At 60.3% G+C, this 56,416-nt stretch carries 58 protein-coding genes and 1 pseudogene (1 of these 59 cut by a window edge); 49 read left to right on the top strand and 10 right to left on the bottom strand.

Annotated features, from left to right (window positions below; genetic code table 11):
- From H3V53_RS15225 to H3V53_RS15175, 11 genes are all read left to right on the top strand, one after another.
- Positions 1-2,996, top strand: the 3' portion of a protein-coding gene (locus H3V53_RS15225) for an SNF2-related protein (RefSeq protein ID WP_336598632.1). The gene continues 124 nt to the left of window position 1, outside the view; 2,996 of the gene's 3,120 nt are visible here — the last part of the coding sequence; its start codon lies off the left edge, out of view; it ends in the stop codon at positions 2,994-2,996.
- A complete protein-coding gene (locus H3V53_RS15220) occupies positions 2,993-3,241 on the top strand; it encodes a hypothetical protein (protein ID WP_336598631.1) in 249 nt (82 codons plus the stop codon). The genes H3V53_RS15225 and H3V53_RS15220 overlap by 4 nt, the downstream gene beginning before the upstream one ends.
- 253 nt (positions 3,242-3,494) lie before the next feature.
- The gene (locus tag H3V53_RS15215) at positions 3,495-5,165 is read left to right on the top strand and encodes a PRTRC system ParB family protein (protein ID WP_336598677.1); all 1,671 of its coding nucleotides are present in this window, start codon (positions 3,495-3,497) and stop codon (positions 5,163-5,165) included.
- Between the two features lie 98 nt (positions 5,166-5,263).
- Positions 5,264-5,740: a PRTRC system protein E gene (locus tag H3V53_RS15210; protein ID WP_336598630.1), complete on the top strand. Its 477-nt coding sequence runs from the start codon at positions 5,264-5,266 to the stop codon at positions 5,738-5,740.
- A 12-nt stretch (positions 5,741-5,752) separates the two neighbouring features.
- Entirely contained in the window at positions 5,753-5,971 is a 219-nt protein-coding gene (locus tag H3V53_RS15205; protein WP_028366978.1) for a PRTRC system protein C, read from the top strand.
- Positions 5,972-6,067: 96 nt separating this feature from the next.
- A complete protein-coding gene (locus H3V53_RS15200; RefSeq protein WP_336598629.1) occupies positions 6,068-7,213 on the top strand; it encodes a PRTRC system protein F in 1,146 nt (381 codons plus the stop codon).
- An 8-nt stretch (positions 7,214-7,221) separates the two neighbouring features.
- Complete coding sequence (locus H3V53_RS15195; RefSeq protein WP_336598628.1) at positions 7,222-7,950, top strand: PRTRC system protein B; 729 nt, start codon at positions 7,222-7,224, stop codon at positions 7,948-7,950.
- On the top strand, positions 7,947-8,591 hold the full coding sequence (locus H3V53_RS15190) for a PRTRC system protein A (RefSeq protein WP_336598627.1): 645 nt from the start codon (positions 7,947-7,949) through the stop codon (positions 8,589-8,591). The genes H3V53_RS15195 and H3V53_RS15190 overlap by 4 nt, the downstream gene beginning before the upstream one ends.
- Positions 8,588-9,400 carry a PRTRC system ThiF family protein gene (locus tag H3V53_RS15185; RefSeq protein ID WP_336598626.1) on the top strand — a complete coding sequence of 271 codons (813 nt, stop codon included), beginning with the start codon at positions 8,588-8,590 and terminating at the stop codon, positions 9,398-9,400. The genes H3V53_RS15190 and H3V53_RS15185 overlap by 4 nt, the downstream gene beginning before the upstream one ends.
- A gap of 92 nt (positions 9,401-9,492) precedes the next feature.
- Positions 9,493-9,963, top strand: coding sequence for a hypothetical protein (locus tag H3V53_RS15180; protein WP_336598625.1), 471 nt, complete (start codon positions 9,493-9,495; stop codon positions 9,961-9,963).
- A 102-nt stretch (positions 9,964-10,065) separates the two neighbouring features.
- Positions 10,066-11,154: a hypothetical protein gene (locus H3V53_RS15175; protein WP_336598624.1), complete on the top strand. Its 1,089-nt coding sequence runs from the start codon at positions 10,066-10,068 to the stop codon at positions 11,152-11,154.
- Between the two features lie 48 nt (positions 11,155-11,202).
- On the opposite strand, the gene H3V53_RS15170 is transcribed toward H3V53_RS15175, so the two are convergent.
- Positions 11,203-11,598 (bottom strand): hypothetical protein, encoded by a 396-nt coding sequence (locus tag H3V53_RS15170; RefSeq protein ID WP_336598623.1) that lies wholly within the window; start codon positions 11,596-11,598, stop codon positions 11,203-11,205.
- Between the two features lie 62 nt (positions 11,599-11,660).
- The gene (locus H3V53_RS15165; RefSeq protein ID WP_336598622.1) at positions 11,661-12,848 is read right to left on the bottom strand and encodes a phosphoadenosine phosphosulfate reductase family protein; all 1,188 of its coding nucleotides are present in this window, start codon (positions 12,846-12,848) and stop codon (positions 11,661-11,663) included.
- A 563-nt stretch (positions 12,849-13,411) separates the two neighbouring features.
- On the opposite strand from H3V53_RS15165, the gene H3V53_RS15160 reads away from it, so the two are divergent.
- From H3V53_RS15160 to H3V53_RS15045, 23 genes and pseudogenes are all read left to right on the top strand, one after another.
- On the top strand, positions 13,412-13,696 hold the full coding sequence (locus tag H3V53_RS15160; protein ID WP_336598621.1) for a hypothetical protein: 285 nt from the start codon (positions 13,412-13,414) through the stop codon (positions 13,694-13,696).
- 102 nt (positions 13,697-13,798) lie between these two features.
- On the top strand, positions 13,799-14,161 hold the full coding sequence (locus H3V53_RS15155) for a hypothetical protein (RefSeq protein WP_336598620.1): 363 nt from the start codon (positions 13,799-13,801) through the stop codon (positions 14,159-14,161).
- A 71-nt stretch (positions 14,162-14,232) separates the two neighbouring features.
- Positions 14,233-14,694 (top strand): hypothetical protein, encoded by a 462-nt coding sequence (locus H3V53_RS15150; protein WP_336598619.1) that lies wholly within the window; start codon positions 14,233-14,235, stop codon positions 14,692-14,694.
- Between the two features lie 89 nt (positions 14,695-14,783).
- Positions 14,784-15,176 carry a hypothetical protein gene (locus tag H3V53_RS15145; protein ID WP_336598618.1) on the top strand — a complete coding sequence of 131 codons (393 nt, stop codon included), beginning with the start codon at positions 14,784-14,786 and terminating at the stop codon, positions 15,174-15,176.
- Positions 15,173-15,634, top strand: a complete 462-nt coding sequence (locus H3V53_RS15140; RefSeq protein WP_336598617.1) for a hypothetical protein — start codon at positions 15,173-15,175, stop codon at positions 15,632-15,634. Before H3V53_RS15145 ends, H3V53_RS15140 begins: the two co-directional genes overlap by 4 nt.
- 236 nt (positions 15,635-15,870) lie before the next feature.
- Positions 15,871-16,326 carry a hypothetical protein gene (locus H3V53_RS15135; protein ID WP_336598616.1) on the top strand — a complete coding sequence of 152 codons (456 nt, stop codon included), beginning with the start codon at positions 15,871-15,873 and terminating at the stop codon, positions 16,324-16,326.
- 92 nt (positions 16,327-16,418) lie between these two features.
- Positions 16,419-17,750 (top strand): hypothetical protein, encoded by a 1,332-nt coding sequence (locus H3V53_RS15130; protein WP_336598615.1) that lies wholly within the window; start codon positions 16,419-16,421, stop codon positions 17,748-17,750.
- Between the two features lie 266 nt (positions 17,751-18,016).
- A complete protein-coding gene (locus H3V53_RS15125; protein WP_336598614.1) occupies positions 18,017-19,042 on the top strand; it encodes a P-loop NTPase family protein in 1,026 nt (341 codons plus the stop codon).
- A 120-nt stretch (positions 19,043-19,162) separates the two neighbouring features.
- Positions 19,163-20,074, top strand: coding sequence for a hypothetical protein (locus H3V53_RS15120; protein WP_336598613.1), 912 nt, complete (start codon positions 19,163-19,165; stop codon positions 20,072-20,074).
- Between the two features lie 10 nt (positions 20,075-20,084).
- On the top strand, positions 20,085-21,398 hold the full coding sequence (locus tag H3V53_RS15115; RefSeq protein ID WP_336598612.1) for a vWA domain-containing protein: 1,314 nt from the start codon (positions 20,085-20,087) through the stop codon (positions 21,396-21,398).
- A gap of 328 nt (positions 21,399-21,726) precedes the next feature.
- Positions 21,727-22,776, top strand: a complete 1,050-nt coding sequence (locus tag H3V53_RS15110) for a TadA family conjugal transfer-associated ATPase (RefSeq protein WP_336598611.1) — start codon at positions 21,727-21,729, stop codon at positions 22,774-22,776.
- Positions 22,777-22,791: 15 nt separating this feature from the next.
- The gene (locus tag H3V53_RS15105) at positions 22,792-23,148 is read left to right on the top strand and encodes a TrbC/VirB2 family protein (protein WP_336598610.1); all 357 of its coding nucleotides are present in this window, start codon (positions 22,792-22,794) and stop codon (positions 23,146-23,148) included.
- Position 23,149: 1 nt separating this feature from the next.
- Entirely contained in the window at positions 23,150-23,458 is a 309-nt protein-coding gene (locus H3V53_RS15100; protein ID WP_122984699.1) for a VirB3 family type IV secretion system protein, read from the top strand.
- Positions 23,452-25,913: pseudogene (locus H3V53_RS15090) on the top strand (VirB4 family type IV secretion system protein). The gene H3V53_RS15100 and the pseudogene H3V53_RS15090 overlap by 7 nt, the downstream one beginning before the upstream one ends.
- A gap of 44 nt (positions 25,914-25,957) precedes the next feature.
- Positions 25,958-26,725, top strand: a complete 768-nt coding sequence (locus H3V53_RS15085; protein ID WP_336598609.1) for a type VI secretion protein — start codon at positions 25,958-25,960, stop codon at positions 26,723-26,725.
- Between the two features lie 3 nt (positions 26,726-26,728).
- The gene (locus tag H3V53_RS15080) at positions 26,729-27,742 is read left to right on the top strand and encodes a type IV secretion system protein (RefSeq protein WP_336598608.1); all 1,014 of its coding nucleotides are present in this window, start codon (positions 26,729-26,731) and stop codon (positions 27,740-27,742) included.
- Positions 27,739-29,091, top strand: coding sequence for a TraI domain-containing protein (locus H3V53_RS15075; protein ID WP_336598607.1), 1,353 nt, complete (start codon positions 27,739-27,741; stop codon positions 29,089-29,091). Before H3V53_RS15080 ends, H3V53_RS15075 begins: the two co-directional genes overlap by 4 nt.
- Positions 29,088-30,959 carry a conjugative transfer system coupling protein TraD gene (gene traD / locus H3V53_RS15070; RefSeq protein WP_336598606.1) on the top strand — a complete coding sequence of 624 codons (1,872 nt, stop codon included), beginning with the start codon at positions 29,088-29,090 and terminating at the stop codon, positions 30,957-30,959. Before H3V53_RS15075 ends, traD begins: the two co-directional genes overlap by 4 nt.
- Before the next feature lie 10 nt (positions 30,960-30,969).
- Entirely contained in the window at positions 30,970-31,488 is a 519-nt protein-coding gene (locus tag H3V53_RS15065) for a hypothetical protein (protein ID WP_176112733.1), read from the top strand.
- Entirely contained in the window at positions 31,445-31,696 is a 252-nt protein-coding gene (locus tag H3V53_RS15060) for a hypothetical protein (RefSeq protein WP_336598605.1), read from the top strand. The genes H3V53_RS15065 and H3V53_RS15060 overlap by 44 nt, the downstream gene beginning before the upstream one ends.
- Complete coding sequence (locus H3V53_RS15055; protein ID WP_336598604.1) at positions 31,689-32,303, top strand: IncC plasmid conjugative DNA transfer DtrJ family protein; 615 nt, start codon at positions 31,689-31,691, stop codon at positions 32,301-32,303. Before H3V53_RS15060 ends, H3V53_RS15055 begins: the two co-directional genes overlap by 8 nt.
- A 284-nt stretch (positions 32,304-32,587) precedes the next feature.
- The gene (locus tag H3V53_RS15050) at positions 32,588-33,487 is read left to right on the top strand and encodes an ATPase (protein ID WP_336598603.1); all 900 of its coding nucleotides are present in this window, start codon (positions 32,588-32,590) and stop codon (positions 33,485-33,487) included.
- A 9-nt stretch (positions 33,488-33,496) separates the two neighbouring features.
- Entirely contained in the window at positions 33,497-35,221 is a 1,725-nt protein-coding gene (locus H3V53_RS15045) for an ATP-dependent helicase (protein ID WP_336598602.1), read from the top strand.
- 14 nt (positions 35,222-35,235) lie between these two features.
- On the opposite strand, the gene H3V53_RS15040 is transcribed toward H3V53_RS15045, so the two are convergent.
- The 8 genes from H3V53_RS15040 to H3V53_RS15005 all read right to left on the bottom strand — a co-directional run bounded on the left by H3V53_RS15040 (position 35,236) and on the right by H3V53_RS15005 (position 40,057).
- Positions 35,236-35,865 (bottom strand): RNA-binding protein, encoded by a 630-nt coding sequence (locus H3V53_RS15040; protein ID WP_336598601.1) that lies wholly within the window; start codon positions 35,863-35,865, stop codon positions 35,236-35,238.
- 250 nt (positions 35,866-36,115) lie between these two features.
- Positions 36,116-36,625, bottom strand: coding sequence for a hypothetical protein (locus H3V53_RS15035; protein ID WP_336598600.1), 510 nt, complete (start codon positions 36,623-36,625; stop codon positions 36,116-36,118).
- A 38-nt stretch (positions 36,626-36,663) separates the two neighbouring features.
- Positions 36,664-36,873 carry a hypothetical protein gene (locus H3V53_RS15030; protein ID WP_336598599.1) on the bottom strand — a complete coding sequence of 70 codons (210 nt, stop codon included), beginning with the start codon at positions 36,871-36,873 and terminating at the stop codon, positions 36,664-36,666.
- Between the two features lie 65 nt (positions 36,874-36,938).
- The gene (locus H3V53_RS15025) at positions 36,939-37,319 is read right to left on the bottom strand and encodes a hypothetical protein (protein ID WP_336598598.1); all 381 of its coding nucleotides are present in this window, start codon (positions 37,317-37,319) and stop codon (positions 36,939-36,941) included.
- Positions 37,320-37,391: 72 nt separating this feature from the next.
- A complete protein-coding gene (locus H3V53_RS15020; RefSeq protein WP_336598597.1) occupies positions 37,392-37,946 on the bottom strand; it encodes a hypothetical protein in 555 nt (184 codons plus the stop codon).
- Positions 37,947-38,013: 67 nt separating this feature from the next.
- Positions 38,014-38,466 (bottom strand): bactofilin family protein, encoded by a 453-nt coding sequence (locus tag H3V53_RS15015; protein ID WP_336598596.1) that lies wholly within the window; start codon positions 38,464-38,466, stop codon positions 38,014-38,016.
- 11 nt (positions 38,467-38,477) lie between these two features.
- Positions 38,478-39,359, bottom strand: coding sequence for a hypothetical protein (locus H3V53_RS15010; RefSeq protein ID WP_336598595.1), 882 nt, complete (start codon positions 39,357-39,359; stop codon positions 38,478-38,480).
- A gap of 86 nt (positions 39,360-39,445) precedes the next feature.
- A complete protein-coding gene (locus H3V53_RS15005) occupies positions 39,446-40,057 on the bottom strand; it encodes a DUF1845 domain-containing protein (RefSeq protein WP_336598594.1) in 612 nt (203 codons plus the stop codon).
- A gap of 665 nt (positions 40,058-40,722) precedes the next feature.
- Here H3V53_RS15005 and H3V53_RS15000 point away from each other — a divergent pair.
- The 15 genes from H3V53_RS15000 to H3V53_RS14930 form a co-directional block, all read left to right on the top strand.
- The gene (locus H3V53_RS15000) at positions 40,723-40,989 is read left to right on the top strand and encodes a DUF7696 family protein (RefSeq protein ID WP_336598676.1); all 267 of its coding nucleotides are present in this window, start codon (positions 40,723-40,725) and stop codon (positions 40,987-40,989) included.
- Positions 40,986-42,296, top strand: a complete 1,311-nt coding sequence (locus H3V53_RS14995) for a recombination directionality factor (RefSeq protein WP_336598593.1) — start codon at positions 40,986-40,988, stop codon at positions 42,294-42,296. The genes H3V53_RS15000 and H3V53_RS14995 overlap by 4 nt, the downstream gene beginning before the upstream one ends.
- A gap of 169 nt (positions 42,297-42,465) precedes the next feature.
- On the top strand, positions 42,466-42,675 hold the full coding sequence (locus H3V53_RS14990) for a hypothetical protein (RefSeq protein ID WP_336598592.1): 210 nt from the start codon (positions 42,466-42,468) through the stop codon (positions 42,673-42,675).
- A 12-nt stretch (positions 42,676-42,687) separates the two neighbouring features.
- The gene (locus H3V53_RS14985; protein ID WP_336598591.1) at positions 42,688-43,170 is read left to right on the top strand and encodes an NADAR family protein; all 483 of its coding nucleotides are present in this window, start codon (positions 42,688-42,690) and stop codon (positions 43,168-43,170) included.
- 78 nt (positions 43,171-43,248) lie between these two features.
- Complete coding sequence (locus H3V53_RS14980) at positions 43,249-44,628, top strand: metallophosphoesterase family protein (protein ID WP_336598590.1); 1,380 nt, start codon at positions 43,249-43,251, stop codon at positions 44,626-44,628.
- Between the two features lie 221 nt (positions 44,629-44,849).
- Positions 44,850-45,383 carry a hypothetical protein gene (locus H3V53_RS14975; protein ID WP_336598589.1) on the top strand — a complete coding sequence of 178 codons (534 nt, stop codon included), beginning with the start codon at positions 44,850-44,852 and terminating at the stop codon, positions 45,381-45,383.
- Entirely contained in the window at positions 45,371-47,692 is a 2,322-nt protein-coding gene (locus tag H3V53_RS14970) for an SMC family ATPase (protein WP_336598588.1), read from the top strand. Before H3V53_RS14975 ends, H3V53_RS14970 begins: the two co-directional genes overlap by 13 nt.
- A gap of 565 nt (positions 47,693-48,257) precedes the next feature.
- Positions 48,258-48,818 (top strand): phospholipase D family nuclease, encoded by a 561-nt coding sequence (locus tag H3V53_RS14965; RefSeq protein WP_336598587.1) that lies wholly within the window; start codon positions 48,258-48,260, stop codon positions 48,816-48,818.
- A gap of 85 nt (positions 48,819-48,903) precedes the next feature.
- Positions 48,904-49,746 carry a hypothetical protein gene (locus tag H3V53_RS14960; RefSeq protein WP_336598586.1) on the top strand — a complete coding sequence of 281 codons (843 nt, stop codon included), beginning with the start codon at positions 48,904-48,906 and terminating at the stop codon, positions 49,744-49,746.
- 74 nt (positions 49,747-49,820) lie between these two features.
- A complete protein-coding gene (locus tag H3V53_RS14955; RefSeq protein ID WP_336598585.1) occupies positions 49,821-50,099 on the top strand; it encodes an adenine nucleotide alpha hydrolase family protein in 279 nt (92 codons plus the stop codon).
- 166 nt (positions 50,100-50,265) lie between these two features.
- Positions 50,266-51,498, top strand: a complete 1,233-nt coding sequence (locus H3V53_RS14950; RefSeq protein ID WP_336598584.1) for a hypothetical protein — start codon at positions 50,266-50,268, stop codon at positions 51,496-51,498.
- 107 nt (positions 51,499-51,605) lie between these two features.
- Positions 51,606-53,549: a hypothetical protein gene (locus H3V53_RS14945; RefSeq protein WP_336598583.1), complete on the top strand. Its 1,944-nt coding sequence runs from the start codon at positions 51,606-51,608 to the stop codon at positions 53,547-53,549.
- The gene (locus H3V53_RS14940) at positions 53,546-55,582 is read left to right on the top strand and encodes a hypothetical protein (protein WP_336598582.1); all 2,037 of its coding nucleotides are present in this window, start codon (positions 53,546-53,548) and stop codon (positions 55,580-55,582) included. The genes H3V53_RS14945 and H3V53_RS14940 overlap by 4 nt, the downstream gene beginning before the upstream one ends.
- Positions 55,575-55,967, top strand: coding sequence for a hypothetical protein (locus H3V53_RS14935; RefSeq protein WP_336598581.1), 393 nt, complete (start codon positions 55,575-55,577; stop codon positions 55,965-55,967). The genes H3V53_RS14940 and H3V53_RS14935 overlap by 8 nt, the downstream gene beginning before the upstream one ends.
- 234 nt (positions 55,968-56,201) lie before the next feature.
- Positions 56,202-56,416 (top strand): hypothetical protein (locus tag H3V53_RS14930; protein WP_336598580.1); only part of this gene is annotated, 215 nt, incomplete at its 3' end.

The raw sequence follows: 56,416 nt of genomic DNA, 5'->3' as shown, positions 1-56,416 counted from the left end.
ACCTCGGGCAGTTTTTCACGCCGGACGCGATCGCCGCCTTCATGTGGAGTTTCATCAGCGGCTGGCGTCTCAATCGTCGCATCCGTCTGCTCGATAACTCGGTCGGCTCTGGTCGGCTTTTTCAGTACGCTGACCCGGAGCGATATGCGGTGTATGGCGTCGACGTCCATGCGGACGTAATCACGCAATGTCAGAAGGTGTTTGAGGACGCAGGGTTCGACTGCGAATTCAGGCATGCGGGGATGGAGGACATCCAGCCCACGAACTTCGACATCGCGATCATTAATCCGCCGTTTTCCGTGCATCTGGAGTCACCGCATCTGAAGCCTTTTCCCTGCACCACGTGGGGCAGATACGGGGCCAACACCAGCGCGCTGAGTCACGAGTATTCGGTGCATCAGGCGCTGGACGCGGCGAACATCGTTGTTGCCTTGCTTCCGATCACGACGGCCGAAGCCGTCATGACCGGCGGGTTGGGTGACTCGGCGCGACGCCGCGCAGCGGGTCTGTTCGAGTTGCCGCCCGATGCGTTCAGGTCGGAAGGAGCAAACGTACGGACCGCTGTTGTGGTGTTTGACCGCTACCGCTCAAGGCCATCGGACTTTGTCCGAACGAAAGTCGACAACCTCGCGCTGCCGGGGCCCGACCTCGGTTTGCATTACGAGGATCGAAGCTTTGGCGAACCGCGCTTGCGCTTCCAGAAGCTCGATGACAGCGTGCCGGCCATCACCCGGCCTGTGACGGGCGACAAGTCTGTCGTCATCTCGCATGACGGCCGATGCATCCGTCTCGGCTTCGCGTGTGGCTTCAACGAGGCGATGGTGCTCAACAGTGTCTTCGTTGATCGCATCTATTCGCGTGACGGCCACCGGCTGCCGCGCGGCTTCCGGTATGCCGGTCAGGGACTGCTCGATCTTGAGACGTATCTGATGCAGGAGCATCCGCGAGCCGCGCTGGACAGACTGCTCGACCGTATCCGCAGCGTTGGAGGCGCACCGCAGTTCGCACCGGGTTTCCTCGAGCACTTTGAGCGGCGTGCGAGAAGAAGCATCCGGCAGGCCACGCCGCTCAGACATGTGGCGTGGACGACGGGTGCGGGCTCTTCAGATAACGTCACCGGCAAGGCGCGTGAGACCCACAAGGTTGACGCAACGCGCTGGGCGAGTCCGCTGGTGATGGCGGGCGAATCAGTCAACTTCGCACGCGAGGATGACGGTCGCTACCGGTACGTCGTGAAGGGCGCCAACTACCATCTGTCGGTCGACGAGTTGCACGCGCGGTTCGCGGTCGAAAACGTCGCCGAGGGTTGGGAGGTGGTGCACGAAGGCCTCGCTGTAAAGTTTCCGCAGCAGGCCGCGGCGCTGAAGGCCAGGGTCCAGTCGTTGGGTATCGATCAATGGCTTGACTGGGAGTTTCAGACTGAGGATCTGGTCGAAACGCTGATGAAGCCGTCAGGCTGTGTGATTGCGTGGGAGCAGGGCTGTGGCAAGTCGCGCCTCGCGATTGCGCTGATTCTCGCTTCGCAGGTCAGGCATGGACTCGTCGTTGTGGAGTCCCGCCTGATCGACGAGATGATGAATGAGATTGCACAGCTGCCGGTCGACGCCGATGACGTAAAAGTCATCGGTTGCGCGGCTGACCTGACGGACCTGCGGCGGATCAACCTGATCTCGTATGAGCGGCTTCGTATGCCCGTCGACAAGGACGCATCGAAGCGCGTGACATATGCGCATCGTCTGCGTCGACGCATCGGTCTGCTGGTTGCCGATGAAGGCGAGCGGCTTGCCAATCCGACAAGCGATCAGAGCCGCGCGCTGTGGCAACTGTCTGCCCGGCGTCGTTATGTGCTTACCGGTTCCCCAATCCCCAACTATCCGCGTGACGCTTTCGGGCTCATCGCGTTTTCAGGGGGTGACGGAACAGCGGCCCAGCCTTACGGGTATCGCCTCGGCTATCTGGAGCAGAACTGGATTAACACCGTCGAGTATGCGATGCGCGGCGTTGACCGGTTCCGGGATGACTTTGTTGTGCTCGAATGGGTCACGTGGCAGTTCGCGGAAAGCCTGCAGGAAGGGGCGAAACGTGAAGTGCCCAAGATCGGCAATCTGCATGGTTACCGGGCGATGCTGGCGCCGCATATCAAACGGCGGCTGGTAGCTGAACCGGAAGTCGCGAAGTACATCAGGATCGATCCGCCTGAATTTGAGGTGGAGACCGTGGGCTGGGACAGTGGGCATCTTGCCGCTTACCTGCGCGCGGCCGACGAATTCGCTGACTGGTATCGCTCATCGCGCGACGATAGGAAAGCATGCAATCTCGTCACGATCCTCGCGCGTATCCGTGCGGTGCATTTTGCCGCCAACTATCCGCAGTACGGGATGGAAGGCGTCGAGCGCATCGGTGGCCTGACGAGCAAGCAGCGTGCAGTGATTTCGCGCATGCGCGAGATCGCCGCAGAAGGCAAGCAGGCGATCGTGTTCGCGGAAAACCCGGGCGTGCTGGATCTGCTCGCACGCGAACTTGCGTCGCACGGTGTGCAGTCGGTGCCGTTTCACGGCGAGATTCCGATCAAGCGCCGCGTGTCCGACAAGGACAAGCGGTTTCTGACGGGACTGGCCACGGGGCTTCTGGCAACGAAGGCATCGGGGCGCGCGGGCTACAACCTGCCGAACGCTGACTACATCCTGTTTTACGACCGGTCGTGGACGTGGCGCATTGAGTATCAGGCGATGCGGCGCGCGCTGCGCTGGAACCGGAAGGGGACCCTGAAGGTGCTGTATTTCCATTTGCCGGGCAGCATTGACGAGTATCAGGACCAGATGGTTGCGCACAAACGTGACGCGACGCAGGCGGGACTGGACTGGGCGACGCCCGAGCTTGAGGACGAAACGTTCCTGCATATGGATTCACTGCTGGACCGTTTTGTTCATGACCTTGCATTGATTGCCGATCGCGAGAGCGGCGACATGCGCAAACTGTTGAAGGAGGCAGCATGAAGGAAGCAAAGGTGTCCGTGCTCGTCGGTGAAGGCGTCGTGACCGTGAAGCGCGAGGGTTCAAACCGCGCGCTTCAGGCAAACATCCTTGGCACGGTCGAAGCAGACGGTGTCGAGGTGTTATGTCTTGACCGCCTGGTGCATGCGAGCCACGAGCAGCAGTTCGGCGAGTGGACGCTGTCGGGCGCGGTGACGACGCTGCTGTCGCGTCCGCTGGCTGTTCCGGAGGCAGTTTTGCCTCAATAGGTGGTGTCAGCGCCGTTGGCGCTTAGCCCGCTCTTTATCCAAACCCGGCTTCGTGCCGGGTTTTTTTCGTTTACGCGAAAGGCACGGCGTTTACGCGAGCTTTGCGCGCCGTTGGCGCTGTGCACGGCGGTATCTTTGCGTTATCACCCGCGTCCCTGACGCATCGACTCGCCGGCTTAGGCCGGTCTATTGTTGTTCAACCCTTCGGGAACTCACTCCCGGCGGGGCTGGGTTCCCTCCCCGGAGACCCGCAATGCAACAGCAACCTACTCTTGCCCTCAAACAGATCACCATCGCTGCCAATCCCCGCACGTACTTCGACGCGGCGGAAATGGAAGAGCTGACGGCTTCGGTCCGCGAAAAGGGCGTCATCCAGCCTGTCATCGTTCGCACGCTCGCCGATGGCGGGTTCGCTCTCGTCGCTGGTGGCCGCAGATACAGAGCGGCCATGACGGCGCATGGCGAGGATTACCAGATACCCGTCGTCGTCAAGGAGATCGATGAAGTCGAAGCCAAACAGCTTGCGATCATCGAAAACATCCAGCGCGCGGATATGTCGCCCGCTGAGGAAGCCATAGCCGCAGCCGAGCAGGTCGGCCTGTGCAAGGGCGATCGCGACGAGGTCGCGCGCATCTTCGGATGGTCGCGCGCCACGCTCGACAAGCGCCTCGCACTGATGAACTGCAGCGCTTCCGTTCTCGAAGCGCTCAACACCCGCCAGATCCTTCTGGGTCACGCGGAGCTGCTGGCCGCGCTTCCGAAAGAGACGCAGGACAAGCTGCTGCCCGTCATCATCAAGGAAAGCAAGCCGGTCCCCGAATTAAAGAAGACGATCGAACAGGTTGCCTGTTCGTTGTCCGCCGCAATCTTCGACAAGACCGACTGCGCGAACTGTGCTCACAATTCGTCCACGCAGGGCGAGATGTTTGGCGAATCCATCGCCACGGGCAACTGTACGAACCGCACCTGTTTCAACGAGAAAACGGAGAAACAGCTTGAGGCGGTCGCCGCTAATCTTCGCGATGATTTCCCCGTCGTGCGCATCGTGCGCGCGGGCGACAACCACACCCGGATACAGCTTGCTGTGGAGGGGCCAAAGGGCGTCGGCGAAGAGCAGGCGAAAGCCTGCCACGCGTGCCAGAACTACGGCGCCGCGGTGAGCGGCCTGCCTGACTCGATCGGCAAGGTCTACAAGGGCCAGTGCTTCGATACCGTCTGCAACATGAAGATGGTTGCGAAGCGCCTGCAGGCTGAAAAAGCTGCTGCCGAGCCGAAGCCTGAAGCGAAGGACAGCGGAACGGGTTCAGCGAAGCCTGCCTCAAAGGCCTCCGGCGCCGCCCCGTCGACGACGAGCAATCCGCCGGCGACAGTCGTTGCCGAATCGGACCGCATCAAGACGTATCGCGTGGCGCTGTGGCGTAAAGCCCTGCGTCGTGAGGTTGGCCAGAATGCCGGGTTGGCCCAGCGATACCTTGTCTCGATAGCTCTCGCCGGACAGGCCCGCTGCGTCGACGACTCGACGTTGAAGGGCATCTGGGAAAAGCTGACCGATGAAAAGATTGCGGTGTCGGACGTGGCGAAGGCTGCGACGTCTGTGGCCGCCGCCGATGAGTCGAAGCTTGCGCTTGCTCTCACCGGCGTCACGGTTGCGGCGATCCAGGGTCTGGACGTTCACCATCTGACCAGTCTGTGCCGTCATCATCGACTCGACCTCAACCAGCACTGGAAGCTCTGCAAAGAGTTTCTGGAGTTGATCACGAAATCGGAAATGATGGTGGTGGCCGACGAGCTAGGCATCCGTGCCGCGCTCGGCGACGAGTTCAAGAAGGTGTTCAGCAAATCGAAGGCGGAAGTCATCGATGCGCTGCTCAACGTCAAGGGCTTCGACTACACCGGAAAGATTCCAAAGGTTCTGAAGTATTAACGCGCCTCTGGCGCATCGACCGAAGCGGACAGACAGTGCCCGCTTCATTTCTCTTATGGACTGCCCACGGGCGGTCCTTTTTTATTTGTGGAGTCTTTATGTTCGTTGAACTTGAACCGCTGTTGAAGTCGTGTGGTGGCCTGAAGCTGGCGCTGAAGATGAAGGGCGATGCGATGGTCGTGGTCGTCTTGCCGGAAGGCGAGGCGAAAGACACGGCGTTGCGTCAGCCGCTCGTCATGACCGCGACGGCTGCGGAGCTGGATGCTGGCTTTGCCGAGCATCTGGCGACGTACACCGGCGCTCATGCGTCGCTGGCCGAACAGGTGGCTGCGACAACGGCGATCCTCGGTGAGGCCCAGAAAGCGCAGGTCACGAAAGCGACCAAAGCTCTTTCGGGCAAGGCTGGCAGAAGTACACCAGCCTCTGTCAAAGCCACCCCAGATGGGGACGTTGATGATGACGACAGTGAATCGACGGCGTCGGATGCACCGGCCGTCGGCAACGAAGGCAAAGAGGACGCTCCGGCGGCTACTGAGCCTGTTTCGAGCGGCACCGACCTCGCTTCGCTTTTTTAAGGGGGCACGGTCATGTCTATTTCGATTACCGCTCTCGTTCGCCAGTTCTCTTACAACGGCGTTGCATTTGCCGATCCAGGCCCGGCGTTCTCGCCCGAAGACGTTCGCGATCTCTACTCGGCGCAGTACCCCGAGTTGACGACAGCGTCCGTCGATGGGCCCGAGATCTCGGGCGATGTCGCGACCTACAAGTTTGTCCGCGCAGCGGGCGCCAAGGGTTCGTATGCGTAAGCAGACGCTGCTCAAGGCGCTTGCCGACCCGGCCAACGGGTTCAATCAGGAACCGCCCGAGAGGGCGGTTTTTTTATATGACGACGAGGTTCGCCAATGCTGTTCGATCCTTCATTCACTGATAGAGCGGTCGATGCAGGCGTCGGTACGTCCTGGCAACCGCCAGTCGTTGCCGTTGCCCATTATCGACCTGCCGATTGTGTTCTGACGCTGCCGGATGTTTCTGAGGAGGTGCCCGCGCGTGCCTCGGTCAAATGGCGCGACGACGCATCGCTTGATGCGATCGTGCTCGAGCAGTTCCGGCACGGTCCGCTTCTCGCGGCCGACGTGGAAGCGCCGGTCAGTCCGGTCGACGCTTTCCAGCAGGCATTCTTTGCATGGGTGCGCCGGCAGTTGCCGGCACCGCTCCGCTTCCTGTCGTTTCGACTTGAGCTTTGCGACACGAATGCGGTGATGGATGCAATTCATCATCAGTACGACAACGATGATTTCAAGCCCCGCACGCCGTTGCATCTGGGCGTGAAGTGCATGGACGAGTGGGTGCACGAGGTGGGAGCCTTCGCAGAACCGCTGCGCCGTGCCCATCCGCTTTTGCTGCACACGATTTTCAATATCGTTGATCGCGTATCCGGTAAGACAGTCCTGATCCGTACCCCTGGCTGGTTCCTGTGCGAAGCGTCCTGCTTGCACTGGGAGGGGGACGAGAGCGCGACTGACGAAGGCGTGCGTGAGTGGCTGAAGGAGTTCTATGGCGAGGATGGGGATGTAATTGATCGTTATCTCCCGTCCGAGCTGCGGCCGCTGCTTTGTCCCGACGAAATCCGCGATCCGGGGAAGATCAAGGGGCGACGCGTTCGCTCCTCGGTCCTTTCAGATAACGAACTGCGGCTGTTACGGACGGCTTCAACGGGCATGGTCGCGAGGGTCTGTGACCAACTGCTCGTCCTGAAGCAGCTGTTACGCAAGGCTGGCAAGTCCGACTGCCTGGCTGACGGCTATGACGCGCAGCCCATCTATTCGGGTTGCACGTTCGTCCTCGCTCACAACGAGCGGACCGGCGAACTGCTAGACGACCACATGAACAACGCGTTCTCGGCGGGTGAGTCGTCCGAGTACAGCCGGTTCATTTCCTTTTCCGACACACGACGGGGCATCCGCGAGCAGTACGCGCAATGGAGGCTCGGTCTTCGCATGCTCCATCACCTCGATCGCCTGATGGCGCTGGTGGTGGACCCTAACTAGGAGTTTCCATGAATGATGTTTCAATTGGCCAGACGGGTCACGACGTGACGCTGTCATCGGCCCTGTTGCTCTATACCGGTCCGAACGGCGCGCACTATGCAACGGCGCATCCGGTCGTGGCAGAGCCCAGGACGGGACGCCCGATTATTGGTGCAGGCCGGCCGCTGGATCGCAAGGCACTCGTCGTGGCCCTCGCGCAACTGGATCGCAATGCGGCGCCCAAGGCTGATTTCCTTCCGGCCACGGTGCTCGGTATCACATCGGCCGCAGTGACGTGGTGGTGCCCGCCGGCGCTCCGACGCGTGTTTTTCAAGTGCGAGGAGCTTGGCGAGCGCAGTGCGGTGGTGCCACATCCGGGGCTGGTGTTTCAGGCCAGTACGAACGGCTTCCGGGTCTTCGCGCTGAAAGGCGACGGCAGACCGGAACCATCGACGGCGCTTTTTGAGCCTCCGTACTTCAACACGTGGGACCGGGGCAAGATCTGCATTGGATCGGCCAAGGTGCCGCGTCGCATCGAAGTGCGGGCGATCCCAGGATGGGAAGAAGCATTCTTCGCGTCCGCGTTCACGCACCCGAATCACGGTAGCAAGCGGGTCGAGTACAAGAACGGTTTCTACGCGTTCTGGAAAGACATGCTGGATGGCAACTTCGAGGCGTTTCCGCTCGATGTGCTGGTGCCGATGAAAGACGCCACGGCGGGCAAGCTGGTCGCCGGAGAGATTGGAGGCCAGGAATGAATCCAGTCGATCAGGTGCTACAGGGCTCGTTTCCGTCAGTAATGGTGCCGACGCGCGAGCCGGTCGTCCCGATGTCTGCACCGGGCGAGCGGCTGCTGATTGCATCCAATGGTGTATTCGTCGAAATCAACCGCCCGTGGATCCGACTCGTGCGGCGGCTGGGGTCCTTCAGCTGGTGCACGCCTGTACCGTATGGCGAGGCGGCCGATGCAACGGAAGTCCGCTGCGGCGCCGTGCCGGCCGATCTGGTGGCCGGTTTCGCCCGTATTGCTCGCGCAGCGTTGCCCAACGAGGTCGGGGCGTGGATCACCTGGAATGCGTCGACAGGCGCGTTCCGGCTGGTGCCGCTTCCTTCGTTGTCGCACAGCCCGGCGCACCTGCACTACGAGCGACCGGAGCTGGAAGCTGGCGAATGGCTGGTGGTTGACTGTCATTCGCATGGTCCCGGCAGGGCGTACTTCTCATCGACCGATGATCGCGACGATCAGCACGATGTGAAGCTGGCGCTGGTGCTGGGTCAGTGCCATCAGGTTCCGTCCGTTGCGCTGCGGTTATGCGCGAAGGGCCGCTTCGAGGTCCAGCGGGCCGTACCGGAGCGCTGGAAGGCTGTGCTGGCTACGTTGGCTGCGGAGGTCGTATGACGCTTTTACATACGACACCGCCGCATATGCTGAGCGGGCCGTGGAAGGTGGTGGTTGTGGGCGCTGGCGGTACCGGCAGCGCCTTGCTTCCCTCACTCGCGCGGCTGCATCACGCAATGATCGAGCTCGGACACCCGGGCGGAATCGAATGCGTGGTGTACGACGACGATACGGTCAGCGAGTTCAACGTCGGCAGACAGGGCTTTTATCCAAACGACGTCGGCCAGTACAAGGCGACGTTGCTGGTGAATCGCCTGAACCTGCTGATGGGCACGAACTGGAAGGCCGAGCCGCGCCGCGTCGATTCGAAGCTGAATCTGTACGGGGACATGGTGATCGGCTGCGTCGATTCGCGGCGTGCGCGTCACGCGATCGCGCAGGCAGCGAAGCGCGGCAACGTTCGCTATTACCTCGACTGCGGCAACGAGACGGATCGTGGCCAGGTGATTCTCGGCGAGTTCGGCAAGGCACGACATGACAGGTTGCCCCATGTGGGCGATCTGTTTCCGGACCTGCTGAACCCGAAGAATGACAAGGGCGACGATGCGCCGTCCTGTTCGATGGCCGATGCACTGCGCAAGCAGTCGCTGGTCATCAATCAGGCGATATCGGTGCAGGCGTTCAACCTGTTGTGGTCACTGTTTCGCAATGGTGGCCTCAACTTCTCGGGCGTATTCGTGAACCTCGCAACGGGGCGAACAAATCCGATTCCGATCGATCCGGCGGCATGGGCGCGCTTTGGCTATGACGCGCCAAAGCCACCCGTGAAAAAGACCAGAAAGCCTGCGAAGGCCAAGGTCTCCGTCTGAGTCGTACCCGTTCAGGGCGCGACGCTATACGTCTCTGATGTCCCCGCTTCGGCGGGGCATCGAATTCCCTGTCTCAACCTGGAGGTGTCTCAATGACACAACAAAAACCGTCGACCCCGGTCGGCAAGATGTTCATTCGCTGGGCCCAGTCCGCGGTGGCTGGCGCTGCTGTTTCGTATGCGGCCAACCACTACGCGGTCGTGCCGGTGCTTCAGTCGCTCGCGCGGGCCGTCCTTCATCACGAAGAAGCCGTCAGCCCTGCAGTCGGGAGGCGGCTGCTCATCGTGCTTGTAGTCGCAGCGTTGCTGTTCGCGGCGTCGATTGCGACTGAGCGACGCCGCAATGCGTTTCTTGATGCCGTCGTTTCGCATGGGCGGCGCCTTGCAGACTGGCTGTTGGCCGGTGTTGCAGTGAAGGTCTGTTTCATTTGCGGCGCGCTGGCGGGTTTCGGCGGTCGAGGCTGGCTCGCCGGCTTGCTGACGTTCGTGATGTACGGCGTCGTTCTGCTGTGCGTCAGGCATCTGGTCACGTCTGCCCTGATGCCTCGGACCTCCCGGTCGTAAGAGGCGATTTGCCTGCCGCCCTTCGGGGCGGCTTTTTCTTTTTCCCTCAGCGGGTTCGCAGCCCGTTGGGGGCTGCTCCGCATCTACATATCGGAGCTTCAAATGGGTGCAACTGTACTGACTGGCAAAAAGGCCGGAGCATTCCAGACGGCGGATGGCGAATGGATGTTCGCGTTGTTCGAGCGGACGTACGAGAAAAACTGCTATCCGCACATTGATCAATGGTCTGCGATTGCCTTCGGGCGATATGCCGAAGTGATGAGAAGGGTATTCAGCCACGCCTCGTCGTGTGAAGGTGGCATGCTGCAAAGCCGCGCCGGCTACATCAAGCCGGAAAACTACGTGGCAACCTGGAAGTCGTTGCTCGCGAAGCCTTTCCGGCTTCCGGACCAGAAAATCCGGCTTGACGTTTCCACGTCCTTCCGGGCGGCGATCCCTGAAGCGGCGCTCGATGATGTTCGCAGCAGCCTGAGCGCTGCGGGACTGGCTGGCCGCGTGGAGGAAGTGGCAGGCGGGCAGGCGGAAGTGTCGTTGCACGGCGATGCGGCGTTACTCGCGGCCATATACGGCGAGACCGGCGCGCTCAGCGCATGGCGGATTCTGCGAGAGCATGACTGTTCAAGTGTGCCCGTCGACGCTGACCTCGGGCTGCCGGCTCGCGATCCGTCGGCGTTGGAGCGGATGCCATCGGTACGGTGCTACAAGATCGATGAGGAGAACCGGCTGGTGTCGTTCGACGGGAAACCGTGGGAAAACGCGGGCTGGCAGTATTCGGCGATCGGTAGCTTCATCACGGACATTGCCTATCCAATTGAGATGGAAGCGCCTGGTTTCGCGAAGGCTGCGATTCCCGTGTACCGTGATCTGATGAGAAACGCTGGCCAGTTGCCAGCGGCGACAGTCATTGAAGTCACGCGCATGCCCGAGGGTCTTGAGGACTATTGCGGGCGCGCTGCCGACGAAGTGGCGGATTATCTCGGCCTTGCTGACGGCGCGGGACGTGCGCCCGACCGGTTCAGCTTCCGGTTTGGCGATGTGCCTGCCGAGCCGCGCGGTTCTGCCATGTACAAGCTGTGCAACCTGCGCAGCCAGCAGGTGACGTGGATGTTGCCTCAAGACACGGCTGCGGCGCAGCAGGTCGACGATGCGACTGCCACGGACCTTGCCCAACTGATCCTCGAACTGGATTGATTTTTTGACGACAAGCGCCGCTCCCGACAAAGGGGCGGCGCTTTTTTTTTACCGGTAGCGGCGGCGGAGACGCGCGTAGATGGCAGTCGCAAGCAGACCAACGAAAAGCGCTTCGAGACCCCATTTCAACCAGTCGCTGTTGATGAGCGGATCGCCCATCGGCCGGAAGTAGTCGTCTGTGTCGCGACCGCCGCTAGCGATGCTGTCGAGCACCGGCCAGATCGACGGCCAGGCGACGACGAAGAAGCATGCGATGAGGGGCAGCGCGAAGTCGTCCAGAAACCGCCACGCTGCTAAAAGAATCACCGCCGAGAACAGGATCGGTACCGCCGCGGTGCACACGGACGAGAAGCTGGCTCCGAGAGAGCGCGAGATCCAGAACAGACCACCGAGGATGGCGAGAACAAACAGGACGATGATCGAAGATGTAGCGTCGTTGCGCATGGGAGATGCCTTTTCAGTTGGAGGGATGGAAAAAGGGGAAGGCGGATACAGCCGCACGGTATTCAAAAAGCGAAGGCCTCCTGGACTGGGGCTTTGGACTCGCTCTGCGTAGCGTCAGCAGTCGCCCGAGCGGCGAGCAATGCCTCGTAGCGCGCGACCACCGCCTCGGCTGTCGTGTAATCGACTTCTATGCCGACGAGCGCGGCAACGCGGGAGCGCACGCTTGCTATCAACGCGGCCTCTTCCGGGGTCGGGAGCTGGGTGGGCCATCCTGCGGTGTAAAGAAGATGAGCCGGTATCTCGGCTTCAACAGCAACTCGCGCGGCAGCCGCCAGCTTGGCCCGGTCCACGGCGGCCTGAAGCGATGCCGGAAGGAGATGGGGCGCGACGTCAGCGAGCCATCGCTGGCCCTGAAACGCGAAGGTCGATGCTGCCTCGATCGCCACCATTTCACGGTACAGATCGTGGTTGTCTGCGCAGCCGGCGGCCGCTCGGAGGTCGTCGAGCGAACTCATGATGCAGAAGGCGCACGAGACGCGCGACGCGCCGTAGCGGGTGTACGCCTCATGCAGCGCCAGACCGGCATCAGCGATTTCCTGCAAGACGTTCTCTACCGGCCACTCGATAATCGCGTTCCATGTGATGCCCTGTTTGCCGCGACGGGTCAACGCGGCGAGGGGTGCTGCAACAGGCATCTTGCTTCGCGCAGAGCTTTCCTGACGTCGAACGCCGGTGACGTTGACGATGTCGTGGCCCGGGTAGCGTTTCTTGAGCGCGCTGGTGATGACCGCCGTCTTCAATTCCGAGGTGCAGAATCTGAGAGACGGCGTGCTCCACGGCAGGATCAGCCGCACGCACGATAGTTCTCTGTAGCGCGAGAGGTTGTTCTCCCAGCGCTTCTGCCAGCGCGCGAGCATGTCGCCCGCCTGGCGTCGTACCGTCAATAGTTCCCAGCCAAGGTGCGCGGCCAACCGTTCGCAAGTCGGCGCGCTGTCTTTCCACTCCACACGGCCGAGGTCGGCATGAACGAGGACGCGTGGGCCTGTGTGTCCGATCAGGTCGAGATAACGTGCAACGGCCAGTGCGCAGGCTACGCTGTCCTTTCCGCCGCTCACACCGATTGCGACCACCGCATCGGTATCCAGAAGGGCGTTCACCTCTGGGGTGCTGGCGACGGTGCGCGAGACGAGCGTCGCGGGAACGTTCAGACGTTCGCGGAGGGACGAAAGGTCAATAATCTGCAGGGACATGGCGCGTAACCGAAGAAGGGTGTTGATTCATCTTCGCAGCTACAGCGCAAAGTCAAGGCGTCGTCGTAGGCGACCCGGTTAGACACGAATCGAGCCCTAATGAGGCGTCTTTTCGAGGGATTGGCGCTCCGGGCCGTCGTTAGAATGGAATCTCTCTCAAGTTCGTAATGACCACCCTCGGAAAAAACGAACTCTTTTGCCAGCCTACGGGCTGGCATTTTTTTGGCCGTTGTTATCGTTGCCGGTGAGAGAGGGGCTGAAAACCGAAGCATTGTGGGTGTGACAGAGGCCCGGCGCCGATAAACTGCTTTCATTCCCTGCGCTACTGCGCATCGACCTCCAGACGATCCTCCAGAGGACCGTCCATTTTTTTCTCTCCAGCCATTCACTCGTTGAATGGTTTATCGAAAGGGCTGACGTTCGCGTCGGCCCTTTTCTTTAACCGATGGGTTTTCCCATCGTGCTTTTGCGCTAGAAGACGGACTTCACGTCCGTCCGATTACATGTACCCATCTGGGAGCCACCTCCCTCTGGGACCGGCTCCCTTTTAAAGGAGCCGCACCATGCTGCAGAAAGCTATCGTTTCCCAAGAGTTGGCCCGCCGTCTGGCACTCTCAGAAAATCCGTCGAGGATTTCTGAGAAGTGGGGGTTTTGCGAAAAGCAGCGTGTTTCCGCGCAAGCTGTCGCAACGCTCCCGATCAGACAGTTCGAGGCCACCATTCTGTATCTGTGGAGTGATGGAACGGCTACCGTGAAATTCGACTTTGATATCCCGTTCGACGCCGAGCGCGAGCTCGTCAAGAGCGGTCGGGTCGATCTGCATTACCTCACGCGTCTGCCGTCGTAATCCATGCCTACATGCTTCAGGTGTCTCTCACCTGAAGCTCATTCAATCCCGTAGGGAGCCATCCCAACGGGAACTGGCTCCCGCTCCGCTGGAGTCATCTCAATGTCTAACCGTTTCAACGTCCCCGCCGTTTTCGTGGCTGCGCTTGCTGCAACCGGTTGTGCGCTGGTCATCTTCGGCTGCCTGCTTGAACAGCAGTATCAGATCGATCTGCTGAATACTGCTGGTATCGCCGGCCTCGATGCGTATCTCTCACAGGTCGCTTCGCACCAGCTGTCGTTTGCATCGTTCATGGTCGAGTCCGTCACCGGACACGGCTATGCGCGAGGTGCGTTCGTGCAAGGCGTCGGCTTCTGGTTCGTCTTCGTGCTCACACCGGCCGCGGCGGCGTTCATCGCCGTTGCACGTGTGTTGGGTGCGTCGAACCGGTTGGGCGGCCGCCTGCGTATCGCCGCTGCTCACTGAACAACATTTCTTTCCCGTCAGGGCAACCACCCTGACGGGCGGTTGCTCATCAACTCGTTGAGGCAACCACCATGTTCAAGCTCATCATCAGCGTCGTTCTTCTCTCACTCCTGACCGGGTGCGCCAGTGCGGATTTCGGTTCGCCGAACACGTATCAGCGTTATGACGTGCAGCATCTCGGCCAGATGGAAGAGGCGACGATCCTGCGCGTGCGTCAGATCACGATCGAGTCCAGTTCCGACTCCTCGGGGCTGACGTCGATCGTCAGTGCGGCAGCAAGCGCATTTCTCGGCTCCCAGGTCATCGGGAACGGGAAAGGCCGGTATGTCTCGGGCGCACTGTCCGGGGCTGCTGCGGGCTTCATCTCGCAACACGTGAGCGCGGCGATGTCGCGTCATAGCGGCATCGAGGTCTTCCTGCGTCGCGCCAACGGTCAGACCGTTGTCGTTTCGCAGGTCGATGACCAGCGTTTCGTCCCTGGCGAGCACGTCTATCTCGTTTCCAGTGGGTCCGGCTACCGGATCACCCACTAGTCCAGCCGCGCGCCGTCATGGCGCGCGTTCTTTCCCTTGCGGGACACCTCCGCAAGGGGATGTCTCGCCTCGTCTTTGAGGCCACCATCATGAAGTTTCCAAAACTGTTCTATGCGGATCGCCGGTCCGCAGGCGCTGGCGCCTCTGCTGCCCTCCAGCAGCAGGCCACGCGCGTCTTGCGCCGTGTCGCGCATGACCTTCGTCTTCGCTCACACGAGATCGTCGTCCAACCCTCGCGCCGCAATCTGCCGACGCGCGTCTCACTGCGCACGGAGTCGCTTTTCGTCGACGTGCTGCATGAGCCGTGTCAGAAGCAGGTAGCGCTGAGCTTCCGCACACGTCGCGGCAGATCGGACCAGACGGGCGGTGGCGAGAACTACGTGCCGCTCGAGCAGATCGAGTCGACACGCGGTTACCAGTCGTTTCTCGATGGGCTCAGGCTGGCTGGTGGCATCGACACCTCTTCTGGAGGGCGGCGATGAAACTGGCGAAGGTCAAAGTCGAGTACACCGGCGGCACCACGATCACGGAACGCGTGACGCTTGATCCGGCGACGGGGCAGGTCACACTGCCGCCGCGCCTGCATGCGCTTCTAAAGGCGATGGATGAAACCGAGTGTTCGCCAGCTTTCGGGCTCGAATACGGCGGCCAGATTTTGTCGGTCGTTGCGTCTGACGGTACTTACAATGTGTCGATTCCGGAGGAAGCGAAACCGGGCATCCGGCAGGTCTTGAACGCGATACTGTATCCGTCGAAAGACCAGCGCCAGCAAAACGGGCGGTACATGCACACGCTGTCTGCCGCGTCGATCGGCGGTGCTGTCGGATATGTTCACGCTGCCCCGATGCTCGATCTGCAGACGGTTGTAGGTGCGGCAGGCTTGGGCGCACTTGGGGTACTATTGTGGTACGGTGGTCTTCTAGCCATGAAAGGAGAATGAAATGGGTGCGACGATTTTCACCATGGTGCTCGGCGTGTCCATTGCGGCTTTTCTCATGTGGACAAACCATAACGGCGAAAAGCGCGATCGCGAACGCGATTGGGGCAAGTGATTAGCGACGTGGCCTGGCCGCGTCGCAGAAGTAGAGCCGCACCCTTGGGGGTTGCGGCTTTTTTTTTCGTCCATACGACCATCTGACGCGCCTCCCGGGGCGCGTTTTTCTTTGGAAAACCAGAATGCAACAAGTTGCCCTGAACCTGGCCACGGCCAACGATGTTCCCTCTGTTACCGGCGCTGTGGGCACCATGCCCCCACGCGAACGACTCGACACGACTGGAAAGACGGTCGGCGATGTCTACAAGGCGTTGTGCAAGGCGTTGTCTGGTACCGAGCTTGAACCCGAGTGGCTCTCGCCGGCGAACACGCTGGACGATGCCGACGAGGAAACGAGCGGCGCGCGTCTGGCAAGACTATGGCCTGACGATAGCGTATGGAACCGGCTTGCCATCTCCGTCGATATCGGACGCTCGGAAGGCTGGATCGTCAACATAGACTGGATCTATCGAACCGAGACGGCGCAGTCGCACCGGCGCGGATTTGGGGTGATGCCGATGCTGCGAGCAAAGGTCTTCACGTCGAACCACGCATGGGACCTCGCGCGCTTTATGGCTCACGCGCTCGACGTCGCCTGACTCTCTTTCTCGCGCCTCCAGGCGCTTATCCCTTTGCGGGCACTCGGCCCGACAGGGAACGATTGCCCGCTTCCTTTTCCGGAGCAATCGACATGTATCAACTTTCCTTCGCTGGGCAGACTCTCTTCCTCGGTACGCTGCTCGAAGTGCTGGCAGTCTTCAGAACCGATTCCCGCCTTTCCTCCGTTGAATCCTCAGACATCGCGCTCCTGCACGGCGGCCAACACGTCGTCGTCACCCGCTACAACGGCAGCCTGACCGTCCGGCGTCCCGGCACGGCGCGCGATGTGTTCCTGTCCATGGTCGATGAGATCGATGGCGCCTACTTCCGGCCGAACGGTGTGACGCAGGCGGCATGGCAGATCCGCCGATCGCACTGGAAGCTGCTCTACGACGCGTTCGACCTCACGTCGAGTCCGCGCCTGATCTTCTCGTCGGACCAGATTGAGGCAGCGTCGGACGGGCGGGGAAGTCTTGGGCTGTTTGACCTGCTTCAGGCCGAATGCGAGCGCCGGTTCGGTTTTCGTTATGCCGGTCCGGAATATGGCCGCACGCGGGACCGCAACGGACGGCATGAAGTGCACGTGGCGTACGCGCTCGCTGAGGGCTTGCCCGTCCCCGAAGCGGTGCTCGCTGAATACCGCGAGTTGCCGGAGAAGTTTTCGACCGACGTCGCGTGGGGCCAGGTGCTGCTGTCCGTGCCGGAACTGCGCGGTGCGATGTCTGCTGACAAGGTGCGCGTGCTCGCAAGCATCATGTCGCGCGAAAAGGGAGGCATCACGTCACAGAACGCCGCCCTGCTCGCGATGGTCATGCGGCTGGCGCCGAACAGGCCGACGTATGTCGAGGTCGATGACCTGCTGTTGCGTCACGGGCTGGTGCAGCCGTACAGCCTGCCTGAGCGTTACGCCAGCCCGCAGCCGCTTGGCAAACCTGTCTCGAAGTTCGCAGAGGTCTACCGCAGCAGGATGGCAGATCACCGGCGCGACAGGGCAGTCGTGCAGCTGCGCAAGGAGCGTGAGGAAGGACGCATCTCGCAACGTCACTTCGACCAGCGGATGCAGATTGCGCAACTCGAGTTCGGCCGCGAGACTTTTGCATCCGGCAACGAGATCTCCGAAGCGATCGACAGCGGTGATCTGCGGTTTTTGCTGGACCTGATGGACTGTCCCGATGAGCGAAATCGCGTCTCCAAGCAAACGGTGCGCGAGGTGTTCGGCGTCAAGCTGCTCGGTGTGCGCGCTGCTGCACGTCGTCGGGCGATTTTCGCGCTGGCGGGGTTCGACGAGGCGTTCCAGCGTGATTGGGATGCGGCAGCGACGCCCGAGGCGCGCGAGCTGCTCGTGCGCAACCACGCAGCCCGCATGCCCGCAGGGATTCATCCGGCGGTCTTTGCCCAGTCGCTGGTAGCCCGTCACGTCTGATCACCATTCCCTTCAACACACCCGGCCTCGCGCCGGGTTTTTTTTGCCTGTCCGCTATGCAATCCGGCCTTGCGTTCGTCTAAGGCGGTACAAAAAAGCGACGATTCCGGCCTATCGCCGTCCCCACGCTGCCTACACTGGGTCATCTCCCGCGTCACTGACGCATCGACCTCGCCGACTCGTCGGCATTCTTTTATCGCCCCACAGGGACCACGTCCCTACGGGCGTAGTCCTTTCGGGGCTTTCTCTTTTTCAGGAAAGCCATCATGAAAGTTACGCCCGCACAACTGACCGAACTGCTCTCGCTGTACGTCCCGAAGCGTCTGCCGGTGCTCATCACCGGACGCCCCGGTATCGGCAAGAGCGATATCGTCGAACAGGTCGCGCACGCAACCGATCACGAACTGCTCATCAGCCATCCCGTCGTTGAAGATCCGACGGACTCGAAAGGGTTGCCGTTTCCGGCGCCAGACGGCTTGAACGCCAAGTTCCTGCCGTTCGGTGATCTGGAACGCGCGATGAAGGCCAGACGTCCGTTCATCTGGTTTCTGGACGACCTGGGGCAGGCCTCGCCCGCCGTTCAGGCGGCCAAGATGCAACTGCTGCTTGCCCGCCGTATCGGCGAGCACGTCTTGCCGCCGCACGTGACGTTTCTTGCGGCGACAAACCGCCGGACCGATAACGCGGGCGTGACGGGGATTCTTGACCCCGTCATTTCCCGCTTCGCAACGGTGGTCGAGCTGGAAGCGACGATCGACGGCTGGACGAAGTGGGCTGTGCGTAACAACGTGCCGCCCGAACTGATCGCGTTTCTGCGATTCCGTCCGGACCTGCTCTCGGTGCAGAAGACGTCACGCGATATCGAAAACACGCCGAGTCCCCGCAGTTGGGGATTCGTCGCGAAGACGATGGGCGTGGTGCCGAAACACCTGGAGCACATCTCGCATGCGGGATCGGTGGGCGAGGGCGCTGCAACGGAGCTTGTCAGCTTCCTGCAGATCTACCGCGAACTGCCGAATCCCGATGCGCTTCTGGCTACGCCCGACAAGGCGATGATCCCCCAGACGCCGTCGACGCTTTACGCGATCGCAACTGCTCTGGCTGCTCGCGCGACGGAAGCCAACTTCGATCGGGTCGTGACCTATACGGAACGCATGATCGAGGCGGGCCACCGCGAATTCGCGGCGCTCCTCGTGCGTGACGCATTGGAGCGCACACCGGAAATCGCCAACTCCTACGCCTTCATCCGGGCGCAGGGCGGCGAGATCGGCGCAATCATCAAGGGCGACTGATCCGCCGTTCCATTCCACTTTTTTACCAGCTTCATCACTCATGGCTCTGCCGTGTCCGCGAGGACACGCAGGGCCTTTTTTTTTCGCCTCATCCATTCATTTTCTATACGGAGTTTTCTCATGAACACCAACATCCAGTCGAAAGTCATGCTGTGCTCGGTCACGATCTCCACGTGGGTTGCCCGTCGATTCGACGGCAAGGCCACCGAAGAGGTCGAAAACAAGCACCATGCAAAGGGCATCGGCAGATTCAACAAGCGCCTGCTGCCCGAAAATTCCCCCAGTTTTCAGGAGGTGGTGACGCTCGCGGGCCGCATCCGGAAGTACTTCTACGACCACTCGTTGAAGTACGACCAGCTTGGGGTGCGACTGCTGCCGACGATGATCTACATGGAATTCGCTGACCGGATGCGCTCGCTGAAAGACGAGTTCGATCTGGCGGTATCCGTGTTTCTCACCGACTACCTGGACCTGAAGGAGCGCGCCCGGTCGGAACTGAACGGCCTGTTCAACGAGGCGGATTATCCGACCCTCGCTGAACTGTCCTCCAAGTTCGGCGTGAAGATGGCCGTACTGCCGTTTCCTGACGCCAGCCAGTTCGGCGTCGACCTGCCTGCAGACGTGCTGACGACGCTGAAAAGCGAACTCGATGACCATGTGCTGGCGTCGATCGCGACCGCGAACGAGGATCTCGTCGAGCGGATGTATACGGCCGTTTCGCAGATGGCGTCGCGGCTGTATGCGACGGGCAACGTGCGTCTGGACGTGGCCAATAACGTGCGCGACCTGTGCGCGTTGCTGCCGAAGCTCAACTTCTCTAACGATCCGAAGCTCACGCACATCCTCGATCAGGCAAAGACGCATCTCGCCGTTCACACGGGTGCGGACCTGAAGGAGTCGAATGTCCTGCGTTCCCAGGTGGCCAGCAAGGCACAGGAGATCGAAGGGCTGATGGCCGCATTCATGGGCATGACGCCGGCAACGGAGATCGAGCCCGCGGACCAGAGCGCGCAATTGCGCCTCGTTGCTTAAGGGGGCGCTCATGGATCGCACCGAGACGGTAGCTGGCAATGGCGCGGTCCATCCGCGCATTGCCAGACAGCGTACTGAGCTTGTCCTGTCCCAACCGTTTTTCGGGTCGCTCGCACTGCGCCTGAAGATGGTTGAGGACCGGTCAACGAAGGAATGCTGGGTAGACGGGGAATCGTTGGGCTACAACCCCGAATATGTCGACAGGCTGAGCGACCTGGAACTGCGGGGCGTGCTGGCGCTGAAAGTCATGCAGGTGGCCAACGGTCATTGCTGGCGTCAGGGTGCGCGAGAGAGCGGGCGATGGAGTGACTCAAGCCAATACGCGATCTCTCCGATTCTCACTTCGTCGGATTTCGTGTTGCCGAAGGGCGCGCTGCATGACGCACGGTTTGCTGGAAAGTCGGTCGAAGAGATTTATGGCGCACTGACTCAGGAGGCAAAGCAGAAACAGCCCAAACCTGAGCAACCCAAGTCCGATCCACAGTCGCAGCGGCAGCAGCCCGGGCAGGATGGTCACTCATCAGCGCCGGATGCAAAGGGTGGCAGCCAGGCTGATGGCAAGCCCGGTGGCAAGGGTGGCAATCCGAACCCGCAGTCGCAGGCAGGTGGCGGGCAGGGTGATCCAGGGACGTCTGCTGGTTCATCGTGCGGTGAGGTCCGCCAGTACTCGGGGACTGACAAGCCTGTGAAGGAAGCCGAGTGGAAGGTAGCCGTCGTGCAGGCCGCAAAAGCGGCGCAGATGCGCGGCAAGCTGCCGGGCGACCTGCAGGCGATGGCTGGCGAGGCAGTACGGCCCGTTGTTGACTGGCGCGCGGTGCTTCACCGCTTCGCGCAACAGTCATCGCCGACGGACTACAGCTTCGCCCAGCCGAATCGCCGATACCTGCATCTGGGGTTCTATCTGCCCTCGTTGCACACGCCGGCCGTTGGTGATGCGGTGTTCGTGCGCGATTCCAGCGGTTCGGTATTTGACGAGACGCAGGCGCAGTTCGATGCCGAGATCCTTTCGGTGTTCCATACGCTCAAGCCGGCACGGTTGATCGTGATGGACTGCGATGTGCGCGTGACGCAGGTGCAGATTTTCGAGCGTGGCGACTCGCCGGATATCAAACCTGTGCGCGGTGGAGGCGGTACGGCGTTCACTGATCCATTCAACCGCGTGGCAGCCGACGGAATGAATCCGGCCTTTCTCGTCTATCTGACGGACATGGCTGGTGCTTTTCCGGCGTCGGCACCGCATTACCCGGTGCTGTGGGCATCGACCACGCCGCTTACGCGGGCACGCAAAGCGCCATTCGGTGAGACGGTCGAAGTTATCTGCTGATCGACTCCTTTCTTTTGATCCCAACCCGGCCTCGTGCCGGGTTTTTTTTTCGCCCGCGCCGCGCAAATCGCGCCTCTGGACCACCAGATTCCGCGACGGTGCGGGGGAAAGCTATACGTTTTCGGGGGTCTTTCCGGGTTTCCATCTGTAACGCGTTAAACGGCGACGCGCCGCAACGATGCCGGCCCGGATAGCCAACGACGAATATCGTGGCCGCATGTGGTCACCGCACAACGCAAAAGCCGCGTGATTTCGTGCCCCTTTTGAAGCCTGCCCGGCTGTGCCAGCGAGAACAATAGTCGCATGTTAGACGCCCATAGAGCCGCTCATGCAAGACCCTGACAACAATCCGTTGCTGAAGCTTCAGCCGCTAAAAGCGGAAGCCGTCGCCATGTTCTTCGATGCGTTGAACCCGCTTAAGGAACTGCTCGACGCGCCCGACCTCGCGGAAATCATGGTCAACGACCATCGCAACGTGTGGATCGAGCATCGCGGCGTGATGTCTCGCGTGAATGTCGACCTTCGCCCGGAGCACCTTGAAGGTGCGATTCATTCGCTCGCATCATCGGTGGACAAGTCGGCACATGCGGGAAGCGACAAGGGCATCATCAACGCCGGTCACAAGAACCTGCGTATCGCTGCGGTTATGAATCCGACCGCCATCGACGGTCACGCGCTCAGCATCCGTAAGCATCGCGAGTCGAAGATGACGCTCGACGACTACGTCAGCATGGGCGCGTTCTCGGCGGCAAATGCGCGCCCGGCTGAGGCGGAAGCCATTCATTTCGAAGATGGCATCGAGGATGAAGCGCTCATGCGCGCACTGAAGGCCCTTGTGCAGTCGCGGAAAAACATTCTCGTCGCCGGCGGCACGTCGGCGGGCAAGACCACGTTCCTCAACGCACTCGTTGGCGTCATTCCCGAAGACCAGCGCGTGATCACCATCGAGGACACGATGGAACTGAAGGTCCAGGTTCCGAACCGCGTGCGCCTCCTGTCCAACGCCGATACGAACGTCACGACGCAGCTGCTTGTCGCGCTGTGTCTGCGGTTCAGACCGGACCGGATCATCGTTGGCGAAGTCCGCGGTGGGGAAGGTTACGACCTGCTCCAGGCACTCAATACGGGCCACGACGGCGGCCTCGCGTCGCTTCACGCCAACAATGCGCGCACCGCACTCAGCCGCCTGGAGAGCCTCGCGATGCTGGGCATACCGACAGGTTCCCGCTGGGAACTCGACGACATGCGGAAAAACATCGCCGACTGTTTCAACTACGTGGTGCATTTCAAACGCACGGGCGAGATGCGGCACGTCTCCGAAATCCTCGAAATCCGGGGCTTTCGCAACAACGACTATGACCTACGACGGGTTTTTTAACGGGAGCATCAAAAAATGAAGCAAGGCAAGTTTTTCAGTACGGCTGCCGCGGTGGGGAAGAAGCTGCAACCGGGTAAGCCGATGATTGTCGGCGCGCTGCTGAGCGTGGCGTCGGCTGCGGCGATGGCTGCTACGGGCGACTATTCGTCGCTTACAGGCCTGACCGACATCATCTGCACGATCACCAACCTTATCAGCGGTCCGTACCTGTACGGCATCGGCATCATCCTGATCGTGCTCGGCGGCGTTGCCGTTGCAAATTCGGAAAGCAACATCGCCAAGACGTTTTCCGTGGTGCTGATCGGCCTCGGTATCGCCTCGGTCGCAGTGCCGATCATGCGCGATCATTTCCACATGACAGTCGCCTGCTGATATGCGCCAGCACAAGGTCAGCCGCGGGCTCTCGCTGCCTCGCCAGATGGGCGGGGCGGACCGGATGCTGGCGATCCTGAACGGCACGCTCACGGCGCTCCTTACCTACACGAGCTGGACGCCGTCGTTCCTGGTGCTGGGCGTCGTTGTGCATTTCTACCTGCGGTGGCGAAGCTCAAAAGACCCGTGGTGGCGGCTCGTCATGCTCATTTACAACCGCTATCCCGATGTCTATGCGCCCGAGCCTCACGGCAAGTTCAGCGCACGTTTCAAGCGCCCCTACGGGTTTGATCAGGATCTCCCATGCTAAGAATGCCATTCACGAAGCGCGCGGTGCAGGAAGTTGCGCCGTGGATGACGCTCGTCACGCCCGAGCTGGTACTGGACAAGGATGGTTCGCTCGTCACCGTGTTCGAGTTCGACGGCATCGACGCAGATACGCCGAACCCCGGCGACATTACGGCCGCGCGCGACAACCTTGATCACGCATGCCGGAATTTCGATCACCGGGTCACCGCATGGTGGCGCGTTTCGCACCGGCGCGTGAAAGGCGGAGTCGAAGGTAACTTCGGTGCCGAGGCCGACGCGCGCATCGACGCCATCAACCAGGCGAACATTGGGAGCGGCAAGTATTTCCGCAACTCCCATTCGCTCGCGCTCGCGTTCACGCCGGAAACCGGTTTGTCGCGCATCTTCGACAAGATCGGCTATCACATGACGGTCGGGGGCAAAAACGTTTTCGTCGCACTTTTTGAGGCGGCGAAGGATATGGTGCTTGCCCGCAGCGCCTTCGTTTTTGACCTCACAAAACTGCAGAACGAGATCAAGCGGTTTGAGGCCGTCATTGACGGGTTCACCGGCGGCGTGACGCGTCTGAAAATGAAGCGGCTGCAACTTCAGAACGCGCTGTCATTCCTGCATCAGCGTGCAAATCCGAGCACCCCCAAGCGCCGCGTGCGCTACCCGGTCACGATGCTCGACACCCATCTGACGGAAACACAGGTCACGATCGGCGCCGAGCAACTGATGTTTGAGTCGGCACACGGCAAGGTGTACGCGAGAATCATTGCCGTGAAAGAGTGGATGGGCTTCCAGGAAGCGGCGCTCGATGTGCTCTCACAGGTTGATGCCGAGCTCGACGTGTGCGTCATGTTCCGCTTTCTCGATACCTCGCGCGCGAGCGCATATATCCGCAAGATCCGCGGCTTCTACAAGGCCGCCGCGTTCAATCCAATAGCGATCCTCAAGCAGTGGGCGACAAAGGAAGAGCAGAAGAACGACGAAGGCCGCGAGCAGCTTGCAAAAGAGGCCAGCGCGGCACTTGCGAAGCTGGAGGCCGAAGGCCAGCAGTACGGGTTTGCAAACATCTCGGTCATCGTCTACGGCAACACGCCCGAGGAATGTGAAGACGCCACACGACAGGTCGTCGGCGTCATCGGCAACGCCGGATTCGGCGTCATCGTGGAAAAAGACAATCTGTTTGCTGCATGGTGTTCGACTCTGCCCGGGCGCTGGGATCAGCAAAAGCGCCTGCAGTTCGTTGAAACCCCGGCCGTCTCCGACATTGCGCCGCTGTGCAGCGTCGGCGAGGGCTCGACCGTCAACGAGTGGCTGACGCAGCAGTCCGGCAAAAAGACCGGGCCGCTCACCTGCCTGCCGACGCGCCATCGCACACTGCAGAACGTCGACCTGCATCACCCGGGCGGCAAGGCGCACACGCTGGTCGTTGGTCCCATCGGCGCTGGTAAGTCCGTGTTGCTCAATTATCTGATGTCGCAAACGGGTCGGCACGGCGCGCGCCGCATCCGCTTCGACAAGGACCGCTCGACGCGCATCCCGACGCTGCTGGGCGGCGTCGCTTCATAGACGCGACGGGCCGGTTTGAGGCGGCGACGTCGGTCAACCCGCTGTCGCTCATCGGCGAAGAGAAGCACTGGCCTTACGTGGCCGAATGGGTGAAGCTCGTCATCGAGGGCGAGGACTTCACCTGCACCCCGCAGCAGGAAACAATCATCTTCGAGCGCATCCGTACGCTGGCGAAAGCCTATGGACGCGAGAAGTGGCGGTTGACCGGCCTGATTACGCTGTTGCCCGACGAGCTTCGCGAGCGCCTTGCGGTCTGGACCGAGGGTCAGAAAAACGGCCGGTTCTTCGATCACGTAGAAGACGGATTTTCTCTCTCCGATGACCTGTCGATCGAGATGGGCGACCTTTTCCAGAACTTCCCGGTGGCGGCAGCGCTGTTCATGGACTACGCGTTCTACCGGATCGCGCAGATTCTCGACGGCAAGCGCTACACCGTGATCGAGATCGAGGAGGCGGGCTTCTTCTTCACTTACCCGAAGTTCTACGCGCGGCTTGAAATCTGGGCGGTGACTATCCGGAAGCTCAACGCTGCCCTGCTGATGGCGACGCAATCGCTGGGCCAGCTGGCGCGCGTGGCGAACTTCGAAATCATGAAGGAGAACATCCCGAACATCATCTATCTGCCCAACAGCGACGCAATCAACAACCAGGCGTTGTACCGGGACATTTTTGGCCTGACCGAACACCAGATCCGGATGATTTCGAACGCAGTGCCAAACCGCGATTACCTGTGGGTGACGTCGACGCAGACTCGCATGCTGCAGGCAACCTTCCCGAAGGAATCGCTTGCCTATCTCCGCTCCGATGGTCGCGCGCAGGCAATTCTCGACAAACACGTGAAGTCAGGCGTCGACAACTGGCAGGACGAATACGTGCGCGACGTGCTCGCAAACGCCTGACCGCGATCCGCATAACGTCAGTCTTACTCCTGGAAATCCTCACCATGATGAAAACACTGCTCCGCACCGTAACGGCTGCCGCCGTCCTGACCCTTGGCCTTGTGCAGCAAAGCGATGCAACCTTGCCTGTCTTCGATCCGACGAATTTTGTACAAAACACGCTGACGGCGATGGGCGCGGTCAAAGGTGAGGTCTATCAGGATACGAATCTCGCCTACCAGTACCAGATGATGCTCAATCAGCTTAAACAGGCGACCAATCTGAATCCGGCTGCGATGCTGGCGCAGGCCAACACCATCAGCAACGATATGAGCACGCTGAACAAGTACACGGACACGATGAAAGCGCTCTATGGCGGCTTGCAATCGAACGCTGAGTACGCGACCAGGGTGCAGGCGCTCATTACGCAGTCGGGCAAGACGCCGAGCCAGTGGTTTGCGGACCAGAGCACCCTGATCAGCAACAACGACCAGACGGCAAAGCAGCTGTTCCAGCAGGGCAACGACGTCATCTCGCACGTGAGCGTGCTGGCCAGGCGCCGTCAGGAGATCCAGGACCAGCTGAACATGTCGCCGACCGCGGAGGCGACGGCTCAACTCACCACGCACCTGCTGGACATCGTCGCGAGCCAGAACAGCGACATGCTGCAGATGATGGCCGCGAAGCAGCAGAGCGACGCCGTCGCGAAATCGACCGATGCCGCAGACGACAAGTCGCGCAATGCCGCGAAGGCCGCGCTTCAAATCAAGCTGGACAAGGAACGGGCGGCTTATAACGCAACGCTCGGAACTTCAAACGTGCTGGGGCAATAAGTCGTGAGTCATTTCTTTCTCAGGCGGCTGATCCGCGTCCTGCTTCCGCTCTGTCTTGTGCTTGGCGTGGCGCTGGCAACGCCAGCAGCTTTCGCAGACGACAGCAGCAGCACGTCGGGCTCATCAACGACAGCGCCGCTTTCTGGCCAGGACGGTGATTGGGCCAAGGGGGCGGGCGATGCACAACGACAGATCTCGGGGCTGGTTGGCAATCTGATCCCGACCGCCGTCACGGTCAGCAACACGGTTCTCAAAGAGTCCAACAAGTTCGCATGGGGACTCGGCGTGATCACGCTTGTGCTGGCCGGCGTGCGGTTTTCCGGAACGCACCACCCCATCACGGCGTGGGTAGGACTGTTTGAAGAGGTTGCCGTTCTCGGCATATTCGTTGCGCTGTACCTCGGCTATACAACGTCCGCGCCGGGCTTCTGGACCTGGTTTCAGGACCTGGCGACAAGTATAGGGGGCGGAGCCAACAACGACATATCGACGCAACTCTCGACGCTCGGGGGCAGTTTTCTGGACGCCGTGAAGTCGAAGCTTTTCAACATAAAGGTACTGACCGAATTCAACGGTACCCTCACGGACGTCGTCGCGCTCTTTCTGGCCTTTCTGGCGATGTGCGTGGCCTCGATTGTCTTCATGTATTACTCCGCAATCGGCCAGATTCATGCGGCGATCGGTATTGTGCTGGGGCCGATTGCATTGGCGCTCGGCTTCTCGAGCTACACCCGCAGCTACTTCCAGCGGTGGCTTGACTGGATGATCAATGCGGGAATGTACGTGGTCATGGTGGCGGTGCTGTTCGCACTGATGGGCGGATCGATCTCGCGCGCGGTCGGCCAGGCGACGTCGAATGGTACCGGGACACAACTCAGTGCTGGTTTTGCCTTTGACCTCGCGATCTTCCTGTTGATGCTGTCGTTCGAGATTCCAAAGCTCGCGGGGATGTTTGGCGGCGGTTCGGGGGCGACTGGCACGAGCGCACTGAAGACGGCGATGAGGTTTATCCCATGAGCGTCGTTCACCGTCCCATGAGGGCCAGTGACCTGCTGGCCACGCATGAAAAGCGCATCGAGCTGGTGCGACAGTGCGCGAATGAAAGCACCGAAGCGGAATTTGAACGCAAATGGCTCTCGGTGCTGCGCCGGTGCGCGGCGTGGTTCTCGTCCATGCCGCTCACGCCTGAGCTGCACGCCGAACCGGGCGGCGCATTCCGCGCGACTATCGAATCGACGTTTTACGCGATGCGGCTCGCCGGCGGCCAGAAGTTTGCCGCCGACATGACGTCCGACAAGCGGCGGCGTCTGGAGCCGCAGTACATCTACGCTGTGTTTCTCGCCGCCGCCTGTTCGTCGCTTGACGAGCCCTGCAGGCACTTCGAGATCGTGCGGGTAGTCGATCATGTGGCCTGGAGTCCGGCTGCGCATGGAGCATTCGGCAACTGGGTGGGCGAGGGTGACTATCTGGTACAGCGGCGAGCGGCACCGCTCAAAAGTGAACGGATGCGCACAGCGATGTTCGCGCAAACCGTCATCACGCCCGAACTGCTGTCAGGACTGGACAACGCAGTACTTGCCGATCTTTTTGGCGCGATCAACCCGGAGAAGAGTCCGCAGGGCTTTGAAGCGCTGGTTCACAAGGTGGTGCGTCAGGCGATGGACGTTTCGGTCGAATTCGAGCGTAAGGCGCAGCGCGGCGTATTCGCGCCAGTGAAATTCGACGTGCCGTCCGCAGTGCATGTGGCGCTTGAACTGCAGCCGCAGGTCGTCGCGGCAACACCGGTTCCGCCCGCCCCAACGGAAGCGGCACCGCTCGCACCGTCCGCGCAGACCGCCAGTGAAGCGGCGGCATCTTTGCCGTCCGGCAGCGCGGCCCAGCCGAATTCTGGTTCGATCTCGGGCGGACCACAGCTTTCCCAGTCGTTGCTCGATGCGTTGGAGCGCAGCGAAGCTCAGGCCGCCACGGCGGCCGCGACTGGCCCCGTTGACCCGTCCGCCGTGCGGCCCTCGCCGGCGGCCGCCGTCGATCCGTCGCAGATGACAGCGGGCGCACCCGCTGCTGCGCGGCCAACCCGCAACGGCCCAACGGAGGAAGAGCTAACCGAAGTTCTCGGCCCGGGCTCCGCGATGATGCGCGAATTCTTCCGGGCGCTCGCTGGCGATGTCGCAGCAGGCAAGGCAAAGGTGACGTGGGAAGAGAAGGGGCTGGCCGTGCAGAAGCGTCTGATCGGCGGTTACGGCATTACGAGCGATACGCTCGTCGAGCAACTCAGGAAGCGCAGCCTGCTGCTGCGCGCGGCTGGTAACGACATCTGCATCGTTGAGCGGGCCGGTCGTCTTATCATGGAGCGCCCGGAGGCATGAACTACATTAACCACTTTCGCCCCATCTACGAGTTCCGGCCGCTGATCGTCTGGCCGGTCGTAATCGTAGGCCTCTTCGCATCGGGCATGCCCTATGGTTGGGCGTTCGCGCTCGTATGTTTCGCGTTGCTGGTCATCCGCGGAATTCAGGTCTGGCGGGCGCTCAGCTTCCGTATGGCGATCTCGACCAAATGGCTGAGCAAGATCCATATTGGCAAGCTGCTTGAGACGCAGCGCAAGATGCGTGAGCGCGAAGACTCGATGTATCTCGGCACCGGCTTTGAATGGACTCAGAAGCACACCCAGATCGCGCACGACATTCTCCGCATGCCCGTTACCGATATTCCGTCCTTGCCGAAGTGGCTGAACAAGACTGATCTGGGCCGCAAGACGGAAGCGCGGATCGAGCGGCTCTTCGCGCCACGCGACAGCATCCGGGACCGCATGCCGCAAGGCTCGTCTTGGATTCACGGCATGGAGCCCAAAAAGGTCCGCGTGCCGTTTCACTACAAGGCAATGGGCGGCCACACACTTGTTGGTGGTACGACCGGTGCAGGCAAGACCCGCACCTACGAGGTGATCTCGACGCAGGTCATTCATAACCCCAAAGACGTGCTGATCATCGTCGACCCCAAAAACGATGATGACTGGAAAAAGCGCGTGGAAAAAGAGTGTGCGCGCGCCGGCCGCAAATTCCTGTACTTCAATCAGGCCAAGCCGCACGAGTCGATCCGCCTCAATCCGCTCGAGAACTGGTCGCAGCCGTCCGAAATTCCGTCGCGGATAGCACAGTTGATGGAAGAAGGGCCGTTCCGGGATTTCGCGTTTCTGTTCATCGACCGTGCGGTGAAGGGTGAACTGTACGTCGGGGACAAGCCGAACCTGCGCTCGATCCTGAAGTACGCGCAATCCGGCATTGGCACGTTGCTCGAGCGTGGCCTGCGCCGCTTCTTCCTGGAAAACGGGATGGGGAACTGGGAAGAGTTGACGGTCGCGCAGACGGTGAAAGACTCTGTCCGCAAGAACGACATTTCGCTCGTCGACGGGATGGCCAAGCTGTACATGGACCGCTTTGCTGCGCACGATCGCGGGCACGAGACCATCGACGGGCTGATCGCCACGCACACGCACGACCGCGAGCACTACATGCGGATCATCGCTTCGGCGCTGCCGCTCCTGCAGATGCTCGCTACCGGCGAGACGGGCCTCATGCTGTCGCCGAAGGCCGACGACTTCGAGGACGAGCGCGAGATCTGGGACATCGACAAGATCATCAAGCAGAAGGCCGTCCTGTACATGGGCCTCGACTCGCTGTCGAACAACATCGTTCAGAAGGCGATCGCATCGATGGCGCTGTCGGACGTGGCGGCGGTCTGCGGGTCTATCTACAACTTCTACGCCGAAAAGCCCGACGTCGTTCTTATCATCGACGAGATCGCCGAAGCGATCAACGAGCAGGTAATCCAGATCCTGAACAAGGGCCGGGGCGCGGGCTTCAAGGCGTTTGTTGCATTCCAGGCGCGGGCCGACCTTGAAGCGAAGCTTGGAAACGCCGCGAAAATGCTGCAGGTTTTGGGCAACCTCAACAACCAGGTGATCCTTAGACTGGAGGATAGCGATACCGCCAAGTGGTTCTCGGACAAGGTGGGGGAGACAGCGATTCGGGTGGTCAACATCTCGAATAGCACGAACACCACGACCGAAGCACATGCGATGGAGTTCAGCGGATCACAGTCACGCACCCTTCAGCTTGAGAAGGTGCCACTGATTCCGATGCCCCTGATCCACCGGTTGCCGAACCTGCAGTACTTCATGCGCATCTCCGGCGGTGCCGTCTACCAGGGCCGAATTCCCATTATCGAAGGCTGAACCACACCCTATGTCCGCCGTTTTCAAAAACATCATTCGCGATCACAAGCTTTCGCACAAGCTGGTCCCCGTCTTCAACATTGCGCCGGATCTGGAACTCGCATGCTCGCGCGTTGCCGATTTCGTCGGCGAGCGCTTCGTTGGCGACAGGGGGCCGCTGGCCGCAGAGATGATCGAATCAGCGCTGGCGAGCTTCAAGCGAGCCAAGCGTACCGGCGATCAGCACGTCGCATTCATGCAGGGGCTGTTCGAGCCTGCCAAGTCGCTTTACGCGCGCCGCTATGTTGCGCGCCGCGGTGACAAGATCAGTGTCTGGTCGCCCATGCTGGAGCCGATTCCCGCTTTCGAGGAGCGGCATCAGAACAGCGAGCTGGAGATGGTCGACGAGCGTTGCCCGGAACACATTACCGAGCGCACCGCAGCTTTTCAACTGGCGTCGCGCGTCTTGCAAGGCGAAGCGTTCCGTCGCTACTTCGAGGAATACGATGTCGCTCACCGCTACGACAATAGCGAAGTTGTCCCGGGTTGACTACGACACGGCCCGGCGCGCGCTCGACACGGCGAGCGCTTTCGACGATCCGGACGAGCCGCCGCCCGAAGTGTTCAGATCGGGCGCGGGCGCGCGGGCCTACGCCCTGGCGTTCGTCGCCGTCAACCGACCTTTCCTGTTCTGGGGCGGATTGCTGGCGGTTGCCGCAATCCCTCTTCTCGTCGTAGTGAGGCTGATCCATGGCTAGCCGGTTTGGTTCGCATCTGAAGGTCTGGTTTCTCCTCGTTCCTATCCTGTCGATTGCAGTCATGCCTGCGATTCCCGACCGCAAGCTTTTCGAGGTGCCAGACGCCGAAACCGAATCACTCGTCGCGTCGGTCGGGCAGGAAAGGGCGGACGCGGCCGTCCGCTCGGCGAACGAACTGTTCAAGCGCTCATTTGTGGATAACGGACTCCTGCACCGGACTCTCGCAGCGTCGGGCAACCTCAACGGATTCAATGACGGCGGCATATCGAACTTCTCGGCTACGTGGACGGAAAATTTCTGGCTGCTCGCTTACCGGGCGATATTCCGCGCGATGGTCATGAAAATGTGGATCGTGGGCACGCTGTGCTTTGCGCTTGGCATGTTTATCGACGGCACGGCGCGCAGAAAGATCAAGGCAGCGGCGGCCGGCTATGTCAGCCCGCTTTCCTTTCATCTCGCGGGCCACGGCCTGATGATCGTCACGGGCACCCTGTTTGGCGTACTTGTCGCTCCCGTGCCGGTGCTTGCTGCTTACTGGCTGATAGTCGCCGCACTTCTTGGCGCGCTGCTCTGGAAGGCCGCTGAGTCGTTTCAGTCCGCCCGGTAAGTCATCTAAAGCGGATCGGCGTGGCCCGGTCCGCCATTCCTCTGCTTCTTTCCCATTTCGCTTTTCTTCATGCCGGACTGCCGCTCCGCTGTCGGGCGGCAGGTCCTTTTTTCCGCCAGCCGGTGACACGTTAGCGGGCTGTCGCCTTTAAAGGCTTGTGAAATAACGCGTGTTTCGGGCGCTCTGCGCCCGGTGCCGACGCAACAATTGCATTGGTGGGGACGCGTTGTGCGTGCCCGATTACCAACGATGAAACGACACAGGTCCACCAAGGAGAAACGGGCATGAGCACCACCACTGTGGCAGATACCGAACTGGAAAGCCCCGTGACCGCAGATGCGCACGCGTCCGCTGCAACTGCCGCTGCTGCTGCGGCCGATTTGAAAACGCTGGCGCAGACATCGCGCGCGGGTGGCGAGGCTGGTCACGACGGCGCCGAAGAGGGCGAGCGCGAGATCGAAAGCGAGCTGACGCAGATGGAAGCGGACGCGGACCGTCTGCAGAAGGAAGGCGTGATCACGCCCGATGACGCGAACATGAAGCGTGCCGAGGTTGCAAAGGCCCGCAAGGCGTTCCGCGATCTGCCTGGCAGCGAGCGTATCGCCATCATCAAGCGCCGCCGTGAGCTCGGCCGACAGTTGATGGAGCGGCAGCTTTCCGGCGCGGCAGTCGTGCCCGCGAACGTACGCCTGAACCATACGCGGCTGAAGCCGCTATTCGAGCAATGGTGGCCGTACCTGAACCGCATGAGCGTGAACATGCAGCGTTTCGGCGACTCGACATTCGGCGAGGGCGACAAGACCGCGGTGAACAGCTTCTTCGAGAAGCAGATCAAGTCGATTGAAGAATATGTCGATGAAGCGCTGCGCGTTGCGATAGGCTTCCGCGAGAAAAAGGAGGCGGAGCTTCGCGAAGCGGGCGAGTTCGTGTTCGAGCCGTCGATCCCGATGCCGGCGCTCGACATGACTGTCGAGGTCTATTCGCGTTTCTCGATGCGCGTGCTGTCGGCGATCATGAAGTTCGACAAGGTGATGGATCAGTTTGACTTCATGGTCTGGAACGGCATTCGCGACCAGTCGGACGTCGATGACGAGACGGTGCACTTCCTGAAGAAAGTGAATCCGCTCGGCGTTCGTGGCTACATGACGCACCTGCGCCTGATGACTACGGTCCGCGGCCTGTAAGGGGGCGTCATGCTGGACGAACTCAATCCGCAGCAGCGGGAAGTCGCCCAGTTGCGCCAGAATTGCGTGGCGATTGCCTGCCCCGGCGCGGGCAAGACAAAAACGATCGCCACCAAGGCCGCGCTGCTGCTGCAGGACAGCGCGGCTGTTGTGGGCGCGGTGACGTTCTCGAAAGACGCGGCGATCGAGCTGCGTGAGCGCATCCTCCACGTGGCGGGGCAGGCGGTGAAGAAGCGCCTTGTCGCGGGCACGTTCCATTCGCTCGCCTACAAACAGCTTCAGCGTCCCGGTGGGCGGCCGCCTGACATTGCAAGCGACGGTGACCGCCTCGGTCTGCTCATCCGCGTCATGCAGGATCTCGGGCTCGACGGAAAGGCCGAGGACGTCATCCCGACGATTGAAAAGATCAAGACGAATTTCGGCCGGTGCGACGTCAACAGCGCCGACGGCCAGTTGTACAACGCCTACCAGGAGGCGCTGGCCCGCAACGGGAAGATCGATTTCCAGGACATGCTGCGACTCGCCGTTGAAGGCATGCAGAACGGCACGATCTTGCCGTATCCGTTCACTTACCTGCTCGTTGACGAGTTTCAGGATACCGACCCTCTGCAGTACCGGTGGATCGAGCTTCACGCAAAAGCAGGCTCGATCGTAACGGTCGTAGGCGATGACGATCAGAGCATCTACGCTTTTCGCGAGGCACTCGGCTATCGGGGCATGGAATCCTTCATCAAGGAATTCGAAGCCAAGCCGGTCGTGCTTGGAAGCAACTATCGGTGCCGCGCCGAAATCCTCGCGGCCGCTGACCGGGTGATCCGCAACAATCCGGACCGCATCCCGAAAGTGCTCCGCGCTGAAAAGGGCGCCGGCGGTCGGGTCGAGGCATCCCGCCACGCCGACGAGTACGTGGAAGCGGAAGCGGCTATCGAGGCACTTGCACCGTTACTGCGAAACGGAAAGACGTGTGCGGTCCTCGCCCGGACTAACCGCATCCTTGATCCGCTCGAGGCCGTCTGCCGTTCGTATGGCGTGAAGTATCACCGCGCGTCGGGGGCATCGGTTCTCAATCGTCCTGAGGGTGCGTTGCTCTGCAATCTGCTGGAGATCATTGAAGGCGTGAAGGCGACGGGGCTTGACGCGGTGCTGGCGCATTCGGGACTGCATGCCGACCATCTGCGTGCGCTGCACGCGAACATGGGCGCAGAGCTTGTTCAGAAGCCCCGGGCCGAACTGGCCGAGCTGGGCATGCCGGAAGACGTCGCAACGAACTACCGCGAGTTCATGAAGCGGCTCGCCGAATGGCGGGGACTATGCGAGCGGAAATTCTATTCGTTGGTGCTGTCGGGCGTGAATGAGTGGATGCTCAAGTACACGAAGAAGGAAAACGGCGTCCGCACCATCCAGGCGACGTATGACGTGCTGTCGCGTCTGACTGGATCATTCGCCGAGCGGCTGCTGTTCCTCCGGCAGGACAACAACGAGCCCGCAACAGACGCGCTTGTCCTGACGACGATGCATAGCTCGAAAGGGCTCGAATGGGACCACGTCTGGATCGCGCGATCCGAAGACACCATCGTCCCCGATGCCAAATCAACTGAGCCAGAAGAGCGGCGGCTGTTTTACGTCGCGATGACGCGCGCGCGCGAAACGCTGATGATTTCCGGGACGTCGAAGAACTTCGCGTCGCGGTTTGTCACTGAGGCGCAGATCGAAACCGGGGCGCGGCCGGCTTAGCGCGAGAGCAGGCTTCATTGAACCTGTCGGTGCATCCAGTCGGGCAGCTGCGAGTGCGCCAGCCTCGCAACGAGGCAGTCTGGCAGATAGGGGAAACCGAAGTGCGCTTCGAAGAGCGCTGACAGTTCCGTTGGTAGAACTCCCTGCAGGTCCGCCTTCCCGGGGCCGTCGAGCATCAGGTGCATCGGGTCGGCCGCCCTGATACGCAGTCGCATCTGGAACTGCTGCAGCCAGATCATCGTGCTATCGAACGTGCCGTAAAGCGCGAACATCAAAAGACCCGGCGGTGCTGCGAGGGCTTCAGCTTTCCGGGCCCGAAGCGTCGCCCATTGTTCCCGCACCTTGATAACGGGGCCTCTGGACCTGCTGGCGGCGGCCAGGACCGCTTGGGCGAAGTCGCGGCAGTCCGGAGGTCCCGATAGCATCCCATTGACCCTCGCGCGGGCAGTTGCCAGATCGATGGTGTCATCAGCGAACCGGATGCGAATCCGTTCTCCGCACGGATTGAATTCCTCCAGTGCCTGAGCGATCGCGGCCGCATCGAAATGGTCATGGTTCAAAGCTCGCGAATCGTCCGATACCCGCCTGACAGCAGCGAGATCCGGGGCAATCCACATGCCCACAACTACGCGAAATGCGCCCATAGCGGCCCCCGCCTCGTGCTGGATGACGAAATACTAGTCCACGACTAACGATTTGCCGGCACTTTTTGGCTGATTTAATCCGGTTTGGCGTGCAAGCGTCGCGCGCGCCGGGCCGTCGGGCAATACCTGGCGCAAAGAAAAAAGCCCGCTCGAAGGCGGGCTTAAATCCATGGTCGGAAACATGGAGGAGACGAGATAAGTATAAACCCTAATCTCACAAGGTCGCAACAGTTGCGGTCGACATTGGCCTTTACAGCGCGTCGCGGTGAAGCCTTAGCACAAGCTTGTACTGAGGATTCTTCAACGGTACATCAACAGTCTGGCCATCAGCGATTTCAACCGGAATGTCCGACGCCGTGTAGCCGTGCACATCGACGACCTCGGACGTGCAGTCCGCTGTCCCTGTCTTGCGGATCCCGTCGAGTGCCGTGTCCGTCGCCGAAACCGACAGCTGAACCTTTCCGGCATTTACGGAAACCGGGTTGATGAATAGCGAGCGGCCTACGAACATCTTCTCGGCGCTCAGGCGCATCGCGCCCGCCGAGCCCGTGCAGTTCGCGTAGCCAACCTCCTTTCCGCCTCGTTGCAGGTACGGTGTCAGGGTGGTGCCGTCGTTCACGATATGTTGCGCTTGGTCGATCACCTTTCCGTCCTTATACCAAGTGATGTCCAGCGTTTGAATCGTCGCGGCCGCTTGAGCGTTGGCGATGAATCCTGCGGCGATAGCCGTTGCGAAAAGCGCCTTGCGAATCGATTGCATGTGGTTCTCCGTATCGATAGTGAATCAGGTGTTGACCGTCATGGCCGTGAGGCATGCGGCTCGGGAATCAGTGAAGCAATGTGCTGCTCGAAGACTTCGGCACTCAGAGTGAAGCGGCTCCGGTGCGGTGTGTCATCGGGCATCGCCTGCCGGTTGATGAAGCGGCCGTCGCTGAGCATGCAGAAACAGAGCCCATCAAAAGCGGCTTCCTGTGCCGCGGCCTCCCAGTCGACGGCGTGGTAAGTCACGTCGGTTCTGAGGCGGTAGTTACGCTGCGGCGGCGAAGCCGTCTGGGCGTTTGCGCGGCAGCACGTTAGCCAGGGTCACAGAGAGCCAGCTGGTGATCGCTACGCAAAAAAAAACCAATTGCCGTATTGCGCCAGACGCGGCGCGATGTGCTTTCCACGTCGGCACGTGATTGCGCAAAGCTGGCTTGCGCGTCCTCAATCTTCGTCTGAAGTGCTTGTGGTGAGTTCAGGCCGTGTCTGGCCAGAAGCGCTGACGCATCCGCGGGCGGGAGAATGCGTATGTCGCCGGCGAGCTGGGCGAGCCGCACAACATCGGTTTGAATGAGTGAGGCTCGGGCCATAGCTGAGCCGTTATCGACATAGGCCGAGACCATGTTGACCACAGTGAAAGGCATTGCAACGGAAATGGCTACCGCGGCCCATTTGATTACTTTCCTTATCTTCATCTTTCGTCCTTTGTGGCGACCTTCTCAACTTCGCGCCTGTGGCGACTGTGCTGGGAGTCGAGGCAGCGACCGTCAGACAACTTTTGCCCTGATTGTCAGTGACAAGCCGTTATGCGAGATTGTCGTTTCCTGACCCCGAAGCAAGAAGAAATCGCTGATGGTGCTGAAGTCATCGGCGCGAAGCGTTGTTGATACGTCGATCTTGCAGGCAGTCAGAATGGAGCCGTCGGCTCCGACTCGTGGCGTGAGAGCCAAATTGACACTCGAGCGCAACTCGGCGGCCGAGCAACCAGTAGCGGCATCGCAGGAAGCGAGATAGGGGGTGATTTCTTCGCTAGCAGCGGTTCCTTGTTTGCCGTTGTCCGTCAGGATGTTGTACGACTTGAGTAATTTCCCGTCACGGGACAAGGTCACCTCATAGAGGACCTTGAACGGGGCGGACGCCACGGATGGCGCGATAGCACGATCTGGGTCAGACAGATCGACTTCCCAGCCGGTTTCCAGTGCGACCGAAGGGGAGCGCGCGTCGTCGATTGCTGGACTTTGCGCGCCGTTGAATTGCGGGTTGCCTTCAGCGATTGCGCTCGTGGCAAAAAGGGCTAGGACGATAGCAAGGGTCTTTTTCATTCGATTAAACCGCGTGGATGTTGGTGAACGGTTCGCTGGACTGGTAGCTGCCAGCAGTCGGTTTGGATCAGGCCTTGGCGCGGGATAACTCGGTCACGTTCGACTCGGTGTGCTCCTGCGTGGACGCAGCGGTAGACGTGGCTGCGATCTCGGGTTTTGCGCTCTCGTTCGCTTCCGGTTCGACCGTCAGCATGCGGGCCACGCGCTTGAGCGTGCCGTTGAGCGCGGCGCGCGGTCCGAGGCGGATGGTGCCGCAGTACATGATGTCGCCCGAGACGTGTCCGTTGATTTCAAGAGTGCCGCGCGCATGGACGTTGCCGTCGACGCGACCGTCGATACGAACGTGGTCGCCCTGGACGTTGCCATTTATCAGACCTCCCTCGCCGACGTGTAAAAGCCCCTGCGTTGAGATAAGGCCCCCGTCGAGCAGGCCGAAATAGCTGATGCCGTGATCAACGATCATGTCGCCGCTGATGGTGCAGCCGGCGGAAACAAGGGTGATCGAAAGTTCGTTTTTCATGTCGGGACTTCCTAGAACAACTTCACTTCGGCAGACCCGGCGCGGCTTTCGGCCGAGGGGCTGGCGTCTTTATTGGGCTCTGCGCTCTGCTCCGCGCGAGGGCGCGAGATGTGATGGCGAGCGGCGCGCGCCGGTTTGGCTGCTTCGGCAGGTTGCTGCGCCGGCTGCAACGCGGGCGCCGTCTGAGCAGCGGTGGCTGGCACTTTTGCTGTTGTGGCCGCCGGCTGCGCTGGCTGCGTCGCGACCGCTACGGGCTGGGCAGTTGCGGGCGGTGAAGGAGTAGCCGGTTGCTGCGCGACCGCGGTTGCCTCTCTACTCGACCCTGCGCGATGGATTGGCGAGACTGCTGCGAGCTGCGCTTCGCTCGTCAGCGCGGGCGCGGTGCCTGCCGTGGCGGCCTGCGCGCTGCGCGCCGGTGCTTTCAGCGAATCGCGGAACTGGTCGGCTGTCAGGCCAAGTGAGCGTGCCGAAGCAAAGTCGCTCGCGCTCAGTGCGGGCGCGGCAGTAACAGGGTGAGGGGGTGTCGCATTGACCTCCCGGTAGGCCGGGGCTTCCTGATTCGCCGGAGCCGCGTTCAGTGCATCACCTTTTCTGCTGGCGTCTTCCGTTTTCGTCGGAGCTGTCGTTGCTCTCCCGTGGCTCGCCTCCAGGTTCTTGTAGAGCGACGCTGCGCCCATGCCCGCCATCGCGACCATAGCCGCAATGGCCAGGGCGATCGTGGCCTGCCGTGCGCGCGGCGCGATCCCGCCAAGACGTTGATGCAGTGCGCGTGACGGCTCGGGTGCTGATACGTCGTCAGGGCCGGGCAAGGCGGCAATCTGGCGGGGAAGGTCGATGACCATCGAGTCCGGAGCGAACTGAGCGTGCAGTCGCTGGATTTCGCGGATGTCCATGAAAATGCCTCTTCTCGTTGTCTGGATTACAGCCTGCCCGAGGCTGCCTGAAGTCAAGGAAGCTCCGGCAGAGCGGAGTTAGGGGTTCAGTGGGTGTCGTCGGAGTCGGGAAGCAGGACGCCTTCGGCGGCATACCGGTCGTTGTCCGGAATACACAACTGGGGAATCTGCTTGATGCGCGCGGCTGCGGCGTCAAGCGCTGCCTTGCGTTCGTGCGCCATGACTGAGCGGCCGGCGAGGGCTTCCATCGTCTTGAGGAAAAGCTGGTCATAGATTGTGAGCAGGCGAACGAGCCGTCCCGACAAGGGGTGCTTGATTTCGAGTGTCACGCGCTCGGGCGCAAGGCCGGTGCGCCGACCGTGCAGCCGGTTAGCCCAGGCGAGTGCCTTGCGGAAGAAGGTTTCCGCCGTGTGGAACTCCGCTTCCAGTGCGAGGAGCTTGCCGCCGCGCGCGACCGTCATCTTTGCTGCGCAGAAGTTGTAGTCGGAGCGGACGAAGGTGCGGGCAAAATCGGAGTAGTACAGCAATTCGGTTTTTGCCAGCGTCTCAGGATGGATGCGTGCGAGGCGGTCATCGCTGGTGAGGCGCTTGATGGGGCGCAGGACGCCGGAGACCGGTTCAGTCGCAGTCGCAGTGGAAGGGGAAATCAGCCGTTCTGGATCAACCGCCTCGGGCTTTTCCGTATCGAAGCCAGACATAACGTGTTCTCGGTGTATGTGTTCTCTCTCACATAAATTCTCACTGAACACCGATCAGTCAAGCGGGCAAAAGCTATATCAATTTCGCGAGCTTTAAGACGCCTACACCTGTCATTTGCCCGGATACTTCAATCCATTCCCCGCGTCTCTGACGCATCGACCTCGACTCCAAGCCCGGAGTCCATCTTCTTTCTCCAAGTCGTGCCTTTGGGCATGCTCCGACCGGATAGCTACCGGTGTGGATATCTTCTTGTGCTGAATCTGCCCGCTACAGATTCCCCTATTTCAGCTGTGATACTCGTACCCTGGCCTGCATTCATTTGCGCCGGTACATCGTTCGAGCCCAGGTTTTCGGGTGTTCTCTCTCCAGAGCCTGATCTGGGTAGAACGATCGAAGTTGGCTGATCCGTGATTCCTGCGGCGGAATGTATTTTCCGAAAATGGGCTGTTGCGCAGCGTGACCATGCTGCGCGAGGACGACTTTACGTCCTCTGACAGAGCGCTCCGGCTTCCGGTGCCGCTCCCTGCACGCCACGTCCCCAGAAGGGACGTGGCGCGTAGGTCACATCTATCCCCTATTCACGAAGCTCGCTCCCTGACCGGAGCGGGCTTTTTTTTTCGTCCATCCATTCCGGATGGGCCTTTCTCAACTGGAGGTGTTTATGTTGTTGCCCGACCGCCTCAACGCGCGTATTGCCGAGGCCATCAAGGATCAGATCGATAACGAGCGTGCCGCTTCGGATACGTCATCCGACGCCTGGCGCAGCCGCTGTGAAATTGCGCAGGTTGCGATGTACAGCGACGCCCAGCGCTCTGTCTTTATCCACCATGTCAGCGAACGACGCGGTAGCGCCGCAGCCCGGGAGATCGAATCCCAGGCCAGCGCGCTACGCACGAACGCCATCTTTTTTCTCGCAAGGAAACCATCATGAATGCAGTCGTCCAGATGTTCGACAGCGCGCCTCGCAGTCTGGTCGAAGAGCGCGCAATCCGACCGCCGATCATTGGCAAGATCCGGCCCGGTATCAAGGTTCTTACACGCAACGCGCAGGGCAATCCGGCTGCCGTGAAGCTGTACGACGAAATGGTGGCCGCCGGCGACTCTTACGAGACGATCGGAAAGGTGATCGAGTCGAAGCTGAATCTGCGCAATGCGCTGATTCCGAGAAACGTCCCGCATTTCACCTGCAGACGGTCGGACTTCTCGAATCCTGACACCGCCGATGAAATTCTCAAGCTGTACGGAGAGGATCGTGGCGACGGCCTCAAACTGCACCGCTTCCCGGTAATGTTCGCCTTCGACGACTGGCTGCGTAATGTGCCTAATCAGATGGCGGCCTATACGACGACGGGACGGCAGTATTTCTCGGAGTATGGCCGTGACGGCAAGCGGTACTGCAAGACGTATGCACCGGTCGAGCGCGATGAGCGTGCGAAGCGGGCGCGGCGGACGTTCGGTGGTCGCCTTGTCATCCAGCGTCAGGATGACGACATTCCCGACGGAATCTGCGATCCGCACGTGTGTCCCCAGTATCAGGAACGCAAGTGCAACCTGAGCGCCAACTTCGTGTTTGCAATTCCCGACGTGAAAGGCCTGGGACTCATCGAACTTCCAACGAACTCGATTTATGTCCTGCAGAAAGCGTATTCCGCCATGCAGACGGTCTCGCTCGCGCGAGGCAGGCTGACCGGCACGCGCTTCTGGCTGTCGAAGAAGGAGTTCGACATCACGCGGATCGACGACAACGGGCAGCCGGTGCGTCAGAAGCAGATGCTAACCGTGCTCGATGCGGATATCGATCTCGGGGCGTTGCTGGATGCAGGCGATGAGCCGCAGCCAGCGCTCGAAGCGGCGAGCCGTGCAGTTGCCCTGATCGAAGCCGGTGGCAATGTCGAGGTTCTGTCGCAGGCCATGACAGAGGCAGGCTCCGGGACCGTTGCGCAGATGCAGGGCGAAACGGTCGGCGCAAGCAACGCAGGTGCCGACGGCGGTGGCGAGCCCGAAGAGGGCGAGTCGCTTCAAGACAAGCGTCACCGCATGTCCGATCTGCTTAACCGCCTGGGGCTCAGCCAGCCAGATCGTCAGCAGGACTTCCGCCGCTTCGCGCACGTCAGATTCGGGCGTGGCTGGGCGGAAAGACCGGCAGACGTTGATCAGATGAACGCACGCCTGACGGCAGCGCTCGACGATCGCGCTGCGCTTGATGACGAGATCCTGCAGGCAAAGACCTACGTCTAACCTTGGACCGGCCCCTTCGGGGCTGGTCGTTCCTTTCTTCACTATTCGCGTACCGAGAACCCTTCAGCAAGCGGCACTTGCTCAAGCGTTTTCGACCGCGCATCCCTGCGCATCGAATCCTTCCGCCTGACGGCGGATCATTTTCCTGTCTTGATGGAGTATCAACGTTATGTCGAGCGATCTGAGCGCCCTGACGGGTCTGCAGCAGATGCGTTGCGGTGGCTGTGGTGGAGACCTGTTCAAGGTCTTCACCGCGGATCGAACGCAGCGGATCGTTGTCCAATGTCAGCAGTGCATGAGCACGTCGTTTATCGAACCCGTACCTGCGAAGCCGCAGATCAACTGGGGAGAGGGCGACGGCTGCATCACAGTCTTCTAGGAGCATTCCGCGATGCGCAAGGTAGCAAACTTCACGCTGTTTTTCGGCGCTGATGACGCGCTGAGCAACTGGCATCCGTGCCGGTTCAGTTATCACGGCGTGGACTTCACCTCGGTAGAGCAGTTCATGATGTTTTCCAAAGCCAAGCTGTTTGGCGATGAGAATGCAGCGGCAGAAATTCTCGCGGCGCGTCATCCCAAAGATCAGAAGGCGATCGGACGGGGCGTGAAAGGTTTCGACCTTGCGACGTGGGAAGGCAAGCGCGAGTCGATTGTCTATGTCGGGTGCCGGGAGAAGTTTGCCCAGAACCCGGGATTGCGCTCGCTGCTGCTGGCGACGGCACCGACCGAGCTCGTCGAAGCCAGTCCTTACGACCGTATCTGGGGCGTGGGACTGGGCGAGCGCGACCCGCTGATTCTCGACAAGGCGAACTGGCGTGGCACGAACCTGCTCGGCATCACGCTGATGAAGGTGCGCGACACCCTGTCCCGCTGACTTTTTCAACTGCGCCACCTGGCGCACCATCCATTGAGGCTGCCCACGGGCGGCCTTTTTTCTTTTTCAGGAGGCGACGTGAAAATCGCTCACATCTCTGACCTGCATTACTCGCCAGAAAACCTCGATGAGGCTGACCGGTGTTTCTCGTACGCGGTCGATGACGCGCTCAATCGCTGCATGGATGTCGCAGTGATCTCGGGCGACTCTACAGACCATAGGCTTGATGCACATGCGCCGGCGCTAAACCGGCTGGCGACAAACATCAACCGCCTGTCGCTCGGTATGCCGGTTCTTATGCTGCAAGGCACGTTTTCGCACGAGCCGCCCGGCACGCTGCGTAACTTCGCGCTGATGGGAGCCACACACCCGGTTTTCGTTGCGGAGCGCGTGCAGCAGGTCAGCCTGTTCGAGGGGCGTTTCTTCGAATCTGCAGGCCCTGTCTTCAACGACGAGGAGCTTGCGAGCGTGCTGAAGCTTGGCGCCGACGTTGTGTTCACCTGTTTGCCCTCCATCAACAAGGGGCAACTGGCGGCCGCTGTCGGCGCGAAGAATGCAGCAACCGGGCTTGAGGCGGTTCTGGGTGACTATCTGGCAGCGGCTGGGCGTATCAATGCTCGGCTTCGGGCAGCAGGCATTCTAACGGTCGGTGTGTCGCACGGCACGGTCAACGGTTGCACGACTGAGCATGGCGTCACGATGGCGGGCTTCGATCACGAGTTTTCGCTCGGTGCATTGTTCGAGGCCGAATGCGACGCCTTCATGCTCGGCCACATTCACAAGTCGCAGCAGTGGGAGCGCGGTGGCCGTGTTGTTGCCTATGCGGGTTCCCCTGGCCGGTTTCACTACGGCGAGGAAGGTGACAAAGGCTATCTGGCGTGGGACGTTGAGACGGGAAACGCGAGAGCGTTGCTTGTTCCAACGCCGGCGCGGGAGACGGTCTGCGTTGACTTCGACGGCCCTCCGGACATGGAGCGACTCGCTGCCATTGCTGCTGAGGCGGGCGACAAGTTCGTTCGTGTTCGTTGGCAGGTGGACGAGGAGCATCGTCAATCGGTAGACCGGGATGCAATCGAAGCGCTGTTCGCTGGTGCGTCTGCTCTCAAGCTGGAGCCGCGCATCCTGCCGGTCGTTCGCTCGCGGTCGCAGGGCATCAGTATCGAGCCGACGGTCGACCGAAAGATCGAACGGTGGGCCGAGCATGCGAGCGTTGAAGCTGCGCCGATCGTTGAGCGGTTCCGGTTGCTCGAGTCGGGCTATCCGGAGGCGATTGCCGCTGCGGTGCTTGCCGGCCTGACCGATGATGAGGTAGGCAGTGCTGCTGTTGGCGACAGTGCTGTGCCATCGCTGCCTGAGCCAGCCTCTTCGTCGGAAAGCGATACGGTGCCTGATGCGACCGTCGAGGTCGTGCCCGCAGCGCAGAAGTCGTGGCTCGACGATGATCTGTTTGCAGCGTAGTTTGCTGCCCGAATGCGGGGGAGGCCGGTATGGCTCTCCTGCAGTGGGACAGTAGCCCTGTTCCGATAGCTGCCACAGCTATCGAAACGAGGTTTCACCGCGTCTTTCGACGCATCGATGTAGTCGTTGCTTCACCTTTCTCAGCAGTTTCATTTTCTTTTACCCTGGCGGGGAGCGATCCCTACCGGGCGCACTCCGCCTGACAACAACGGAGTGCAATCATGTTTGGTCTTTATCCTGCCGGTTCCGAGTGGGTTCGCGTGTTCGCCCTGGACGATCAGGACGAACGCGACATCCAGAAGTCACTCGTCGACCATGCTGGCTTCACGCCCGCAATCCTTCACCAACCCTTTGGGAAGGATCGTGGAGCAGTGCTGGCGCAGTCCGGCCCGATGCTCGTCCTTCGTGCGACGACACCTGGATCGAATCAGGTCGTTGTCACGGCTGCCGTCGAAATGCAGCACCTGCTCTGGTCTTATCACATGGGCATGGCGACGCAATGGTCCCCGATGGAGATTCGCACCCTGACCGGCTATGTGGGTTGGGACGAACTTCTCACGGGTGCCCGCCGCGAATTTGCCCGGGCCTGTGAAAAAGTCGAGGCAGCAATCGCAGGCAAGCTTCATGCGCCTGTGGCGGTTGCAGAGAGAGTCGACCCGATGGTCGAGCCTTTTCCCGACGATGACGATGTCGCCTTCTATTCGCGTATGGCAGCAATGTCCGAATCGATGGAGGTGTCGTCATGCGGCCTCTGAAACTGACGCTCGAAGGCTTTTACGGCGTTCGTGACGGGATGAGGCGCGAGAGCGTCACACTCGATCTGGAGTCGTTGCCGGAAGGCCTGATCGCGCTTGTCGGCCCTAACGGGGCGGGCAAGACAACGATAATGGATAACCTGCATCCGTATCCGATCATGCCGTCGCATGCCTCGATGCTTTCGGTCGATGCCTTTTCGTATTGGGACCACATCTGTGGCACCAGTGCGCTGAAGGAACTTGAGTGGGAGCACGACGGCATCCGTTACCGCTCGACGTTTTCGTTCAGGAAGCCCGGTAAGACAGGCAAGGCGGAGTACTACCTTGCATGGCGTGGATCGGACGGCGCGTGGCATCCCGTTACTTTGCCCGACGGCACAGCGTCGGACGGCAAGGCGGCGACGTATAACCGCTGTGTCGAAGCCATCAACGGCTCGCTTCAAAGCTTTTTCACCAGCGTCTTCTCCGCGCAAAACCGGCGGCCGCTCGCGTCGTATGGCGCGGGAGAGATCAAGACGCTGCTCGCGGAGATGCTCGGCATTGAACATCTGAAGGCGCTGTCGGCGAAAGCTGGCGACGTCGCGAAGATTCTTGGCCGTGCGCTCGGTGAAATCCAGACGGACCTGACTGCACTCGCGGGCAAGCGGCAGCGTAAGGCGGATGTCGAACGCTCCGTGCTTGCACAGGGCGAACTTCTACGCGATACGCGCGCGCAACGCGATCTGAAGCTTGAGGAAGCTGCGAAGCTGACTCAGGAGCGTGCGACGCTGGCTGCGAAGGCGGGCGAATCGGCAACAGCCGAAGCTCGTCTGCGCGAACTGTCGGTCCGCGCACAAGAACTGGTCAAGGGCGTGCAAACGCTCGATGGCGATGAGCGGGCAGCAGCCGCCCGGACCCAGCAGCGCGTGAATGTCCTGAAGCAGACGGTGACGACGCATCAGGCGACGCTTGCCCGCAAGGAAGCGATTCTGGGAGCGGCGGCGAAGCGCGATGCAGCGCAACTGCTAATCGGTCGCGAGGAGGCAAAGCTGGAGCCTCTGCAGCGTGTAATCGCCGATCTAGAAGCGAAGCAGGTCAATCATGCGACGCTTCAGACCGCGCTTTCGGGGCTCATGACGCAGGGTCAGACGAAAGCCGCCCACTTCGAGACGTTGACGAAGCAGGCTGCAGTCGTCGACCAGGTGCCGTGCGTGGGGCATGCGATGCATGCCACGTGTCCGTTGCTCAGTCAGGCGCTACAGGCCAGATCGCAGGCAGAAGAGCAGCGTGTGTCGGTGGCCGAACTTCGTGCGCAGTATCGCGAAAAGAAAGCGCAGGCCGACCTGCTCGCTCCCGTTGTCGCGGAGCTTGCGGCAAAGCGCGGCGAACTTGCTGCGTTGACCCGCACCCTGAGCGACGCTCGACGTGATCTGCAGGCGGCGACTGAACTTGCTGCCAGCAAGCCTCTCCTTGATGCCGCCGCGACGGGCCTTGAAACCGCCAACGCGGAACTGAGGGAAGTCGCGGAAGAAGCGGCTGCGCGAGCTGCCCGGTACGAGTCTGAAAAGGCGCGTATGACGGCGGAGATGGTCAGAATCCAGCAGGAATCGAAGCAGCTTGCAGCCGTCGATGTGACGGCCGCAATTGCAGAGACCGACCGGAAGCTGTCCGCAAATCGCGAAGCAGTCGCAGCGCTCGAGGGCAGGATCGAAGGTGCGATCCGCGCCCAGACAGTGCTACAGGCTGAGGCCAACGGACTGGATGCAGACCTGAACGGGTTCTCTGCTACGCAGCGGCGCGCCGACCGGCTCTCCGATGAAATTGCGCAGTGGAAGCTGCTCGCGAAAGGGCTCGGCAACGACGGCGTCATTGCGTTAACGATCGACGACGCGGGTCCCGCACTGGCTGACACCGTCAACAGGCTGCTGCTTGCCTGTTACGGCACACGCTTCACGGTCGAAATCCGCACGCAGCGCGCGCTGGCAACAGGCGAGCTGCGGGAGGGTTTCGAGATTCTTGTGCATGACGCCGAAGCCGATAGCACCAAGTCGGTGTCGGTGATGTCCGGTGGCCAGAAGGTCTGGATCAACGAGTGTCTGACACGTGGCATTGCGCTCTATCAGGCGCAGAACACGGGTCAGCCTTACCAGACGCTTTTCAGTGACGAGTCCGATGGTCCGCTCGATCCGCAGCGCAAGCTGCAGTTCATGCGGATGAAGCGGGAGGTGCTGAAGCAGGGCGGGTATGAGCGGGAGTTTTTCATCTCGCAAACGCCCGACCTTGTCAACGAGGCCGACGCCGTGATCGACGTTCAGGCACTGGCCGCGTGACGCAATTTTTTTTAACCCTGTGGGGAACGCCCCCACAGGGCGTTTCTCGCCTTTTTTCCTTAAGAGAAACGCCATGTCAATCAATCGAAATTCCCGAACCCGTACCGAAGCAGTGACGGTCTCGGTTCGTCCTGCCGTGCCTCGGTCTGGAAACACGCACCTCTATGTCCTGAACGGCTCGCTGTTGCGTGACGTTCTTGTCGATGACAAGTGGGTCACTGTCCAGACGGCCGACCCTTCTGATCTGCGCACCGCGTAAGCGGAGCACCTTCCCTTTTCTCGAGAAACCACGATGGAAAATTTGCTTTTGCTGCTGTTCGCAGCAGGCTCTTCGTCGCTCTGCGCCTGTACTGCGCAGCCACAGGCGCACGCAGTAAGCGCGCGTCCCGCGATTGTCGTTCATGCCCCGCGAGGCGAGCCTGGTGACTTTCGCGTTTGTCCCGACGGCAGGCTGATCACATTTCCGGTCAGCCATCCCAAAACCTGCACCTGAGCGGGGCATCGAAACGCCTTGGCACCCCTTACAGGGGCCGGGGCCTTTTCCGGTAAGCCAACGGAGCTTCCCATGAAAAAGCAGATTGTCGTTGCGACGGTCGTCGGAGCGCTGGTAGCGGGCGCTGGCCTGCTATGGACGCAACCCGCTTTCAGCGCGGCAAATGATGTGCAGGTCGCCTTTTCGCCGGACGGAGGTGCCGAGCAACTCGTGCTGCAAACCATCCGCAGCGCACGGCTGTCGATCCGGGTGATGGCCTACTCGTTCACTGCGGCGCCAGTCGTTAGAGCATTGCTCGATGCGAAGCGGCGGGGTGTTGACGTGGCAGTCACTGTCGATTACCGCAGCAACGTTGACGAAGACCGTAGTGGAAAAGCAGCGGCCGCAATGGGCGCACTCGCGTATGCAGGCGTGCCCGTCATTGTCGTTCGCGCGTTTCCAATGCAGCACAGCAAGTTCCTGGTAGTGGACAACGCGACGGTCGAGACCGGTTCGTATAACTACAGCCAGGCGGCCGCGCGCGTTAATTCTGAAAACGTGCTGGTGCTATCGAACCATCCTGAGATTGCGAAAGCGTATCTGGATGACTGGAAGGCGGTGACGTCGCAGGGCGAGCCGTACCGCGCCCGCTAACGGCGATACAGCCTCGTTTTTTTTTCTATGACCGTCGCGGGAGCGATCCCGCCGGGGTCGCTCCGCATTCACTTGTGGAGTTTTCATGGTTAATGCAGCACCACTATCAACGGCTGCAATGCCTCGCTGGCTCGCGCCGTATGCAAATAGCGAGAAGCAGGGCTGGGCGCAAGCGGTGATGGCGTACGCCGATTACTATTGCGTCGATGGGAGCGCTGACGATGATCCCGAGGTTGAGGAGCGTCTGATCATGCACCGCCCACCGATGGTGGGCTATGCGAGCCGTACCGGCACGCGCCGCAACCTTGATGCGCTGGCGCTTGCCGGCTGGCATCTCCTCGTCTCGGCGAAGGGCGAACACCGTACCGAAGGCATGCGCTACGCGATCGACAACGGCGCGTGGACAGCCTACCAGCGAGGCGAACCGTTTGACGAGTCCGCGTTCCTGGCGGTCGTCGACAAGCTCGGTGAGCGCGCTGACTGGATCGTGCTTCCCGATGTCGTGCAGGGCGGCCTCGCTTCTCTCGACTTCTCATTGCGGTGGATGGAGCGTCTGCGAGGCATGCCCTCGCAACTGCTCATCGCCGTGCAGAACGGGATGCAACTGGAGGACGTCGCGCCATACCTCTCGCCCGTCGTTGGAATCTTCATCGGCGGATCAACCGAGTGGAAGGAATCGACAGCCGAAGCGTGGGGGCTACTCGCGCGTCGACGCAATTGCCATCTGCATGTCGGGCGGGTCAACTCGGCGCGCCGTATTCACATCTGTGCGGCCGCCGGCGCTGACAGTTTCGACGGCAGCGGGCCAAGCCGCTTTTCCAACGCGTTACCACGGCTAGACCGCGCGACCCGGCAGCCTGACCTTTTCGCAGCGGCCGATCAGTCGCTCGAAGAGGCACAGGCAGCAAGTCTGGGTCTGACCTTGTAACGCACACGTGACTTTTTGACCCTTTCGGGAGCCGATCCCCGAAAGGGTCGCTCCCATCTTTTCCGGAGCGAACGATGGACCGTGACATTCATACCTTGATGGAAAACGCCATTGCGTCGATGCAGTCTTATATCGAGCAGGGCCACGTGCTGGCCGCGGGTGTAAGCGGCGGCAAAGACAGCACGTGTGCGATGGTGCTGATGCTTGAGGCAGTCAGGCGCGCAAAGCAGGTCGCGTCCGACGTCAGACACTACATCACGTCGTCGGACACGACGATCGAGATACGGATAAGTTCTGGCAGAAATACCTGCCTGTGTAAGTTATTTGGAAATGGACATTTCATCCTGGCGTAACTCAGTTTTGACATGATGGACAAATCACCACAATCCCGGCTCATTCACGGCTACTGCCATTTCAGCCTCGATGGATCAAGTCCGTTTCGTTTGCCAGCCAATCGGTAGGTAATCGCAGCACGGGGGCAACAACACTTCAAAGGTCGACCAACAATCTGGTGAGTGCATGATGAAGCCAACGATCAAGTGCGCGGTTTTGCCGGTTTTCGTACTGACTGAAACGTGTGACAAAGCTGACCCTCTCGCTTTACAACGAGTGATCCCAGCGGGCGCGCATCGGGACGAGCAAATCTATTACCTGCGAGAGGTCGCGAAGGCCGTCGATTCTTATGGTGGCCAACCCAAGTGGGTCAAGTTCAACTACAACCTCTTTCCGGTCGTTCTTGATAGCCGTGGCGTTCCATGGGACGCAGCTACGATTTACATTCTTTCTCGGTCCCAGGCGCAGTTGCACCCGGATATGACGACGTTCCAGGGAATCGCCGACGACTTGGCGCTTTTTCTGAGGTTTCTGGAGGAGTTCGAGGTCGACTATCTTTCGTTCCCTCGTTTTAAGTTGCAGCGGCCGACCTATCGGTTTCACGGTTATCTGAAGAACCGAATTTTCCAACGGAAGATTGCGTCTGCAACGGCCAGACGCGCCATGGGGTCAGTAATCGCCTTCTATCGATTTCTGGTCGCCGAAGGCATGTTCACACCGGAGAATCCCCTCTGGGAGGATCGAGACCAGTATCTGACGTTCAAGGACTCTCGGGGGCTCGCGATCAGTAAGCGGGTGAATGTGACGGACGTGAGCATTCGCGCCCCGAAGCAAGTCGATCCATACGATGGATGCATCAACGACGGCGAACGATTGAGGCCTCTGTCTCAAAACGAACAGCAATGGCTATTCGAGGCGCTGGCTGCGCTTCAGAATCCTGAGATGCTCTTGATCCATCTGCTGATGGTGACGTCCGGCGCCAGAATCCAGACGGCCCTGACACTTCGATCGGCCGACGTGCGCGATGAACTCCCCGAGTCGGCGCGAGAGTTCCGTTGCAAGGTCGGTCCCGGAACAGGCGTGGATACGAAAAACAACAAGCAGCTGACACTGCATATCCCTCGTTGGGTGTACGAGATGCTGAGGCAGTATGCGGCGTCCGATCGGGCGGTCGCGCGGCGCAGCAAGGCGAAAGGCGGCGACAACGATGATCAATATCTCTTTCTGACCCAGCAGGGATCACCGTACTATCAGCAGAAAGCTGAGAGCTTGCGCTTTGATCCAGAATTCGATCGGCGGTACCGTGAGCGCGGCCAAGCTTTTCGAATGTTCATTCGCGATCGGATCATACCTTGGGTCCGCCAGCGCTACGCACCCCGTTCGCGTGCGAATGGGACACGAAAGCTACGTCACGACTGACCTGTACCTGAACTTCAGGTCCAACCAGGAAATAGTCAATGCGGCTATTGACGGACACGAAACCTACTTTCGAGATTTGATAGAGAAAGCGTGGCGGGGAACTCTCCATGCAGAAGCATAGGTCTTTGAAAAGTAGCGTGGAGCAATTTTCGTATCGACCGATAGAATTGCACCCGCTTCCCCTGGCCAAGGGCATATCCGTCCTCCATCCGGAGAGCGCCGTCATTGTGTTTGATGGCATGGCAAAGGACGTTGGGGCGCTCTGTTACATGCGTCGCCAGAGTAACGTAGCAATGATCAATCGACGTGTCAGACGGGCTAGAGCGGTGGATCTGGATTCGCTCGATCTCGCTAGAACTCGGCTGATCGGTCGTTTTATTGCGCTCGCCTCCGACCTGTTGTACTGCGGCTTTACCAACTCGACCGTGCATGGGTGGGTGGGGTTGTGGATCATCCTGATGGATTGGGCTGATGAAAACGGGCACCCGGATGTTTGCGGCGGAGGCGAGGCAACCTACGTTGGCTTTCGCGCCTATGTGGACTACCTGAGACATCGACTCGATACAAATCAAATCTCGCAGAGAACTGCCTCATCTCGGCAGTTCGCAACCTTGAGACTGATGGAGCGGCTCACCGGTCTACATGACATTCACCGCGGTGTTCGGTTAATCGATATCGCGCGTCCCGGTGATTCGCGTACCACTCCGCCTTCCGAACACGATCTTGGGCGGCTCGAAGGACTATGTGACGCCATCTTTCGAGGGCATAGTGACCTGGTTTTGGAGGGTCGCAAGTTTCCCTACAAAATGGAAGTTCCAAAGTCTCTCGCTTGGGATCGCGATTATGTTTGGCTTTTCCCGCTTAACGGCTTGGCGACCTCAGTTGGTCGGGGCGAGAACGGGTCGGGTGGCGGTCGTGCTTATGCGGCGTATGACTTCGAAAATGGGCTAGTTGCCACCGTCGATGAGATTCGGTCCCGGTTCAATGATGTATCCAATGCTTACAGTTCCATCCGGTATGCACGAAATCGACTCCTTGAGGCCAATCGGAATGGTCGGCACCCTGCAAGGATTGCTGCCGCCGTGCGTGCTCACAATGCTTTCGTGCTTCTTTTCCTCGGGCAAACGGGCATGAATATCTCTGTGGCTTTCGCTCTGCCTTGGGGCGCTGAATATAAGGTTGGAACGTCCCAGCAGGGGTTCAGGGAGATAAAGTGGCGAGCTGGCGGAAAGCTGGTATCGGTTGTAATCCGGAATAAGTTCCTGCCATTGTTTTCGAAATTCATCGAGATCCGTGGTTACCTACTCGATGGTCGCGAATGCGACCGATTGTCTTTCGGTTTGGGAACTGAGCATCGAGGCGACCCGAAGCCGATGACGCAAACGGGACTGGAATCGTTCTACACATCATTGCAGAGGGTCGATCCAACTATTCCACGGATCAGAAACCGGAAGCTACGTGCGGCCAAACAGGATTACCACGTACGAAACGATGATCCGTCCGTCGCGGCTACCATCATGGGCCATTCAGAGGAGACCGCGAGGCGCCACTACACAGCCGGCAGCGAGTCGGCTCATCACGAAGAGATTTCGACCTTCCTGACCAAAGTTGAAGAGTCAGCCCTCAACAAGCGGATAGTCTTACGGGCGAACGAATTAGTGGATGGAGGCGTGCCCGGACATCTGGGGACCTGCGCTGAATTTCATGCTCCTCATGCGATTGGCGACGCCGTCCCCGTGGCACCAGATTGCGGTCGGCAGGAGGGATGTCTGTTTTGCGACAAGCACCGAGTTCATGCTGACGCCCACGACGTTAGAAAACTGGTCAGCTGTGCTTTTGTCATTCAGCAGACAACGTATCTGCCAGGGGCGCAGACCTACTTCGAACCGGTCCTAAATAGAATTTCGTCGCTGCTCGACGCGGTCAAAGCATTCGACGGGATGGCATCGATCGTCTCTGAGATTGAACACGAAGTCGAGGAGTACGGCCAACTCGACGCCTATTGGGCGGAGAAGTGGGCATTGCTCAACGAGCTAGAGGTGATCGTATGACTCGCACGTATCAGGCCAAGCTGGACCTCCCGGCAAGCGCGGCGCTGCCGGACGAATGGGACATGGCTTCGACAGGCATTACACCGCCGGATGACTTCGTGGTCAGCCGATATGCAGACGGAAAAGTAGCATCGCGGTTCGCGGATCTTTACTGGAACTGGACCCCCTACGATCCTGATGGCCGCGCAAGCTGGCTGGTCTTTAACTATTGGCAGAAAACCACGTCCCGAATCGAACGCCCCATGCGGGAACCGATGTCGGCGTTGCGGTCCGATATCGTTAGAGAAATGCAGCGGTTTATGGCTCTTCTGATTTACAAAAAGCGAGGAGCGTCGCTCAGTTTTCGTTCGCTAACCGAGCTTTCGAGCGCCCTCCGTCTGATGGCGCAGTACAGCGAAAAGCAGGAAATTCGCTTCGGAGATTTATGGCAATCATCGGCTCGGCTGGAAGATTTCTGCGCCTCGTTAGAGACCAAACATGTACTTACCAGGGTTTCTCGCCTCATGGCTACGCTCATGGCGATGAATCCGGAAACCGACATAGGCTTCCCATTGGGGTGCGCCGAACTATTCGCTACGCTGCAAAAGCGTGTGAGTGCTTTCCCGGCAAACAGGCAAACGCCACCGATGCCAACTCGGGTCTATTCGTCAGTGCTGTCGGCTCTAAACAGTGAGCTAAACGACTTCGATGCGGTATCCGATCGTTACCTTGCTCTCGTCAGGCGCATTGCGGCCCTCCGCGCGATCCCTCGTGGAGGGCGAGAGAGCCTGTACGATCTGACCGCAATGATCGCAGAGCATGGACTGACGGAATATTTTCGTGAAAAAGGTACCAGTGCGACGGTTCATGGGGTGTCTAGTGGCCTCTCAGATATCCAAGTCGTTTGTCGCTTGACAATTCAGGCATACACCGGCATGCGGCACAGCGAGGCGCAGACGCTGCCGTACCACTGCCTCGCGACGGAAAAGCGCCCCGGTACGAGGCATTATTTCCTGTCTGGACGAACAACGAAATTCGAGAACGGGCGTATTCGTCGAACTCGATGGGTGACCAGCACGGAAGGGGCGAGGGCGGTTTCCGTCGCCCAGCGTGTCGCTTCAGTTATTTACGATGTGGTCGAAAATATTCCAGTCGAATCCGATGACCGGATTAGCAGGTATCCGTTGTTCGTCGCGACTTCGTACCTGGAATTTTCCGGTAAGCCGACGTATCAAGCCGTACGGCAGGATGCGTATCAGACTTCTGACAACCGATTGTCCAGTCCACCGTATGCGCGCTTATTGAAGCGGCTGCGTCCCATCGTCCTTGATGAGGACATCCGCGAGTTGGAGGAAATCGACCCGCATCGCTCCTGGGGCGAAGATCCCGAGTACGCCGTTGGCCAGGCATGGGCGTTGAGATCACATCAATTCCGGCGCTCGCTCGCGCTATACGCACAGCGTAGCGGCCTGGTCTCCCTGCCGTCGCTCCGGAGGCAGTTGCAGCACATTACGAAGGAAATGTCCCTCTACTACTCGAAAGGGTCCGTTTTTGCCAGGAATTTCATTGAGGATGATCCCGCAGACTACAACGAGCACATTTGTAAGGACTGGCGCGACGCTAAACCCGTGTCCGAGGCAATGGCATTTCTTCGTGACGTTGTGTTCGCCGATGAGCCTCTGTTTGGTGCGGCAGGCATCTTCGAACAGCAGAAGAAGAATCGCGGGCAAATCGTAGACCGAGAAGTAACGGTCAAGCAGTTCAAGAAGGGATTGACGGCATACAGGGAAACCCCTTTCGGTGGCTGCGTCAAGGTCGGTGAGTGCGATAAGACCGGCCTGAGAATGATGGGCGTACTGTGCCTGCATGATTGCAAGAATATTGTAATAAAGCTCTCCAAGCTGAATCGCGCCATCGATCAGCAGCAGCATTTGGTCGAGTCCCTGGAGCCGTCTTCGATCACGTATCACATTGAGAGGGACGACTTGGACTCAATGCTACAGGCCCGGAAACGTTGCCTCGAAATCGCCAACAAGGATTCAGACCATGGCTGACACGCTCAATGACTACTTCCAGGCGCTCGAACGCTTGAAATGTGGCACTTCAAAGGTCGTGCCGAAGGGCACTCGAATTTCGAACGATGTCGTTGCATTGGAAGCTGGACGAGGGAAGGGAAGCATCAAGAAGTCGCGCGAGATGTTTGCCGAGTTGATCGCGGAGATTTCGGCGGCGGCGGCCCGGCAAGCGAAACTCGCTGTTAATGACGCCGGCCCAGCTATCAAGGCAGCAAAGCACCGGGCAGAACAGTATCGTCGGCTGTGGGAAGAGGCGCTTGCGCGGGAGGCTTCGCTACTGATGGAGCTTCTCGAAGTACGTCGGGAAATGGCACGGCTGACTGGCGAGAAGGTCCTACCCATTCGCCGGCGCCGAGAGGCTTGACCGATAGGGCACAGGGATAGCGTGACTAGCTGGGCGCTGTGCTACACCGCGCCCAGCCGTTCGATCGGCATCAGGTACCCAACTTTAGCCGCACGCAGCACCACTGCAAACCGCCGGGGATTCGGTGACAATTGAAAGACCTAGGATTTTCGTTGCCTTTCCGGGCTGGACTGTCGCTCGTCGGCCTATCCCCATCAATATCCCCCGCGCGAACGCGCATCGAAACGATCGCTCTTGCGCCAATTTGATGCGCATTTCGGCGGCCGTAATCAGCCAGTTCCGGCATCTCGAGTGCTGCAACAGATGTTCGCGAATACCGAAGCGGCAGCCGAACCGAAGGCCGTTGCCGGTCCAGCTTGTGTGGAAACTGGTTTTCCGCGTCTATGCGAGCGATTGCCGATCAGGTCAATCTTGTTCGGCCCAGACAGCTTGCACCGATCAACCATCGC

Origin of the sequence: Paraburkholderia bengalensis (assembly GCF_037126505.1) — a bacterium.
Lineage (GTDB): Bacteria > Pseudomonadota > Gammaproteobacteria > Burkholderiales > Burkholderiaceae > Paraburkholderia > Paraburkholderia bengalensis.
This window is presented reverse-complemented; position numbering and strand designations above follow the sequence as displayed.

What these genes read in the sequence shown, in the direction of transcription:
- H3V53_RS15185 (WP_336598626.1), top strand. Translation starts at nt 8,588, where the DNA reads ATGACGCTTTTACATACGACACCGCCGCATATGCTGAGCGGGCCGTGG.
- H3V53_RS15045 (WP_336598602.1), top strand. Translation starts at nt 33,497, where the DNA reads ATGCTGGACGAACTCAATCCGCAGCAGCGGGAAGTCGCCCAGTTGCGC.
- H3V53_RS14935 (WP_336598581.1), top strand. Translation starts at nt 55,575, where the DNA reads ATGGCTGACACGCTCAATGACTACTTCCAGGCGCTCGAACGCTTGAAA.
- H3V53_RS15135 (WP_336598616.1), top strand. Translation starts at nt 15,871, where the DNA reads ATGCAACAAGTTGCCCTGAACCTGGCCACGGCCAACGATGTTCCCTCT.
- H3V53_RS15035 (WP_336598600.1), bottom strand. Translation starts at nt 36,625, where the DNA reads ATGCAATCGATTCGCAAGGCGCTTTTCGCAACGGCTATCGCCGCAGGA.
- H3V53_RS14985 (WP_336598591.1), top strand. Translation starts at nt 42,688, where the DNA reads ATGCGCAAGGTAGCAAACTTCACGCTGTTTTTCGGCGCTGATGACGCG.
- H3V53_RS14965 (WP_336598587.1), top strand. Translation starts at nt 48,258, where the DNA reads ATGAAAAAGCAGATTGTCGTTGCGACGGTCGTCGGAGCGCTGGTAGCG.
- H3V53_RS15005 (WP_336598594.1), bottom strand. Translation starts at nt 40,057, where the DNA reads ATGTCTGGCTTCGATACGGAAAAGCCCGAGGCGGTTGATCCAGAACGG.
- H3V53_RS15085 (WP_336598609.1), top strand. Translation starts at nt 25,958, where the DNA reads ATGATGAAAACACTGCTCCGCACCGTAACGGCTGCCGCCGTCCTGACC.
- H3V53_RS15110 (WP_336598611.1), top strand. Translation starts at nt 21,727, where the DNA reads ATGCAAGACCCTGACAACAATCCGTTGCTGAAGCTTCAGCCGCTAAAA.
- H3V53_RS15040 (WP_336598601.1), bottom strand. Translation starts at nt 35,865, where the DNA reads ATGGGCGCATTTCGCGTAGTTGTGGGCATGTGGATTGCCCCGGATCTC.
- H3V53_RS14990 (WP_336598592.1), top strand. Translation starts at nt 42,466, where the DNA reads ATGTCGAGCGATCTGAGCGCCCTGACGGGTCTGCAGCAGATGCGTTGC.
- H3V53_RS15190 (WP_336598627.1), top strand. Translation starts at nt 7,947, where the DNA reads ATGAATCCAGTCGATCAGGTGCTACAGGGCTCGTTTCCGTCAGTAATG.
- H3V53_RS15025 (WP_336598598.1), bottom strand. Translation starts at nt 37,319, where the DNA reads ATGAAGATAAGGAAAGTAATCAAATGGGCCGCGGTAGCCATTTCCGTT.
- H3V53_RS15195 (WP_336598628.1), top strand. Translation starts at nt 7,222, where the DNA reads ATGAATGATGTTTCAATTGGCCAGACGGGTCACGACGTGACGCTGTCA.
- H3V53_RS15210 (WP_336598630.1), top strand. Translation starts at nt 5,264, where the DNA reads ATGTTCGTTGAACTTGAACCGCTGTTGAAGTCGTGTGGTGGCCTGAAG.
- H3V53_RS14940 (WP_336598582.1), top strand. Translation starts at nt 53,546, where the DNA reads ATGACTCGCACGTATCAGGCCAAGCTGGACCTCCCGGCAAGCGCGGCG.
- H3V53_RS15105 (WP_336598610.1), top strand. Translation starts at nt 22,792, where the DNA reads ATGAAGCAAGGCAAGTTTTTCAGTACGGCTGCCGCGGTGGGGAAGAAG.
- H3V53_RS14975 (WP_336598589.1), top strand. Translation starts at nt 44,850, where the DNA reads ATGTTTGGTCTTTATCCTGCCGGTTCCGAGTGGGTTCGCGTGTTCGCC.
- H3V53_RS14960 (WP_336598586.1), top strand. Translation starts at nt 48,904, where the DNA reads ATGGTTAATGCAGCACCACTATCAACGGCTGCAATGCCTCGCTGGCTC.
- H3V53_RS15170 (WP_336598623.1), bottom strand. Translation starts at nt 11,598, where the DNA reads ATGCGCAACGACGCTACATCTTCGATCATCGTCCTGTTTGTTCTCGCC.
- H3V53_RS15200 (WP_336598629.1), top strand. Translation starts at nt 6,068, where the DNA reads ATGCTGTTCGATCCTTCATTCACTGATAGAGCGGTCGATGCAGGCGTC.
- H3V53_RS15050 (WP_336598603.1), top strand. Translation starts at nt 32,588, where the DNA reads ATGAGCACCACCACTGTGGCAGATACCGAACTGGAAAGCCCCGTGACC.
- H3V53_RS15125 (WP_336598614.1), top strand. Translation starts at nt 18,017, where the DNA reads ATGAAAGTTACGCCCGCACAACTGACCGAACTGCTCTCGCTGTACGTC.
- H3V53_RS15205 (WP_028366978.1), top strand. Translation starts at nt 5,753, where the DNA reads ATGTCTATTTCGATTACCGCTCTCGTTCGCCAGTTCTCTTACAACGGC.
- H3V53_RS15060 (WP_336598605.1), top strand. Translation starts at nt 31,445, where the DNA reads ATGTCGCTCACCGCTACGACAATAGCGAAGTTGTCCCGGGTTGACTAC.
- H3V53_RS14970 (WP_336598588.1), top strand. Translation starts at nt 45,371, where the DNA reads ATGCGGCCTCTGAAACTGACGCTCGAAGGCTTTTACGGCGTTCGTGAC.
- H3V53_RS14945 (WP_336598583.1), top strand. Translation starts at nt 51,606, where the DNA reads ATGCAGAAGCATAGGTCTTTGAAAAGTAGCGTGGAGCAATTTTCGTAT.
- H3V53_RS15100 (WP_122984699.1), top strand. Translation starts at nt 23,150, where the DNA reads ATGCGCCAGCACAAGGTCAGCCGCGGGCTCTCGCTGCCTCGCCAGATG.
- H3V53_RS15020 (WP_336598597.1), bottom strand. Translation starts at nt 37,946, where the DNA reads ATGAAAAAGACCCTTGCTATCGTCCTAGCCCTTTTTGCCACGAGCGCA.
- H3V53_RS15175 (WP_336598624.1), top strand. Translation starts at nt 10,066, where the DNA reads ATGGGTGCAACTGTACTGACTGGCAAAAAGGCCGGAGCATTCCAGACG.
- H3V53_RS15075 (WP_336598607.1), top strand. Translation starts at nt 27,739, where the DNA reads ATGAGCGTCGTTCACCGTCCCATGAGGGCCAGTGACCTGCTGGCCACG.
- H3V53_RS15160 (WP_336598621.1), top strand. Translation starts at nt 13,412, where the DNA reads ATGCTGCAGAAAGCTATCGTTTCCCAAGAGTTGGCCCGCCGTCTGGCA.
- H3V53_RS15120 (WP_336598613.1), top strand. Translation starts at nt 19,163, where the DNA reads ATGAACACCAACATCCAGTCGAAAGTCATGCTGTGCTCGGTCACGATC.
- H3V53_RS15010 (WP_336598595.1), bottom strand. Translation starts at nt 39,359, where the DNA reads ATGGACATCCGCGAAATCCAGCGACTGCACGCTCAGTTCGCTCCGGAC.
- H3V53_RS15115 (WP_336598612.1), top strand. Translation starts at nt 20,085, where the DNA reads ATGGATCGCACCGAGACGGTAGCTGGCAATGGCGCGGTCCATCCGCGC.
- traD (WP_336598606.1), top strand. Translation starts at nt 29,088, where the DNA reads ATGAACTACATTAACCACTTTCGCCCCATCTACGAGTTCCGGCCGCTG.
- H3V53_RS15140 (WP_336598617.1), top strand. Translation starts at nt 15,173, where the DNA reads ATGAAACTGGCGAAGGTCAAAGTCGAGTACACCGGCGGCACCACGATC.
- H3V53_RS15055 (WP_336598604.1), top strand. Translation starts at nt 31,689, where the DNA reads ATGGCTAGCCGGTTTGGTTCGCATCTGAAGGTCTGGTTTCTCCTCGTT.
- H3V53_RS14995 (WP_336598593.1), top strand. Translation starts at nt 40,986, where the DNA reads ATGAATGCAGTCGTCCAGATGTTCGACAGCGCGCCTCGCAGTCTGGTC.
- H3V53_RS15150 (WP_336598619.1), top strand. Translation starts at nt 14,233, where the DNA reads ATGTTCAAGCTCATCATCAGCGTCGTTCTTCTCTCACTCCTGACCGGG.
- H3V53_RS15215 (WP_336598677.1), top strand. Translation starts at nt 3,495, where the DNA reads ATGCAACAGCAACCTACTCTTGCCCTCAAACAGATCACCATCGCTGCC.
- H3V53_RS14955 (WP_336598585.1), top strand. Translation starts at nt 49,821, where the DNA reads ATGGACCGTGACATTCATACCTTGATGGAAAACGCCATTGCGTCGATG.
- H3V53_RS15145 (WP_336598618.1), top strand. Translation starts at nt 14,784, where the DNA reads ATGAAGTTTCCAAAACTGTTCTATGCGGATCGCCGGTCCGCAGGCGCT.
- H3V53_RS15130 (WP_336598615.1), top strand. Translation starts at nt 16,419, where the DNA reads ATGTATCAACTTTCCTTCGCTGGGCAGACTCTCTTCCTCGGTACGCTG.
- H3V53_RS15015 (WP_336598596.1), bottom strand. Translation starts at nt 38,466, where the DNA reads ATGAAAAACGAACTTTCGATCACCCTTGTTTCCGCCGGCTGCACCATC.
- H3V53_RS15065 (WP_176112733.1), top strand. Translation starts at nt 30,970, where the DNA reads ATGTCCGCCGTTTTCAAAAACATCATTCGCGATCACAAGCTTTCGCAC.
- H3V53_RS15155 (WP_336598620.1), top strand. Translation starts at nt 13,799, where the DNA reads ATGTCTAACCGTTTCAACGTCCCCGCCGTTTTCGTGGCTGCGCTTGCT.
- H3V53_RS15180 (WP_336598625.1), top strand. Translation starts at nt 9,493, where the DNA reads ATGACACAACAAAAACCGTCGACCCCGGTCGGCAAGATGTTCATTCGC.
- H3V53_RS15220 (WP_336598631.1), top strand. Translation starts at nt 2,993, where the DNA reads ATGAAGGAAGCAAAGGTGTCCGTGCTCGTCGGTGAAGGCGTCGTGACC.
- H3V53_RS14950 (WP_336598584.1), top strand. Translation starts at nt 50,266, where the DNA reads ATGATGAAGCCAACGATCAAGTGCGCGGTTTTGCCGGTTTTCGTACTG.
- H3V53_RS15165 (WP_336598622.1), bottom strand. Translation starts at nt 12,848, where the DNA reads ATGTCCCTGCAGATTATTGACCTTTCGTCCCTCCGCGAACGTCTGAAC.